We start from the raw sequence: 57,671 nt of genomic DNA, 5'->3' as shown, positions 1-57,671 counted from the left end.
TGATGATTCACTTTCTGCTGTTGATACACAGACAGATCAGAAAATAAGAAATGCCTTAAAAGAGAATGTTCATGATTCTACGGTTATTATGATTTCTCATCGTATTTCTACATTAAAGGATGCGGATCATATTATCGTTATGAATGAAGGCAAGATTATCGAAGAAGGAACACATCAGTCATTGATGAACCAGAATGGTCTATATAAGACCATCAGTGATATTCAATCACTAGGAGGAATTTCTCATGAATAAGAAACTTAAATATTTTGGTATTCCTCAGATTATTAGCTATGTTAAAAAGTATCGTTTAATGATTGTAGTCATGGTTGTACTTGGCGCATTGAGTTCTCTTATTGATACGATTTATCCACTGTTTAATCAGTATGCGATCAATCATTATATTGGACAGGGAAAAATAGATAATCTTACATTATTTATTGTAAGCTACATCTTATTCTTGATTGCTCAGGTTTTCTTGAATTACTTTAGCAGTTATCTTTGCTGCAAGGTTGAACTTGAAGTAGGAAGAGATTTAAAGAATGCTTCATTCAATCATCTCCAGACATTATCTTTCTCATATTTCAATACCAACAATGTTGGCTATGTTCATGCACGTATTATGTCCGATACTGATCGTATTGGTACAATGGTGTCATGGCGATTGATGGATATTGTCTGGAATCTTTCTTATATTATCTTTGTATTTGTGGTAATGAGCATGATCAATGTTCGTCTTGCATTGCTGTTGCTTTTGCTTGTACCTGTTGCCATAGTGTTTATCTTATTCTTCCAGAAAAGAATTGTTTTCTTGAACCGTAAGATCAGAGAAATCAATTCAATGATTACAGGACATTTCAATGAAGGAATTACTGGCGCAAAGACTATTCGTACATTGGTGGTAGAAGATACGATTCAGGATGATTTTGAAAAAGATACTAATCTGATGAAACGTACTTCCATTCATTCTACGCACTATTCAGCATTGTTTAGTGCCACTGTTACAACGCTCTCAAGTGTGGCCTTGGCTATTGTTTTATGGCAGGGAGGACGATTAAGTATTGAGGGTCTTATGAAAATAGGAACACTTTCAGTGTTTATGTCGTATGCCTTAGGCATGATTGATCCTATTCAGCGTATGATTGAAACGATTTCTCAGTTGATCAATGTACAAGTCAACATTGAACGTTTTACAACTTTAATGAATACTGATTCTGATGTTGTCGATGGTGAGGATGTCATTAAGAAATATGGGGATGTTTTTCATCCACGTAAAGAGAACTGGGAAAAACTTCATGGTGATATTGTCTTTGAAAATGTGTCCTTCAAATATCCAGATGGCGAAGAGATGGTTCTTGAAGATTTCAATCTGCATGTCCCACAAGGAACAAATGTTGCTATTGTTGGAGAAACAGGGGCAGGGAAGTCAACGCTTGTAAATCTTGTCTGTCGTTTCTATGAACCTACAAAAGGAAGAATTCTGATTGATGGCAGGGATGCAAGAGAAAGAAGTCAGTCCTGGCTGCATGATCATATTGGATATGTGTTGCAGACACCACATCTTTTCTCAGGGACTATTCGCGATAATCTTCGTTATGGCAAAAGTGATGCTACTGATGAAGAAATATGGAAGGCATTAAAGATCGTTAATGCAGAAGAAATAGTGAAACGCATGGGTGACGGACTCGACAGCAATATTGGAGAAGGTGGCAATACAATGTCCACTGGTGAAAAGCAGCTGTTAAGTTTTGCGAGAGCCATTATTGCCAATCCAGCTATTCTTATTCTTGATGAAGCCACATCTTCTATTGATACAATGACTGAACAGAAGATTCAGATGGCTATTGAAAAATTAGTTGAAGGACGCACATCATTTATGATTGCGCATCGTCTTTCTACTGTTGTCAATGCGGATATCATTCTTGTTGTTAAAGATGGGAAGATCATAGAATCAGGTCAGCATGAAGAACTGATGAATAAAAAGGGATACTATTATCAGCTTTATTCACGTGAAGAAGTTGAACAAGCGACTAAGAAAGCATTCTAGTCTTATCAAAATTAAATATATTTGATAAAATAGACTAGGTGATAAAGATGGAAGATACACGTTATATATTTGCAGAAGGCTTAAAAGAATTGTTAAAGAAACAGCCTTTAGATAAAGTGAGTGTCACTGATCTTGTAAAAGTATCTGGTAAGACAAGACAGACATTCTATCGTTACTTTGAAGATAAGTACGCTTTAGTCAATTGGTACTTTAAGGTGCTAGCTGATCAGTCATTCTTACAGATTGGTGAACAGGAAACCTTGAAAGAAGGATTGACAAAGAAATTTGAATTCATTCTAGAAGATCAGCTATTCTTTGAAGCGGCGTTCTTATCAAAGGATTATAATAATGTAGAACATTATGACTATGAATGTATTTATCATTTTTATGAAGGCATCATTAAAAAGAAATGTGGACAAATTCCCGATGATATTCGTTTCTTGTTAAAAATGTATTGTCATGGTTCCATTACTATGACAGTGGATTGGGCTACTCATGGAATGAAAAGATCACCGGAGGAGCTAGCGCAGTATCTCATTGATGCTTTACCAGTTAAGCTTGAATATTATCTATCAGATTTAAAGTAGACTTCGGTCTACTTTTTTTATGTGACAAATGGGGTAAAGTGTAACTTGAAAGCCCTAACATCTAAATGTTAAAATTTTATCATAGAGAAAACAAGGAGAGATATAATATGGCAAATGCAATTGTATTAAACACAATTTCTTATCATGGTAAAGAAGCAATCAAACAAATTCCAGAGATTGCTAAAAAAGAAGGATTTAAAAAGATTTTTGTATGTTCAGATCCTGATCTTGTAAAATTTGGTGTTACTAAGAAGGTCACTGATCTTCTTGATGAAAGTGGACTTGAATATGTCATCTATTCAGAAATTAAACCAAATCCTACAATCAAGAATGTTCAGGATGGTGTCAAAGCATTTAAGGAAGCTAATGCGGATTCTATTATTACTATCGGTGGTGGTTCTTCAATGGATACAGCCAAAGCGATTGGAATTATCGTAGAAAATCCTGAATTTGAAGATGTGCGTTCACTTGAAGGGGTAGCACCTACAAAAAATCATGCAGTACGTACAATCGCTGTACCTACAACTGCAGGAACAGCAGCTGAAGTTACAATCAACTATGTTATTACAGATGTAGAAAAAGAAAGAAAGTTCGTCTGCGTCGATCAGAATGATATTCCAAATTGGGCTGTCGTTGATCCTGATATGATGTCATCTATGCCAAAAGGATTGACTGCTGCTACAGGTATGGATGCATTGACTCATGCGATTGAAGGCTATACAACAAAAGCAGCATGGGAAATGACAGACATGTTCCATCTTGAAGCAATCAAGCTTATCGCTAAAAACTTACGTGGTGCAGTAGAGAATACTGATGAAGGCAGAGAAGGCATGGCCTTAGCACAATATATCGCCGGAATGGGATTCTCTAATGTAGGATTAGGTATTGCTCATTCTATTGCGCATACTTTCTCAGCTCACTATGATACGCCACATGGCGTAGCATGTGCCATCATGTTACCAATCGTCATGGAATTCAATCAGGATTACACTGGTGAGAAATTTAGAGAAATTGCTCGTGCAATGGGTGTTGAAGGTGTTGATCAGATGAGTGAAAGTGAATATCGTCAAGCTGCAATCGACGCTGTTAAGACATTAAGCAAGGATGTCGGTATTCCATCATATGTAGAAGGATTAAAAGAAGAAGATGTAGAACAGCTCGCAAAAGATGCTTTTGCGGATGCATGTGCACCAGGAAATCCTAGAGATACAACTTTGGAAGAATTCAAGGAATTAATTAGAAAAGTTATGAAGTAGTCAAAAAAACATAGAAAGTCACAACTTTCTATGTTTTTTTCATGCTTTTAGTTAGTTATATTTTATAATTATAACTAGTTATGACTTCCATTTGACTTTGGTTTTGTACAATGAACATATAAGTGGAGGTTATGGGTATGAATACTATGCGTGTAAAAATGATAGGAACATTTGAAATGTCCTATAATGGAAAAACGATTGCCTATAATGATTTTCATTCGTCAAAGATTACAGAGCTGCTGGTTTATTTGTTTAAGAAACCATTTGATCAGATCAGTAATCATGAATTATCTGAAATCATGTTCAAGGATGCATCACAAGATCCATTGAATGCATTGAAAGCTCTTGTTTATCGTGTGAGAGTATTATTAAAAGAGTTTGGTGATGAACCTTTTATTATCTCTTCAAAGGGCTATTATTACTGGAATGAATCTATTCCAGTAGAAATTGATCTCGATGAATTTGAACATTATATTCAGCTTGCAAAAAAAGATGAAGAAATCAATTATGAGTATTATGAAAAAGCAGTTGCTCTTTATAAAGGACGTCTGCTGCCAATGATTGCGAATACGTTATGGGTAAAACTGGAAAATACGTATCTTGAATCAAAGGTTCTTCAGGCTATGCTGGCATTGATGATTAAGTATTATGAAGAAGAATCTATCGAAGAATTTAAAGAGATGTCACGAAAGATTTTAGAACTGGATGTTTATAATGAAAAAGCACATTACTATATTATGAAACAGTATATTAGAGAAAATAATATTGAATTGGCTAGAAAGAATTATAAGAATCTAGAAACACTGTTTCGTAAAGATTTAGGCATTGATCCTAACATTTCATTAAAGGAGCTGCTCCACCAGTCGCAGCAACAGGAAAATGAAAGACGTCTAGAAGCTATCCAGTCTACATTCCATCAGTTCAAAAGCAAGCAGGCTTTTGAATGCAGTGCTGAAGAATTTAGACAGCTTTGTGAAATTGAAAAACGTCGTGCACAGAGAGAGACTTCTCATTATCATATTGTAGATATTATCGTAAAAGATGAAAATACAAAGAATAATGAAGCACTAGGCGTTAATCTAAAGAAAGCAATTATGGATAATCTAAGAGAATATGATTGCGTATTACAATATGATCAAAATAAGTTTATGGTTCTCATTGATTGTGAATGGGATCACTTAAAGCAAGTTATTGATCGTATAAAGAGTCATTATTATGAACATAATGGACATGAAGGTAAAATTTATTTCCAAGGTATGAATATTAAGGAATATAAACATTAGATGAATTAGAAATGAAATATAAATTGTTAATCAATAAGAATTTATGATATGATTTTAAAAAGGGGTGAAATCGGATGAGTGTAATGAAAGCTTATTTCTTAGGAACCTTTAAACTTGAATATAAAGGGAAAACTCTGACTTTTAATGATTATCATTCTTTACAGATTACTAAGTTTATTGCTTATCTTATAAAAAATAGGAAGAAAAAGATTTTTAATAGTGAAATTGCGGATGTACTTTATAAAGATAAAACAACTTCTGATCCTATCAATGCCCTAAAAGCTTTAGTCTATCGTACAAGAACAGTATTAAAGCAAGGATTAGGAGAAGATAATTTTATTATTTCCAGTAAAGGAATCTATCATTGGAATCCAGAAATTGAAGTTATTTTGGATCTTGAAGAACTAGAAAATTATAAGAATATGGCGATAGAATCAGATAATAAGATTGAATATTATGAAAAATGTTTATCGCTTTACGGTGGACATGTTCTTCCGATGATTTCTGGTGAGTCATGGGTGGATATGGATGATTCTTATGTAGAATCAACTATTCTTTCAACAATGATCATCTTGTTGGATTATTATTTTGAAAATAACCTTTCTTCTAAATTCAGAGAATTAAGTAAGAAAGTATTAGAAATTGATCCATATAATGAAGGTGTTCATTATCACGTAATGAGTGATTATTTAAGAGATGGTAAAGAAGAATTAGCAAAGAAGTACTATGAACAGGTAGCAGCAATGTTCAATAAGAACTTAGGCATTGCACCAAGTTCTAAGCTTCAGCAACTTATAGAAGGCCAGACAAAGATGGACTTTGATGAATTAAAGTCATATGTTCATAATAACAATGAAGTCAACCTTGCTTTTGAAGCATCACCTGATGTCTTCAAGGATTTATGTCTAATTGAAAGCAAGAGAATCAGACGTTCTAAGAAGGATGCCTTTATTGTTAACTTGACCATTAAAATTAAAAATAAGGATGTACATAATAAAGACTTTATTAATGCGATATTAGAATCAACAGCATCATTATTAAAGAATGCCATTATGACAAAACTGCGTTCAGGAGATTGTTTCACACAGGTTGGAAAAGATCGTTTCCTTGTTTTAATTTATTGTGATCCTGTCTATATCGATGGTGTTATTAAACGTATTGTAGATACATTCTATATTCTAGATAAATATCGCCGTGTAGATGTAGAATACACTGCACAAGATATTAGAGATCTTATTACAGAGGACTAATGGTAGTCCTCTGTTTTAATAACTACTAAGAAGACTCAAAAAATACTGGCATAATGAATTGTCTACTGCATTTATAATAAAGATATAAAAGAAAGTACATATTTTCTCAATTCAAAAAACGATTGCAGTAATGTTAAAATGCAATTATACTAAGATTGACAAAACGTTAAAATTAACTTATTATGCTACTAAATTGGATTATAAGGAGAATGATAAATAAGTGGAACCGAGTCAAACCATTATGATTGTTGCCTTTTTGATATTAATAATGCTTTCTGCATTCTTTTCATCTGCAGAAACGTCGTTTATGGCTGTATCTAAGATTAGAATCAAGACTTTAGCGGAAGAAGAAAATAGCCGTCGTGCACAGCTTGTACAGAAGCTTCTTGATAATAATGAACAGCTCTTGTCGACAATTCTTGTTGGCAACAATCTAGTTAATATTGCAGCATCATCATTAACAACATCTTTTGTTATTTCTATATTTGGAAATGAAGGTATAGGCGTTGCTCTTGCAACAGGATTTGTAACATTGATGATTCTTATCTTTGGGGAAATTACGCCTAAAACCCTTGCCAGCAACAATGCTGAAAAATTTGTATTGGCCTTTGCGCCGATTATCTCATTTTTTAGAATAGTATTTATGCCAATTGTTTTCATCTTGAATGTTTTTACACATATTATGATGAAGGCTTTTGGAGACCTTTCTTCAACTGGACCAACTGTTACACAGGAAGATCTCAAGACTATTGTAAATGTCTCTCATGAAGAAGGGGTATTGGAAGATGATGAACGAAAGATGCTTCATAATATCTTTGCGTTTGGAGAGACTGAAATCAAGGAGATTATGACACCACGTATTCATGTGGAAGATGTCAAAGATGATATCTCCTATGATGAACTTATTGATTTCTTAAAAAACTGTCAATTTTCACGTATACCTGTCTATCGTAATGAAGATAGTGATGATATTGTCGGTGTATTAAATATAAAAGATTTACTTTTAGCTGATGTAGATCAGGAACAATTTGATATTAAGAACTACATGAGAGAACCATATTTTGTCTATGAATTTAACCAGATTTCAGATGTCTTTGAATCTATGAGAAAAGATCATGTCACATTGGCGGTTGTTTTAGATGAATATGGAGTCATGAGTGGAATTGTCTCATTGGAAGATATCGTTGAAGAGATTGTCGGAGAAATCGATGATGAATATGATCAGGAAGATGACGATGTCGTTGCTTTAGCTGATAATCAGTTCTTACTTGATGGTTCATTGGATATTGATGAAGTCAATGAAGAGTGTGGTACTTCATTTGAATCTGAAGAATTTGAATCAATCGGTGGACTTGTTTTAGGTGCGGTTGGCGGTGTACCAGAAATCAATCAGAAAGTTGTTATTGATAATGGCTTATTTGTAATTGAGAAAATTGAAAAGAACCGTATTGAAACATTAAGACTGACTGTTATGGAAGATGAAAAACAGGATACATAATACGTTTTTAGGGAGAGCGCATATGAAGCTGGGTGTAAAAGATTTATATCATAAAGCTGTGAAAGTCTATAATGACTATAGAATCTGTATACCGAGTTCTTCAAGTGCCGCACTCTCTTTTTATTTGTTAATATTAATTATTCCAGCGGCGACATTATTGGCTATAGCAGCATCGTTTTTTCATGTTAATCTAGAAATTATGGAACGTATTCTAGAACAGTATTTAAGACCGGATTATGCTAAAATGATTGTTGATGTCTTAAATAATACGAGAGTGACGACAACATCCATTGTGATCATTGTTTTATCGCTGTATGCTGTATCACGTGGTGTTGCACATATTTATGAGACATCAAAGAGAATGTTTTATCCTGATATAAAATTAGAGAATCCTTTGTCTTATTATGGATATGTATTTAAGATTACATTCATCCTGCTTTTGACAATGATGGGATTTGTGATCGTAGTTGCATCAGGACCAATCTACAAGTTTTTTAAGATCCTCTACAGCATTAAAGTTTTCCAGTATATAATTATCTATGGCATAATCACATTATTCTTTTATGCATTATATCTGATCGTGCCAAGAGTACGTGTGCAAAAGAAGAGATATGCTTTTATTGGTTCACAGGTAGCCGCTGTAGGGATGGTTATTTTATATATCATATTTTCAGTTTATTTTAAGTATGCCAATTATCAGTCCGTATATGGACCACTTGCTTCAGTAGTCATCATCTTGTTTGTCTTTAACTGGGCGAGTGAAATATTCTATATTGGCATGTACATTATGTATATTTGCAATAAGAAAGGGAAAAAGAATGAAAAGTGAAAAATTAGTTATTAAGAAAATGGGTATCAATGGTGAAGGAATCGGCTATATTGATCAGAAGATTGCTTTTATCAAAGGTGCTTTAACAGGTGAAGAAGTTCTCGCAGAAATTGATGTAAGAGAAAGAAGATATTTAAGTGGACATGTCGTAAAGGTGCTTAAGAAGTCATCTATGCGTGTACCACATCATAATAATGATAAGAAGACTTATGGATACAGTCTTTTCCATATGAACTATCTTGATCAGCTTCCTTTCAAGAAAGGACTTATCAAGGATGCTATTGCGAAGTATACAAAATTTGATGTCGAAGAATTAGATGTCAAGCCAGTTCTTTCAAGTGATGAAGTAGAACATTATAGACACTATGCAGCTTTTCCTATTGTCTATTCAAGAGGAAAACTAGTCTTTGGTGAATTAGAAGGGGTTGATCATTTCTTAAGTGTAGATGATCTATATCGTCTTCAGTCTCCTGTTATCAATACAACATTAAATAAGATTCAGAAGATCTTAAATGAACATAAATGTAAAGATTATTATCCAAGAGTAAAATGTGGCTTACGCTATATCATGGTAAGAGAATTCAACGAAGGATTACAGGTTGTCTTTATTACTGGTAAAGATGGTATCGCTAAAGAAGTAACAAAAGAAATTGCTCAGATTGATGAAGTTGTTTCAATCTACTATTCAATCAATACATCAAGCCATTCTGATTTCAATGAAAAAGGCTTTAAGCGTATTTATGGCATGAATGCTATGACTTTAACATGCAAGGATCAGGACTATAAGATTAATGTGAAATCACATATGATCATGAATCCTGAAATGGAATATAAAAAGTATGATGTTCTTACTTCCCTTATTGATGAAGAAGATGAAATCCTTTCATTATACAGTGGACTAGGATTATGGGAAATGAGTCTTCCTAATGATGTCACAGCATTAGAAGAAAACGAATATCAGTTAGATGATGCATTAAAGAATAGAGATCGCATTAAAGAGATGAACAAGTTCTTCAAGTTATGCAACATCGATAAAGAAATTGTGAGATTATGCAAGAAGAAAACATATGACAAAGTTGTTGTACACGGTGGAGATATCACAGAAGAAATCGCTAAATCCATCATTCTTTCTAAAGTGCCAGCAGTGATCCTTGAAGGAAAGAATATGAGCGCTTTAGGATTAAGTATTGAAAAATTACAGAATCGCTATCATATTACTTATGTTTCAGGCGTGGATGTTGATCCAAATACACCATTGGTACACGCTATCGTGAAACTAGAAAGAAATGAAAGATAATGGAATTGATTCTACTTGTCTTGCTTATTGCCATATTGATCATGCTTGTCGTGATCTATATGAAATTCAATCGCAGTGATTCTTTTGCGCGAATAGAAAAGGGCATTGAACAAAATGAACGTGAACTAATAGCATCTAAGAGTTATCATCAGTCTTTAGCGAAAAGCTATGAAATTCTTTTAGGAGAACTATCTAAGACAAAAGAGTACCTCGGCGTTTCTGATGCGAAGCTTAATCTTTTGACAAAGACAATTCGCAATATGAATGATGTGATGGTCAATACAAAAAAGAGAGGAAACTTTGGCGAGTATCAGCTCTACCATCTGCTTTCTCTTTATCTTGGTCATTCTTCTTTGTTATATGAGACACAATATCATCTTTCCAATGGCAAAATTGCAGATGCAATCTTGCATATTCCTAATCAAAAACAAGTGCTTTGCATTGATTCTAAGTTTCCTAGTGAAAACTATCTACGTCTTGTAGATGATCCCTCTTCAGTCATTGCACAAAGAGAATTAAGAAAAAATGTGAAAAAGCACATTCATGATATTGCGGAAAAATATATTATTCCACAAGAAACAAGTGAAGAAGCTATCATGTTTATTCCTAGTGAAGCTATCTATCTTTATTTATGGGAAGAAGAACCACAGCTTATTGAAGAAGCACATCGTCATCATGTAATGATGACATCCCCTTCAACATTGATGGGAGTAACCATGACTCTTCTTGCAATCACAAAAGATTTTCAGCGTGCTCAAAACATAGAAAAGATTGAAAAGCAGCTGATCAGTCTAAAAGAAGATAGTGATCGTATGATACAAAGATATGAGAAAGCTTATCGGAGTGCTAATACACTCATTAAACAATTAGATGATCTTCATATATCCATGGATAAGGTCAATGGAAAGATTCAAGGGATGTATGAAGGAGAAGAAAAGGATGGCTGATGGCCATCCTTTTAAAGTTCAATATGGGAAAGTCTTTTGTTTTCTTCTTCTTTAAGAAGCTGTCCTTCTAGTGAGTGAGAAAGAACATCTGCATCCTTGATTAATTCACAATAATCATCTTCGATGATGCTCTTGTTAGAATGACATGAAATAGCATGCACAATAAGATTGATTTCTTCTTCATTGAACTGCTTGGAAGACATCAATATCTCCTTGGCAATCATGGAAGATCTGTTCGCATGATCAAAGCTGTTCATTGTTAACGGAATAGCAATATCATGCAATAACCCAATGATACTAGCTAATTCTTGATTGAGATTTCTTTTTCTTGCAAGAAGAACACAGAGTGTTTCTACTTGAAACATATGAGCATAGGCTTCTCTTTTATAGAAGCCATGACTCTTTTCTTCAAGCATCTTGATTGCTTCGTCTTTAATCATCTGATAACGTTTCATCGTCTTAATCCCTTAGGGAAGAGGTTCTTTACTGCATTGCTTTCTTTGTAGAAAGAAAGTGGATAACCATCTACAAAGATGACCCCATAGCCTTTCTTGTTATTGGCGGGAAGTGTTTCTCCATGAATATATTTCTTGATTTCTTCACTCTCTTCTTTGAAATCATAGAAGTTCTTTACATCATCTTTAGTTAAAGTCAAGGCAAGAGAATAGCTTGGAACAAATCTGTTCTTTTTGCTTTCTCCAAGATAAAGACCATTTCTTAAAATACGAATAGTCTTAAGATCAGGGAAATGACGCTTGATTGCATAGATATGCCCCTTGTTTTCTAGAAGCAGAGGAGGGACTTTGCAATTTAAAGATTCCTTGTAGAACGCTCTAATATTTGTTTCTGCCTCTTTAGATATATGAGGCTTAAGCACTGATGACTTAATGGTATTAGATGATCCTACTTTCTTTAGTTTAGCAATAAAATGTCCTTCACCTTCATGTTTATGAGGATAGCAGCGAATGGTACCGTCCATGTAGCTTGTTTCTCCTTCAATATGAGGAAGGGGTACAAGTTCAAAATCAAAGTTGGAAAGAGCATACTCGATAATATCCTCATTTTCCTCTTTCGAGTAGGTGCATGTAGAGTAGATAACCTCGCCACCTTCTCTAAGTAGCTTATAGGCAGCCTCAATGAGGTTCTTTTGAATAGAGGCACATTCTAATACCTTTTCATAAGACCACGTCTCTACGGCCTGATCAAGCTTTCTGAACATACCTTCACCAGAACACGGAGCATCAAGGATGATCTTATCAAAAAAGCCATCCAAGAGAGAAACAAAACGAAGAGGATCTGTCGATGTGACAATGGTATTAGATAAACCGAAGCGTTCAACGTTTTCACTTAGAACTTTGGCACGGGAATGAGAAATATCATTAGCAATCAGAAGTCCATCATCTGAGAGTCGCGCACCGACAGAGCAGCTCTTTCCTCCGGGAGCTGCACACATATCTAATACGTAGTCATCTTCTTTAATATCAATCATATTAGCGACAAGCATGGCAGAAGGCTCTTGGATATAGTAGAGTCCTGCTAGAAAATAAGGAGATTTCCCTGGAGCATATTTTTGATCATCAAAAATAAAGCCCTCTTTAACAAAAGGATGAGGCTTCATGCTAGGAAGAACCTTTTCAATATTTTGTTTCTTATTATTAAGATAAAGACCTTTAACTGCTGGCTTATTTAATGCATCAATAAAATCATCATATTCATCACCAAGCATATCTTTCATTCTTTCATAAAATTTATCCATATCTATCACCAATCCTATTATACAGAGTAAAGCTGAAAAAAAGCCAGTACAATTGTACTGGCTTCACTATTAAGCTGGTGCCCTGGGCCGGACTCGAACCGGCACGGTTTTAAGGCCGGCAGATTTTGAGTCTGCTGCGTCTACCAATTTCGCCACCGGGGCAACTGCTCGTTTATTATAATATGGCTTTTAAGAAAATGCAACATGAAAATGAAAATATAATGACACCTTTTTTTCTTTTTTGTCCTTAACCTTGTAAAGAATACTGATTTTCCTATATAATAGTGACATAGGAGGATGAAAACATGGATAAGCAAGGCAAAAATATAGTTCAAAGAAGATTATTGTTTATGATAAGCCTAATGCTTATTTTTATGTTTTTATTAGTATCCTACATTAATGATGAAATGCATTTTACTTCATCATTATTTATGGGAGTATCTTTATTGCTTGTCAATATGCTCCTCTACAAGCTTGAGAAGCCTCGCTTGATTAAAGTGAAAGGCAAGAGAGTAAAACAGCCGATTGGCATTAATTATATCGCTAAGGTCGTACAGTTGGCGATATGTATTTTTTTAATTGTAGGAAGCTGGACTTCTTTTGAAAAGAAACAGGTGTTTGGCTGGATGAAGGGCTATGCACAAGATCGTGAACGATACAGTGTTCTTGTCGAAAGCAGTGATAAGGCAAAATCATTGTATGACCTTAATAATAGTGCATTTGGCTATATGAGCGATGATGCACATAGAATTAATGATGTTGTAGAAAATATTTCTTCATCTTTAAAACAGAGTATTACACCATGTATCTACAGTACTCATAAAGAGACGCTTGCTGCTCTTTACAGTACGAAGATTCAGGTGTTGATTATCAATGAGAAAGATCGCTCGGATTTTGAAAAGATAGACAAGGATTTTTCTCGTAAGACTAAAGTCATTAAGTCTTATATCATTTAGAAAGATTGAAGAAATTCAATCTTTTTTTGTTTGGAGGGGATATCATGGAAGAATTAACTTTGATTGACAGCAACTGCATATCTCTTTATTCGTCATTGATGGATTATACATTCAAGCATGCGGATGAGATAGAAATGAAGACGTATCATATAAGTGAACGTCTTTTAATACAGACACTTCATTTAGGGGAAAAGGGAAGATGTGGTTATAAGCTCAACAAGGAAATTATTTCTTTTTTGAAAGAGAATTATGATCTCTATAAGAAAATAGATCTGAAGTTTTATGATCATGGTGATGTGATCTATGAGCATAACGCTAAAACAGGGACTTCACGTTTTGCTTATCCTTCATATCATGACTATATTAAGAATGGACATAAGGAATTATTGAATCATTATTGCTTTTGATGAAAATTTTAGATATTGACAAATAATGGCATAAATAATAAGATTATTTCAATAAAATGAGAGAAAAAACATTATTTTATCTTAAATCTGTAATGGACTATCACAAGCTCTCGTCCTTTTAGGATGGGAGCTTTCTTAAATAGGGGGACACAATTATGAAAATGCGTGTGAATTTAGAGAAGGATAGCTATGATATCGTCATTGAGAAGGGCATTTTAGATCATGCGTTATCTTCTATCTCATCTTTATTTGAAGGAGAACGCATTGTCATCATTTCTGATGATAATGTTTATCCATTATATGGAGAAAAACTAAAAAAACAATTAAGTGAAAAATATACTGTAGGAGAGATCGTTATCCCACATGGAGAACCATCAAAACAGTTCGATCATCTTCCAGAACTTTACTCAAAGCTGTTAGCATATCATATGACCAGAACAGACTTGATTATTGCCCTGGGTGGAGGCGTTGTAGGAGATCTTGCAGGATTTGTAGCAGCAACATTTTTAAGAGGCATCAAGTTTATTCAGATTCCTACTTCACTATTAGCACAGGTGGATTCAAGTGTAGGAGGAAAAGTGGCAGTGGATGTCCCTGAAGGAAAGAACCTTGTCGGTGCTTTTAAGCATCCTCTTCTTGTCCTTATTGACCCATTGACATTAAAGACATTGGATCCTCATTTCATCAAGGATGGTATGGGAGAAGTCATCAAGTATGGCTGTATTAAAGATGAAGCTTTCTTTGAAAGAATGGCTAACTATGAAAACTTTGATGCACTGTATGAAGATATTGATGAAATCATTTATCGTTGTGTAGATATCAAAAGAGATGTCGTAGAAAAAGACCTCTTTGATTTTGGAGATCGTCTTTGCTTAAACTTCGGACATACAATCGGTCATGCAATAGAGCAGCACTATCATTATGAAAAGTATTCTCACGGAGAAGCTGTCGCTATTGGTATGGTAGCTATTACGCGTATTGCGGAAGAACAAGGATTAACAAAGAAAGGGACTGCTGATCGTATTGTAGAAGTACTTCGTCACTATGATCTCCCATTAAAAGCTGATGTGAATACAAAAGAACTATTAGAAGCTATTTCACATGATAAGAAGAATATCAATAAATCATTCTCTTTTGTATTGCTTAAAGATATTGGCGATTACTTTATTCATAAAGATGAAAATACATTTATTTTGACAAGTGAGGTTGTGTAAATGAAACCAATATGCATTGAATCATCAAAGCTTCAGGGATTATTGGCTTTGCCAACATCAAAATCACTTGCCCATAGAGCCATTATCTGCGCTTCATTATCAAAGGGGGTAAGTGTGATTGGTGATGTCTCTATGTCTAAAGACATTGAAGCAACAATCGGCTGTATGAGAGCACTGGGTGCTCATATTGTCGTAAAAGGCAGTACCGTAACTATTGAAGGTCTTTCTTCTTTTAGTAAAGAAGCAGAAATGAATTGTGAAGAATCAGGTTCTACGCTTCGTTTTATGGTTCCACTTGCCTGTGTAAAAGGGACAAAGACACATTTTACTGGAAAAGGTCAGCTAGGTAAGCGTCCTTTGGATATTTACTATGACATCTTTGATAGAAAAGGTATTTCCTATAGCTACAAGAAAGATGTGCTTGATCTTCATGTAGAAGGAACACTTACACCAGGCACATTCCATATGCGAGGAGATGTCTCTTCACAGTTTATTACCGGATTGCTTTTTGCTTTGCCTCTACTAGAAGGAGAATCCCATATTGTCATTACAACCAAGCTTGAATCAAAAGCTTATATTGATTTAACATTACAGATGCTTGAACATTTTGGAATTACGATCATCAATGAAAACTATGAACGTTTTATCATCCCCCCACATCAGCAATATCATGCAGCTAACTATAATGTAGAAGCTGACTTTTCACAATCAGCCTTTTTCTTGGTCGCTGACGCAATAGGACATGATATAACGCTTACTAATATGAACTTATCTTCACGTCAGGGTGATAGAGACATTATTCCTATTCTAGAGAGAATGGGAGCTAAGCTTATCAAGACTGATGAGGGTTACAAGATGGAAGCAGAAGAGCTTAAAGCAACAACGATTGATGCCTCACAGGTTCCAGATATTATTCCTGCTCTTGGTGTAGCTTGTGCATTTGCCAAGGGAACAAGTCATATTATCAATGCGCAGCGTCTTCGCATTAAGGAATGTGATCGTTTAGAAGCCACACGCATTATGCTTGAAACATGTGGTGTTCAAGTAAAAGAAACAGAAGATAGCTTAACTATCATTGGTCAAGATAGTTTGCATGGAGGCAAACTGATAAGCTTCAATGATCATCGTATGGCCATGAGTGAAGCGATTCTAGCCACAAGATTAACATCACCATTAGAAATTGACGATGCTTTATGTGTACGCAAGAGCTATCCTCATTTCTTTGAAGATTATAAAAAATTAGGAGGACAATATCATGAGTGCTAATTGGGGACATCATATTGAATTGTCTTTATTTGGAGAAAGCCACGGAAAGGGCATTGGTATTGTGATCGGTAATCTTCCTGCAGGTCTTAAGCTTGATATGGATATGATCAAAGCAGAAATGAAAAGAAGAGCACCGGGACAAAATAAAATGAGTACGCCTAGAAAAGAAGCTGATGAAGTAGAAATCATGAGTGGAGTCGTTGATGGCATAACAACAGGTGCACCACTTTGTGCCATGATTGCCAACACCTCTCAACACTCTAAGGACTACAGCTATCTTAAAGAAAAAATGAGACCGGGACATAGTGATTATCCTGCTTATGTAAAATATCACGGCTTTAATGATGTAAGAGGAGGCGGACATTTCTCCGGGCGTCTGACAGCACCGATTGTTTTTGCGGGAGCTATCGCTAAACAGATTCTAAAAGAAAAGGGTATTCATATCGGGGCGCATATTCTTTCTATCAAGGATGTCAAGGATTCACGTTTTCCTCATGACATCAGTGATGATTTTAAGAGATATCAGCCTACCATCGATGAAGAAGCTTTCATTAAAATGCAGGAAGTCATCGAAGAAGCACGCATGCATCAAAATAGCGTAGGTGGAAAGATCGAATGTGCCATCACCGGTGTAAAAGCAGGACTAGGCAACCCATTCTTTGATAGTGTAGAAGCACATCTTTCTCCATTGTTATTTTCAATTCCAGCAGTAAAAAGTGTTTCATTTGGTGATCTGGATGATATTACATCATTGTATGGAAGTGAAGCCAATGATTCTTATTATTATGAAGAAGAACAGGTAAAGACACGTACTAATCATAATGGCGGCATTACTGGAGGTATCACTAACGGAATGCCAGTCATCTTTACTGTTGGTGTAAAGCCCACACCATCCATCTCTTTAACACAAGATACAATCAATGTAAAAACAAAGACTAATGATACAGTAAATGTCGTAGGAAGACATGATCCATGTATTGTGCCAAGAGTACTCGTAGTAGTAGAAGCTATGGCCGCAATCGGATTGCTTGATATGATGGAGGATCTATGAAAGATTTAAAGACATGCAGACAGGAAATTGATGAAATTGATGCAGAATTAATCAGACTTTTTGAAAAAAGAATGGCTGTCTCTAGAGATGTTGTGAAATATAAAGTAGAACACGGCATGAAGATTTTTCAAAAAGAACGTGAAAAAGAAGTCATCAATAAGAATCTTGCAAGAGTCAAGAATAAGGGGCTATTAAATTACATTAAAAACTTTATTACCAATAATATGAATATCTCAAGAGCCTATCAGGCATCCTTGATGCCTAATAGTCCATTGAAGATCGCTCAGCCAAGAAGAGAAGGAATCAAGGTTGGCTATCAGGGTGTTCCTGGGTCATTCTCTTATCAGGCTACAAAGAAATATTTTGGCGAAGTCAATAATCAGAACTATGAACGTTTTGAAGATGTTTTTGAAGCATTAAAGAAAAATGAAATTGATTATGGTGTTGTTCCACTAGAAAACTCTTCTACTGGAGCAATCAATGATAATTATGATTTCATCACACAGTATGAATTCTTTATCGTCGGTGAGCAGCAGCTCTATATTTCTCAAAATCTATTGGGGGTTAAAGGCGCTAAGATTGAAGATGTCAAGGACGTCTATTCTCATCCTCAGGGATTATTGCAGACATCTAAGTTCCTTGATGAACATCATATTGGAAAACACCGTTATAGAAATACTGCGGTAGCAGCTAAGTTTGTCGCAGAACTCAACGATCCAACAGTTGGCGCTATTGCCTCAAGCGAAGCAGCTGAACTTTACGGATTGGATATTCTTGCGCCAGGTATTGAAAATGATAAAAGCAATCATACTCGCTTTATTGTGATTGGCAGAGAACTTGAAGCACCAATTGATGCAGAACGTATTTCTATGGCCTTCACATTAAGACATGAAGTTGGTTCTCTTTTCGAAGTCATGCGCATTATTAAAGACCACTTTATTAACATGGCAAGAATTGAATCTCGTCCGTTGCCAGGTAACCCTTGGGAATACTGCTTCTATGTAGATATCGATGGCAATCTAGGAGATTACAATGTTTTAGCCGCATTACAGGAACTAAAAGTCAGCACAGATCAGTTTAGATTGCTTGGCAATTACGAAAGGAAAGGCGTATGAATATAGTATTGATTGGTATCATGGGATGTGGAAAGAGCACTATTGGAAAGCTCTTAGCCAAAAAGCTTCATTATGATTTCATTGATGCAGATGATTATCTTGTCAATAAATATCAGATGAGCATTCCTGATATGTTCGCTATCTCTGAAGATTACTTCCGTCAAAAAGAAAGCGAATGTTTAAAAGATTTTATTGAAAAGAAAAATACTGTCTTTGCGATGGGCGGCGGGGTCATCAAGAAAGAAGGCAACGCACAACTTCTTAAAAAGATGGGTACAGTATTTTATCTTGATCGTCCTATTGACCACATTGTCAATGATGTCGATACAAGCGGAAGACCGCTTCTAAAAGATGGCGCTGATAAGCTTTATGCTTTATTTAACGAAAGAAAAGCACTCTATGAGAGTGCTTGTGATTATCATCTTATCAATGATGAAGATGCCAACAAGATGGTAGAAGAAATATCAAAAAAGATTCCCTAGGGAATCTTTTTTAATCGTTTAAGGCTTCATAGAAAGACTTCACGATATCATTAGAAGCATCCATGGCTTTCTTTTCATCTTCAGCTAAATTGATTTCTACAATTTCTTTTGCGCCAGTGTTATTGATGATCGTTGGTGCTGAAAGATAGACACCATCTAGTCCATATTCTCCTTCAAGATATACAGAAACAGGTAGAATCTTGTTTTCATTAAATAAGATTGATTTTACAATCGCTGCAGCACTCGCTGCAATACCGTAGGTTGTAGAACCTTTACGATGGAAGATTTCCCATCCTGCCTTGATTGTCTGTTCTTTAAGATTATCAAATGATTCTTCATTGACACGTTCAGTGTTATCATTCATGACATCAATAAGACGTTTTCCACCAATTGTGGCAGTATTCCATGAAACAAATTCACTGTCGCCGTGTTCACCCATGACATAAGCAGAAATGCTTTTTGAATCAAGATCAAAGAGGTTAGAAATTTCTACTGCAAGTCTTGCGGTATCAAGTGTTGTACCTGAACCGATAACCTGATTCTTTGGTAATCCTGAAAGTTTCCATGCATAGTATGTCATTACATCTACTGGATTAGAGATCACTAAAAGTATTCCGTTAAATCCACTTCCCATAATACTTGAAATAATAGATTTCATCACACGTTTAGAACCGCTAAGCATATCTAATCGGTTAGTCGCATTAGGATCCATTGGGACACTTGCGGTAATGATGACAATATCCGCATCTTTGCATTCATCATAATCACCAGCATGTACATTGATATTTCTGTTCATAAAGAAAATAGAATGCTGCATATCAAGGGCTTCACCGACTGCTTTTTCTTTATTGACATCAATAAGGACGATTTCTTCACATAATCCCTGATTGATAATGGTATAAGCTGTTGTAGCACCGACATTGCCGACTCCGACAATGGCAATTTTTGAACTTTTAAAAGACATAATATCATTCCTCCAACAGGGGATATTATAGCTTATTTTTTTAGGAATGTTAATGAATAAAGCAATAAGATAAGAATACTCTTTTAAAAAATGGAGAAGATATGGTATGATGATATAAAATTTAGAGGAGGGATTTACATTGCAGCAATACCTTGACCAATTACAGTATATATTAGATCACGGAGAAGTCAGAAAAGATCGTACCGGCACTGGAACAATCAGTGTTTTTGGTATGCAGACACGTTATGATTTACGTGATGGTTTCCCATTGATGACCACAAAGAAGATGTTTATAAGACCCATCGCGGAAGAATTGCTTTGGTTTATAAAAGGAGATACGAATATTAAATATCTAGTAGATCGAAATGTACGTATCTGGAATGAATGGCCATATGAAGCTTTCAAGAAAAGCGATGACTATAATGGTGAAACATTGGAAGAGTTTGTCGCAAAGATTAAAGAAGATGACGACTTTGCGAAAAAGCATGGCAATCTTGGACCAGTTTATGGAGCACAGTGGAGAAACTTTAATTATCAGGGTGTAGATCAGCTTGCTAAACTGATTGATGGTCTAAAAAATAATCCATTTTCAAGAAGACATATCATCAGTGCATGGAATCCTATTCAGGTAGATGAGATGGCTTTGCCACCATGTCATACATTAATGCAGTTCTATGTTTCAAGCGATAAGAAATATTTAAGCTGTCAGCTTTATCAAAGAAGTGCTGATATGTTCTTAGGGGTACCTTTTAACATTGCTTCTTATGCCTTATTGACATGCATGATTGCACAGGTTTGTGGCTATGAACCAAAAGAGTTTGTGCATACGACAGGTGATACACATATCTACTTAGATCATGTGGATGTTGTAAAAACACAAATTCAAAGAACGCCAAAGAAAAAGCCTCGTCTTGTATTGAATCCTGAAGTGAAATCCATCTTTGATTTCAAGATTGAAGATATCAAGATTGAAGATTATGTATCAGATGGAAAACTAGTAGGAAAGGTGAGCGTTTAATGATCACAATTATCGTTGCAGCAGATCAGGATCTTCTCATTGGAAAAAAAGGTACAAAAAATGGGATGCCTTGGTCTAATTCAGAAGATTTAAAGCACTTTAAGAAAACAACACTCAATCATACAGTATTATTTGGAATGAATACATTTAAGGCAATGGGATCTCGTCCATTGCCTAAGCGCAAGACTATCATTTTAACAAGAAGTGATTTTACTTCAGATGAAGTAGAAGTAAGACATCAATTAGAAGATGTCATTCAGGAATATAAAGATAGAGGGGAAGATCTTTTCATTTGTGGTGGTGCTAATATCTATAAGCAGGCATTGCCATTGGCAGATGAAATTCTATTATCTCGTATTCCAGGAAAGCACACAGGAGAAACATATTTCCCATCATTTGATGATATGGGATATACCTGTGTGGAAAAAAGACCATTTGAAACATTTACATTAGAAGTATATAGAAGGGTATAATATGTTAAGACTCGTATATCTTGTAATAAGATTCCTATTTGAAATACCTTTTCTTATTTTTCAGATTAAAAGGTATAAAAAACATCCAGAACGCTATTCTTTAGAAGAACGTATTAACTGGACAAGAAAACTTTTAAGAAAAGCAACAAGAAGAGCAAGAGTGAAACTTGATATCTCTGGTACAGAATATCTTCCAAAAGAAGGGGGCTTTCTTGTAACACCTAATCATCAGGGACTCTTTGATATTCTTGCTTTATTTGATGCCTTAGATCAGCCATTCAAGATTGTCTACAAAGAAGAATTAAGAAAAATTTCTTTAGCTGCAGATGTTCTTGATAATATGGAATATCATGCTATTTCTCGAAAGAATCTTCGTCAGTCCATGAAGGTCATTCGTTCTACTACAAAAGAATTAAAAGATGGTTTACCAGCTGTGATCTTCCCAGAGGGAACACGTTCTCGTGAAGGGAATCATCTTCTTGAATTTAAAGGTGGATCATTCAAGGCCGCAATTGATGCAAAAGCACCAATTGTGCCATGTGCCATGATCAACTGTTTTAAAGTCTTGGATTATAATTCATTAAAAAAGGTAAATTGTGCTATTCACTTCTTTGAACCAGTAACCTATGATGACTACAAAGATCTCACAAGTACTGAGATTGCAGAAATGGTTCAGGAACGTATTCAGAGCTATATTAATGAACATGATTAAATTCATGTTCTTTTTTAGTCATTTAAGCACACGAAGATAAGAAATTGATGTATAATGAACCTTACTCTAAGGAGGAATATGAAAATGATGAAACTAGGAGAAATCCTTCATGGATTTACACTTAAAAATAAAAGATATATTGAAGAACAAAAAGCAGAACTATTAGAATTTGTTCATCCTACTGGTGCTAAGCTTATTTATTTGGCAACTAAGGATGTCAATAAGCTATTCTCAGTCGCTTTTAAGACATTACCAAGCGATGATACAGGCGTATTCCATATTCTTGAACATTCTGTATTATGTGGTTCAGATAATTTCCCTGTAAAAGAACCATTTGTAGAACTACTAAAGTCATCGATGAACACATTCTTAAATGCGATGACTTTCCCAGATAAGACAATGTATCCTGTCTCAAGCAAGAATGAACAGGATTTCATGAATTTAACAAAGGTTTATCTTGATGCGGTATTTAAACCAGCCATCTATACAAACAAGAATATTTTCCTACAGGAAGGATGGCATTATGAAATGCGCAGTCTTGATGAAGAACCTGTCTATAAGGGCGTTGTCTTAAATGAAATGAAGGGTGCTACGTCTTCTGTTAATACACGTATCGATAATGAGATGATGAGACAGCTTTATCCTGATAACTGTTATCAGTATGTCTCTGGTGGTGCACCAGAAGCGATCACTGATTTAACTTATGAAGAGTTTATTGCTAATCATAAGAAATACTATCATCCTTCTAATGCTTACTTCTATTTAGAAGGGGATATGAATATTGATCGTGTCCTTTTGGAAATCAGCACTTACTTAAGTGGATATGAAGAAAACAATGAAGATTATGCATTGCCAATGCAGGATAATGTGGAAAAGAAAGATATCACAATGTTATACCCTCTTGCTCAAGGAGAAGATGCCAGTGAGCGTACACAGATTTCCTTTGGTAAAGTTATTGCAAGCTATGAAGAAAAGAAGAAACTTTCTGCAATTAATATTTTAAGTGACTACTTGACTGGTTCTAATGAAGCTCCATTAAAAAAAGCAATCTTGGATGCACATCTCGCACAGGATTTCTATACAGTATTAACTGATGGTATTGAACAGGCCTTCTTCCAGGTTCAAGCAGTCAATACAGAAGCTTCTCGTCTTGAAGAAATCAGAGCAACAATCAAGAAGGTCATTGATGAACTATTAGAAAAAGGCTTAAATAAAAAACAGCTTGAAGCATCATTGAACCAGATGGAATTTGCAGCAAGAGATGTTGGAGAACCGAAAGCGTTAATGCATAATATTCAGGTACTTAACGCCTGGCTCTATGATGGAGATCCAGCTACCTATTTAACATACAATGATATGTTTGCATCATTGAGAAAAGATCTTGATACACATTACTATGAAGATCTTCTAAAAGAATTATTTGAAGATCAGTTTGTATCCATTACGGCTGTTCCTAGTGTGACATTGGATCAAGAGGAAAAACAGAAGGAAAAAGAAAGACTGCTTTCACGTGTCAATGAAATGACAGAAAAAGAAAAAGTGGAACATATTGAAGAAAATAAGGCATTGGATGAATGGCAGAAAGCTAAGGATACACCTGAAGCCCTTGCGACAATTCCACACTTATCACTTAAAGATATGAATCCATTACCAGAAAAGATTCCTACTGATGTTCGTGAATATGATGGAGTCAAGGTGCTTGTTCACCCATTTGGCAATGAAGGTATTGTCTACTTGAATGTCTACTTTGAACTTGATGTAAAAGATAAAGAAACATTAAGTGCAATCTCGTTCTTCCCTAATCTTTTAGGAAGTCTTCCAACAAAAAGAGAACTTACACAGCTTCTTATTGACATGAAAGGCAACACTGGAAGATTGAGCTTTGATTTAGGTTCAACTTCTATGCCTGGTCACACTGATGATCTCCGTATCTTCTTGATTGCTAAATGTAATGTCCTTTCTTCAAAGGTTTCAGAAGCAATCAGACTTATTAAAGAGATCTTATGTGAAACTGATTTTACACGTAAAGACTTCATTAAACCGCTTCTATTGCAGGTACAGGAAGGATTTAGAAATGATATTATCAATAGTGGTCATCAGTATGCGATGAGAAGAGCGCTTTCTTCTTATTCAAAAGAAGCATTCTTCAATGAAGTGATGGATGGCTTGGATGCTTATTTCTACTTGAAAGATCTTTCTTCTTCATTTGAAGAAAAGGGAGATGCCTTCATTGAAAAACTAAGAGAAGTACAGTCCCAGCAGTTGACTAGAAATAGAATGCTTATTGGATTGACATCTTCAACTTCTTATGATGAATTAGAATCATCATTAGTTAAGCCATTGGTCGATGCTTTCGATGAATCATCAGAAATAGAAGGAACACATTTAAATGTAGAACAGTCAGAAAATGTTGGTATTGAAATTCCAAATGGGGTATCTTATGCCAGCTTAGCTTATAATCTCTATGCCCTTCATAGACAGTATTCAGGTGTCTGGAGAGTAGCTTCTACAATGCTTTCATTTGATCATTTATGGAATGAAGTCAGAGTCAAAGGTGGCGCTTATGGTACTGGCTTTGCGAGCGGTAGTCTAGGTACATTGGCTTATTACTCTTATCGTGATCCAGATGTTGCTAGAAGTCTTTCTATCTATCGTCATGCGGGAGATTATCTAAGAACATTTGTAAAAGAAAATGGTGATGTAGAACAGTTTATCATCAGTTCTATTGCTAAATGTGAACCATTGAGAAGTGCCCGCTCTCAAGGTGAATTGGCTGATGGCAATTATCTAAGAGGCATCGATTATGAAAAAGAATGTCTATATCGTAATGAAATGCTTGAAATGAAAAATGATGCATTACTAGATATTGCGGATACATTGGACGAAATGGGTAAAATGGCAAGCGTGTGTGTTATTGGACACAAGGCTGCTTTAGAGAAGTGTCAGGATGTATTAGGACAGATTAAAACTTTAGGATAAAGGGACTACGGTCTCTTTTTCTTTTGTATCGCTTTTTTCTTGATTTACTCTTTGGTATAATAATTGCAATGTAAAGGTGGTGAAGATCATGTTTGGACATCTACAAATAAAAAGTGCCTACAGCTTTCAAAGAAGTACAATTCTAATAAAAGATCTTGTCAAGATGGCTAAAGAGAAACATATTGATGCTTTAGCTTTATGTGATAAAGATAATATGTATGGCGCCTATGAATTCTATGAAGAGTGTACAAAGGCCAATATCAAGCCTATATTTGGTCTAGAAGCAACAGTTCTTATCAATGGAGAACATTATCCTATGACATTGCTTGCCATTGATGATCAGGGATACTTTGATCTTATTTCCTTAACAAGCAAGATCAATCTTTCTAAAGAAAGAGCCATTGTTTTAGATGATCTGATCCCCTATGTAGCCCATCTTCTTATTATTTCTGCCTCCGATGAAGGCATAGTAGAACGACTTGTCTTAAAAGATATGGAAAAGGAAGCTGAAAAATATTTAAGAAGATTTAAAGAGATGTTTAAGGATCATTATTACATCATGATTCAAAATCATCATATCGCCTTACAAAAAAATAGAAATGAACGTCTGATCGCTTTAGCAAAATATCTTAATATTAAGTTATTATGGGGAAATGACGTATGTTACTTAAGAAAGCAGGATGCCCTTGCGGTCGATCTTATGAGCGCTAGTCAGGAGGGACGCACACTTCCTGTACAATATGAAGTGGTAAGTGACGAACGATATCTTAAAAGTGAAGAAGAAATCAAAGCATGCATTCCAGCATCATTGATGGAGGAAACAGCGCGTGTTGTACAGATGTGCAAGGCAACTATTCCTCAAGGAATCAAGAATCTTCCTGCTTATCCTACACCTGCCAATGTGAGTGCTGAAACTTATTTAAGAGAGCTATGCAAAGTAGGGCTGAAGAAAAGATTTAAAGGGCAGAGGGTAACGAAGCCTTATATTGAACGATTAAGCTATGAGCTTGATGTTATTCATTCTATGGGCTTTGATGATTACTTCCTCATTGTCTGGGATTACGTACAATTTTCAAAGAAACATCATATCCTCGTAGGTCCAGGGAGAGGTTCAGCAGCCGGAAGTCTTGTGGCTTATGTGTTAGGAATCACGAATGTAGATCCATTAGCCTACGATCTACTATTTGAACGATTCCTTAATCCAGAACGTGTCTCCATGCCAGATATCGATATCGACTTCCAGGATGATCGACGTGACGAAGTCGTACGTTATGTCATAGAAAAATATGGACAAAATCATGTCTGTCAGATTGTCACATTTTCAACCTATGGCCCACGTGTCGCAATCAAGGATATCGGGAAAGTCATGAATGTTCCGCTTCCTCGATTAGAGATGATTGCGAAGATGGTCCCAACAGGACCAAAGAACAAGAAGACGATTACGGAAGTCTATCAGACTTCTGCTTCTTTTCAAAGTCTTATCAATGAAAATAAAGCCCTGCGTAAACTTATTGGGGCAATGAGTGTTGTAGAACATCTGCCACGTAATATTTCCATGCATGCAGCAGGGGTTGTTCTTTCAAGAAGACCATTAAGTCAAAGTGTACCGCTTGTGATTGGTCCTTCAGATATGGTGATGTCACAGTATTCCAAGGATTACATTGAAAAAGCAGGACTATTAAAAATGGACTTTCTTGGCTTAAAGAACTTAACAATGATTGATTATATACTTAAAGATCTACATAAAGAAGGCTATGATCTTTCACTGCAGGATATTCCTCTCAATGATCAAAAGACATATGAAATGTTGTCGCGTGGGGATACGTTTGGTGTCTTCCAGCTAGAATCAGCGGGAATGCGCAATCTATTAAGACGTATGAAACCTAGAGAGCTAAACGATATCATTGCGGCTATAGCCTTGTATCGTCCAGGACCGATGGATAATATTCCTTTGTATCTTAAAAATAGAGCAAATCAAAAGGAGATTGTCTATTTAACTGAAGAATTGAAGAGTATTCTTTCATCAACATATGGCATTATTATCTATCAGGAACAGATTATGCAGATTGCGAGAATCATCGCTGGCTTTTCTTTAGGAAAGGCAGATATGCTTAGAAAGGCGATTTCTAAGAAGAATATCAAGGCTATGCAGATGATGAAAGAGGAATTTATTGAAGGGGCGATAAAAAATCGTCATTCTAAAGAGAAAGCTGTGGAAATCTACAACTTAATTGAAAAGTTTGCAAACTATGGTTTCAATAAGTCCCATAGTGTAGCTTATGCGATCATTGCGTATCAGTTAGCCTATCTCAAGGCAAATGCGCCACGTATTTTCTTTGCATCCATCTTATCTAATGTGGGGGCATCTTCTTCAACGAAATTGCATTGTATTCAGGAAGCAAAGAAGTATGGCGTAAAGATTCTTTCTCCTTCGATCAATAAGTCAACGGATCGTTTTACAGTAGAGAAAGAAGGCATTCGCTATTCTTTGACAGCCATTAAGAATGTTGGCTATGCTGGCTATCGCAGTATCAGTGAAGAAAGAGAAAAAGGTCCATTTATTGATCTTTATGATTTCTTGGCTAGAATGGAAAAGACACGTATGAATAAGAGCATGATGGATGCGCTTATTGAAGCGGGGGCCTTTGATGAATTTGAAAAGAATCGCGCGTATATAAAAGGTAATCTGGATAAGATGGTAGAATATGTTCACTTGAAAAACACTATTGGTGTAGATGAAGAACCTATTCTCGATTATATTAAAGAAGATCGCTATCGAAAGCTTGAAGAAGAAAAAGAAGTATTAGGATTATACTTAACAACACATCCTTTGACTTATGTAAAAGAGAAGCTCTCTATTCCTATTATTTCATTATGTGATGTAAGTCAATATGTAGGAAAGAGCATCAATGTCATTATGAGCATTAGCAGAGTCAAAAGTGTCGTCGATAAAAGAGGAAGAGAAATGGCTTTTATCGAAGGACAAGATGATACAAGTCAGCAGGATTGTGTTTGTTTTTCTCAATCATATGAACGCTATAAAGATTCACTTAAGCGTGGTAAGATAGTAGCTATGGAAGTAAGAGTACAAATGAGAGAGACACTCTCACTTGTGGTAAATAAAGTAAAGGAAATAAAATAATGAATGAACTAATATTGATTGATGGAAATTCCCTATTGTTTAAAGCATTTTATGCGACTGGATATATGGGAAATTATATGATTAACAAGGATGGCATTCCTCTTAATGGTGTCTTTGGATTTGCAAGAATGATGGATAAAATTCTTGAACAGAATGCAAAGTATGTCATCGTTGCCTTTGATTATGGAAAACATACCTTCAGAAATGATCTGATGGAAGAATACAAGGCACAAAGAAAAGCAACACCGGATGAATTGATCCCTCAGTTTGCGATTGTAAGAGAATACCTTGATGCACACAATGTATCATATTGTGAAAAAGAAGGCTTTGAAGGTGATGATATCATCGGTACATTGGCTAAATTTGGGGAAGAAAACAATCTTAAGGTCTCTATCTATACAGGAGATAAAGATGCTTTCCAGCTATGTAGCGATAAGACGACAATCTATCGTACAGTCAAAGGGGTAACAGAATTAGATATCTACACGCCTGAGGTCTTAAGAGAAAAATGGGATATCACTCCTGACCAGGTAAGAGATTTATTAGGATTAATGGGAGATACAGCTGATAATATTCCAGGAATCAAGGGTGTAGGAGAAAAGACAGCGTTAAAGCTTATTCATCAGTTTGGATCAATTGAAGATATCGTAGAGCATGCGGAAGAAATCAAAGGAAAACTAGGAGAAAAAGTAAGAAATGGCAAGGATGATGCCTTGATTTCAAAGAAAGTGGCAACCATCTTAAAAGATGTCCCATTGGACATCGACCTTGACTTTGCTAAATACGAAGGGTTTGCTTTTGATAAATTAAAAGAGTTCTATACAAAATACCAGATGAATTCTCTTCTTAAATCATTGACACTTTCTCAAAAGCCAAAAAGAAGTGCTTTAAAATATGAGATTGTTTCTAAGATGCCAGAAATCAAGAAAGATAGTGCACTTTATGTATCCATCTTTGATGAAAACTATCATAAATCCATTATTTTAGGATTTGGTCTTTACAATGATGAACAATCTTACTTCATCTCTTTTGAAGATGCCTTAAATGACAAGGCGTTCATTGATTATCTTCAAGATGAAAACAAGAAAAAGTATGGCTTTGCGATCAAAGGATGCATGGCTGGAGCTAAATGGAATGGCATTGATATCAAAGGATTTGATTTCGATCTTTCCCTAGCAACATATGTGCTTTCTCCTTCTATTAAGGAAAACATGAAGAATGTCTGTGATTTCTATGAATACGATGACATCATGTATGATGAAGAAGTCTATGGTAAAGGGGCAAAACATCATATCCCAGAAGATGATCTGCTTGCGAAAGACTGTGTCTCAAAAGCAAGAGCAATCTATGAATTAAGAGAAGAAGCTATCAAGAAACTTAAGGAAGAAGAACAGTATCATCTTTATGAAGATATTGAAATGCCAGTTACACATATTCTTACTGATATGGAAATGACCGGTGCTAAAGTTGATGTAGATGTTCTTAAGAAGATGGATCATGATTTCGATGAAGATATAAGACATCTAGAAGAAGAAATCCATACATTGGCAGGAGAAAGCTTTAATGTCGCTTCACCAAAACAGTTAGGAACAATCTTATTTGAAAAGCTAGGATTAAAGAATGGCAAGAAGACAAAGACCGGCTATTCTACATCACAGGATATTCTTGAAAAGATTATCGATCAGCATCCTATCGTACCATTGGTATTAAGATACAGAATGCTGACAAAACTGTCTTCTACTTATCTGAAAGGTTTGCAGGATCAGATCTTCCCTGATGGCAAGATTCATACAATGTACAAGCAGACATTGACACAGACTGGTCGACTTTCATCAGTGGATCCAAACTTACAGAATATTCCTGTTCGAACAGAAGAAGGAAAGATGATCAGAAAGGCTTTCGTTTCTGATCATGGCTATCTTATGTCACTTGACTATTCACAGATTGAACTTCGTATTCTTGCGCATTTAGCGCATGTAGAACGCTTGATTGAAGCCTTTAAGCAAGGAAAAGACATTCATGCGCATACAGCAGCCTTAGTCTTTGGGGTCGCTGATGAAGAAGTCACAAGCAATATGAGAAGACAGGCTAAAGCGGTCAACTTCGGTATTATCTATGGTATGACTGAATTCAGATTAGCTAAAGATATCGGTATGTCATTATCTGATGCAAGAGCATTTATTGCGAAGTATTATGAGACATATCCTGAAATCAGGGACTATATGGAAAATATCGTGAAGAACTGTGAACAGGATGGATATGTTTCTACTGTATTAAATAGAAAACGTTATATTCCAACTATTCATGATAAAAACTACATGGTAAGAGAACAGGCGAAACGTTTTGCGATGAATGCGCCAATTCAAGGATCTGGTGCTGATATCATGAAACTTGCGATGATCAAGGTAGATCAGGAAATCAAGAAGCATCATTTTAAATCTAAGATTATTCTTCAGGTACACGATGAATTGATCTTTGATGTCTATAAAGAAGAAATTGAAGAATTTACAAAAGTAGTAAGAGAAGCAATGGAAACATGCTTTACACTTGATGTCCCATTAAAGGTAGATGGCAATTACGCTGATAACTGGTGTGATCTTAAGTAGGTGATAAAATGCCAGAAGGACCAGAAGTAGAAACAGTCAGACGTACATTGAAGCATTTTATCTTAGATGCAAAAATCACATCGGTGGATGTTTTCTATGATAAGATAATAGAAGATGATACAGCGCTCTTTAAAGGAGTCTTAAAAGATCAGCATATTAGAGACATCGATCGTTTTGGCAAATATCTGATTTTCATTCTGGATGATTACGCCTTTATATCCCATCTTAGAATGGAAGGAAAGTTTAATATAAAACCACAGGGATCTCCATTAGATAAACATGATCACGTCGTGTTTTATTTAAATGATGGCCGTGAATTAAGATACAATGATACAAGAAAATTTGGTCGTATGAAACTATGCGATAAATTACACTATCTTTCATATCCGCCATTTAATAAGCTAGGAGTAGATCCTCATGATGCACATGTAGAAGATGTCTATGACAAGCTTCATAAAAGTGCATTGCCAATTAAGACGCTTTTACTAGATCAGCATATTTTTGTAGGAATAGGCAATATCTATGCGAATGAAATATGCTTTAGAATGGGCATGGATCCTCGTACAAGAGGAAAGCGTCTTTCTAAGAAAAGAGTGGCACAGCTTATCTCTATTGGTGATGAAGTATTAAGTGAAGCCATCAGACAAGGCGGCACGACAATTCATTCATTTGATGCCAATGGCATCCATGGCTTATTTCAAGTACAGCTAGATGTACATATGCAAAAAACATGTAAGAAATGTCATGGGGAAATAAAGAAAATAATGTTAGGAGGACGTGGCACATATTATTGTCCCGTCTGCCAGAAAAGGAGATATTGATATGTTACAGTGGGGTGTATTAGGTTTAGGACGCATTGCTCATAGATTTGTGGAAAGTCTTTCTCATTTTGAAGAAGCACAGTTTTATGCAGGAGCGAGTCATAGTGAAGAAAAAAGAAAGGATTTCATGACATATAATCCTTGTAAGCTATATGATTCTTATGATGAACTCCTTCAAGATCCAGAAGTAGATGTGGTCTATATCGCATTGCCTCACGGCTCTCATTATCATTGGAGCATGAAAGCTCTTGAACACAATAAATGTGTTCTTTGTGAAAAGCCAGCGATGCTTAGTTCCAAGGAGATGGAAGAAGTAGCGAAGTATGCCAAGGATCATCATCTGTTCTTCATGGAAGCCATGAAGACAAGATTCATGCCTTTGACCCATATTCTACATAAAGAAATAGAAAAAGGTATCATTGGTGATATTGTACATATTTCTAATCACTTTAATTCAAAGGTGGACTATCATCCTGATCACTATCTCTTTGATCAAAGTCAAGGTGGGGCACTTTATGATACTGGGACATACTGTGTCGCAAGTATTTTAGATTATATTCACTCACCAATTTCTTCTATTTCATCAAAAGTGAGAAAAGAACATGGTGTTGATGTTCATGATGAAGTAGAAATCACATTTGAAAATGGGACAACAGCCTCTTTCTCCTGCAGTATTGATGCACCAGAAAGAAGAGATATGACTATCAAGGGGACAAGAGGGACTATTACCATGTCACCGTTCTATCGTCCAATGGAAGCTGTCATTGATACCGATGATGGGGAATCAATGACCTGCATTGCGAAAGCACCGGATGATTTTTATCCTGAAATCAAGGCCGTCCATCAAGCTATTGCCTATATTGAAATTGAATCTCCTTATATGACACATCAGGATTCTATTGATGTCATTAAGGTGATAGAAAGCATCAGGGATACATTTGATGACTAAAGTAATTGGATTGACTGGTGGTATTGCGACAGGGAAGAGCACGGTTTCTTCTTATCTTAAGAAGAAAGGCTATTTTATTATCGATGCTGATATGATCGCTCATGATGCATTGATGAAAGGAAAGAAGCCTTATGAATTAGTATGTGCTCATTTTCCTACGGTTGTAGAAGAAGGAGAAATCAACAGGAGAGCATTAGGAAAGATTGTTTTTCATGATCAAAAAGAAAAAGATATTTTAGAATCCTATGTTCTTCCGTATGTTAGAGAAGAAATAGAAAAGGAAATTGAAAAACATGAAGAAGTCATCTTGGATGTACCACTGCTTTTTGAAAAGCAGTATGATATCTTATGTGATTTCATTATTGTTGTGTCATGTTCCTATGAAATACAGCTTAAAAGACTCATGGAAAGAAATCATTTTTCTAAAGAAGAAGCGCATGTGCGCATCATGAGTCAGATGTCCTTGGCTGAAAAGGAAAAAAGGGCAGATTATATCATCCATAATGATGGGAATCTTGAAGAACTCTACAAGCAGGTGGATGATGTCATAAGGGAGGTTAAACATGCTTTTTAAGACAGATCTTTATATATGTGAAAGAACATATCCTATTGATGAACGTCAAAGAGATATTCTTTCCTATCTGTATTTGCCTCTCATTGGACAAAGAGCATACAGTGTTTATCATTTTTTATATGAAGAATCTAAAAGAATGACTCACTTTCATCATTACTGTGGGTTATCGCGTCTTACATCGTATTTGAATATTTCATTAGATCAATTAGAAAATGCCTGCAAGATGCTAGAAGGAATTGGATTGCTTCGTACTTTTAGACAATCGGAAGAAAAGACAATCTATCTTTATGTTGTTCAGCATCCATTGTCATTAAATAAGTTTCTTCACAATCAGGTGCTAGTGCAGGCATTAAGACATACGCTTGGTGAAGAACAATTGAATATTACTATTCATTATTTTAAATCATCACATGAAAACAGAAATGACTATGAAGATATCTCTTCACGTTTTACTGATGTCTACAGTGTAGATCTTTCTAATGCTAGAGCTTTAAGCTTTAAAGATGTAGATGAAGAAAGCTATGAAGAATTCCATGTTGAGTATGATTTATCATTATTCTATGAATCACTTAGAGATTATGGTATTCCCCATAAGAAGATTGCAGCTCATGAAGATCTTATTAAACAGTTGGCCATCATCTATAGTCTTGATGCATTGACATTAGCATCAGTAGTAAGAGAGTCTTATCATAATCAGGAAATTGATACACGTCTATTAAGAGAGAAAGCTAAGAATGTCTACAAGATGAACAGCTTCTCTACACTTAAGGAAATCTATCGTACACAGCCTGATCAGTTTAAGATGAATTCTCATTCTCATTCAGCTTTAGATCAGCATCTTCTTTACCTTGAAACAATCAGTCCCTATGAGTTATTGAAACGTAAGCAAGGTGGCGGTAAACCAGTTCTTCATGATCTTTCTATTGCTGAAACACTGATGGTAGAGCTAGGTCTTAATCCTGGGGTCGTGAATGTGTTAATTGAACTTGTCATGGGAATCAATAACAATAAGCTGCCTCGTTCCTACTGTGAAACAATTGGTGCCTCATGGGCACGTCGTCGTATTCATACAGTAAAACAGGCTTATGAACAGGCAATGCGTATTAGAAAAGGGAAACAGGACGAAGAGGAAGAAAAGAAAGAAGAAATCACGAATGAAGAAGTGATAAGTGATCCTTTAGATAATGATGATCTCGTTGCAATGCTGCAGAAAGTGAAAGGTATTTAATATATGATTCAAGTATCAAAGACATTAAAACTTCAGTCTGATATTCAAAAAAGAAAAGAAGAATCGCTTTATGAGCTATTGAAAGATCCTACGATCAAGGATTTTGCAAATAAGTATCATCTTTCAATGGAGAAGCTTGGTGACTATTGGGCAGAACTGATCGACTACAAGGAAGACCGTGATCAGTGTGAATCATGTACTTCTCTTGAGTCATGTCCTAAAGTCTCAAAGGGACTTTGCCGTGTTTTGACTTATGAAAATGGTGTATTTGATATGCCCCTTAAATATTGTAAATACGGCAAGATGAAAGAACAGGAATCCCATATTCTTTCTCATTTCCTTTACAATAATGTCTCTTCTTCTTTAGCCTTGACTGATTTATCTAATAATCAATATGCATTAAGAGCAACAGAGTTATCCAATAACAATAAAGCTGCATTGAAATCTATTCTTGCCTATGTTATGGCCCCAAGTGAAAAGGGACTCTATCTTTATGGAGAAAGTGGAACAGGCAAGACCGTGCTGATGGCAGGACTTATGAATAAGCTGGCAAGAACAGGAAAGGATGTTGGCATCTGTCATTTTCCGACATTCCTTCTGGATATGAAGACACACTTTGGAAACTACAGCGATGATTCATTCTTGAGTCATATTCTAAATATTCCCTATCTTCTTCTCGATGGACTTGGAGAAGAGAATGTGACTTCATGGTCACGTGATGAAGTTCTGCTAACTATTCTTTCTTATCGTGATATTAATCATCTTCCAACATTTGTGACAAGCATGTATACCATTGATGAATTAAAAGATGTTTATTTATTAAGAAAAAATGATAAGACAGAAAAGATTCGTGCCCAAAAGATTGCCCTTAAGATCAAGTCTCTTTGTACACAGCTTTCTTTAGAATCTAACAAGAGATAATATGTTTTTTTTAAGATGGAATAGGAGAAATGAAAAAACACTGATTTTTTCATTTCTTTTCTTTTTTTGATAAAGTTCATTAAAATCATTATGAAACATTCAATATTAATTATTGTTTAGTGAGTAAGAAATGTGCTAAAATGTCCATAGAAAAAACTAATGAGAGGTGAAGAAAGAAATGGTAAAGAGTATTGGCGTTTTAACATCTGGCGGAGATGCTCCTGGAATGAACGCTGCTGTTAGAGCGGTTGCAAGAACTTGTTTAAATAAAGGTATCGATGTTTATGGTGTCATGTTAGGCTTCAAAGGTCTTCATGAAGGTCAGTTCTATAAGTTCAATAGACATTCAACTCGTAATATCATCAATGTTGGTGGTACTATGCTTAAATCTGCAAGATTCCCTGAATTCGCAGATCCAAAGATCAGAGAAGAAGCTATCGAACAGATGAAGAAAATCGGATTGGAAGCATTGGTAGTCATCGGTGGAGATGGAAGTTACCATGGTGCTTTAGAGTTAACAAAGATGGGTGTTAACTGTATCGGTATTCCTGGAACAATTGATAATGATATTCCAGATACTGATTACACAATCGGATTTGATACTGCATTAAACACTATCGTTGATGCATTAGATAAATTAAGAGATACTTCTGGATCTCATCAGAGATGTACTATTCTTGAAGTAATGGGTAGAACTTGTGGTGACTTAGCTGTAAACGCTGGTTTAGCTGCAGGTGCTGAAATTATCGTAACTAATCATACTGGATTTGATGAACAGAAAATTATTGAACAGTTAAGATTATCTAAAGCTTCAGATAAGAAACATGCGATCGTAGTTATCACTGAACATATTACTGATGTTCATGAATTAGCTAAACATGTAGAAGAAGCTACTGGATTCGAAACTCGTGCTAACGTCTTAGGACATATGCAGCGTGGTGGTAGACCATCTGCACGTGATAGAGTTTTAGCTTCACGTATGGGTATTAAGGCCGTTGAACTTCTTGAAGAAGGAAAAGGTGGTCTTTGCGTTGTTCAGCATGGTGAAGAAATTGAATCTGAACCAATTTTAACATTGTTTGAACATAAGAGACAGGTTCCTCAGGGAATGTATGATGACGTTTTAAAATTACGTTAATATGAACAAGAGGTAAAAAAGATTGAATTGAAAACGTTCACATCTTTATTACCTCTTGTTTTTTTTGTTCTTGTTTGTTAAGATACATGTCGAGAGATGAAAAGTCTCGAGAAATACGTGAATTTTTACGAAGTAAAAGAGGAGATTAAAAATGGCAAGAGATAAAATGAAAAAGACTAAAATTGTTTGTACAATTGGTCCAGCTTCAGACAGTGAAGAAATGCTTAAAAAATTAATCAAAGCAGGTATGAACGTAATGCGTTGTAACTTCTCACACGGCGATTATGAAGAACATACAGCTAAGATGAATAAGTTAAGAAACGTAAACAAAGAATTAGGAACTAATGTAGCAATCATGCTTGATACAAAAGGTCCTGAAATCAGAACAGGTGCTTTCGAAGGTGGATTTACTGAATTCAAAAAAGGTCAGGTTTCAGTAATCACTCCAGAAGAAATCGTAGGTACTGCTGATCGTTTCACAGTTTCTTACAAAGAATTATACAAAGATGTTAAACCTGGTGGATTTATCCTAGTAAACGATGGTCAGGTTGCATTATTAGTTGACCATGTAGAAGGTGACGAAATCTATACAGTTGCTGCTAACGATGGTAGAGTTAAGAACACTCGTGGTATCAACGTACCAGGTGCTATCTTAGCATTCGATTTCTTATCAGAAAAAGATAAATCAGATATCAAGTTCGGTTGTGAACAGAACGTTGATTACATCGCAGCTTCTTTCGTAAGAAGACCTCAGGATGTATTAGATATCAAGAAATTATTATGTGAATGTGGTAAACCAGATATCAAGATTTTCTCTAAGATTGAATCTGTAGAAGCAGTTGAAAACTTAGCTGAAATCGTAGAAGTATCTGATGGTATCATGGTTGCTCGTGGAGACTTAGGTGTTGAAGTTCCAGCTGAAGACGTTCCAGGTATCCAGAAGAAGTTAATTAAAATGTGTAATGCTGCTGGTAAACCAGTTATCACTGCAACTCAGATGTTAGAATCTATGCAGGAAAACCCAAGACCAACAAGAGCAGAAGTATCTGACGTTGCTAACGCAATCTATGATGGTACAGATGCAATCATGTTATCTGGTGAATCTGCACAGGGTAAATATCCTGAAGAAGCAGTTATGACTATGAACAAGATCGCTTTAAAAGCTGAATCTCAGTTAGATTATGGTCATTTATTAAGACGTGCAATCAGAACTTCTGATGACAATACTTCAGAAGCAATCTGTATGTCAGTAGCTCAGATCGCTACAAACTTCAACGTATCAGCAATCATCGCATTCACTGAAACAGGTGGAACTGCAAATCGTATGTCAAGATACAAACCAGAATGCCCAATCATTGCCGCTACTCCTTATGAAAAAACAGTTAGAAAATTAGCAATTTCTTGGGGCGTTAAACCTGTATTAGTAAATGAAATGAAATCTAAAGAAGGTTTAGTAAACTTAGCTAACGTTGTAGCAAAAGAAAACGGAATCGCTGCTGGTGAAAAAGTATTAGTAACTGGTGGTACTCCAGGTGTTGTCGGACAGACTAACTACTTAGAATTAATCACAGTAAAATAATAGCTGCTGATTTCTTGAAAGGATACTCGAAAGGGTATCCTTTTCTTTTTAGTTTTATTATGAAAAAACCTCTATATTTTATAAGTATTGTATGGTATATTAAATAAAAGTGGGAAGAGGGGTTTTAATGAATACAGTACTTCAATCATTAAGAGAATTGTTTATTGATAAAACAATTAAAAATGTAAAATATAACTTATTCCTATTCACATTCGGCAGTATTGGCGGATGGGTTATTGAAACAATATTCCGTTCACTATACAGTGGCTATCTGGTTATACCTGGTTTTTTAAATGGTCCTTGGTGCCCAATTTATGGGCTAGGGATCACATTAGCCATTCATCTTTGTGAAGGAAAGAATGTTGCTGATTCATTTATTCGTCTATTTGCCGGCGCAACCATTCTTGAATGGGTGACTTCCGTATTCTTTGAAAGATTTACCCATCGCTTGTTATGGGATTATTCCATTATGCCATTAAGTACGGGAAGCCGTATTAATATTATATTTTCAATATTATGGGGTCTTATGGGATTATTTCTTCTATATGTCATAGAACCTCAGCTAAAGAAATTCTTCGAATGCTATCCAGCTTTCTTGACTATTTCAGAGTGTCTGGTCGTATTCTTCTTTATTGATTGTATTATCAAGTTTTTACTTGTTTTTGCTTAACATCTTCAATTTCATATTGACAAAATAAAAGAGTATTGTACAATGAAGCTTGTTAAAAGCAAAGATATAGGATATGTCCTTATGAAACGCTATTGTAGAGAGAAGACGGCTGGTGAAAGTCTTTATGGTCTTTATAGGGGTACTCCCTATGAGCTGCGCTCGAAAGAGATTGCCGTTTCTCGCGTTAAGAGTCTAGAGGTTATCGTATGATAACGAATAAAGGTGGTACCACGAGTCTTCGTCCTTTGGGATGAAGGCTCTTTTTATTAGAAGAAGGAGAGAAAACAATGAGAGATTTCTTAAATGAAAAAGAACTTAACACATTGAATCATTCATGTGCTCACGTTTTAGCACAGGCAGTGAAGCATTTATGGCCTCATGCTAAATTCTGGGTTGGGCCAGTTGTAGAAGAAGGATTCTACTATGATATCGATCTAGGAGATGATACTATCACCGATGAAGATCTTCCTAAGATTGAAAAAGAAATGAAAAAGATTGCTAAAGATGGAAAGAGAATTGTTCGTCATGAAATCTCTAAGGAAGAAGCCCTTGAAGAATTCAAGGATGATGAATATAAAGTAGATCTTATCAACAACTTTGAAGATGGTACAATCATCTCTACATATTCACAAGGAGACTTCACTGACTTATGTCGTGGTCCTCATGTAGATACTGTAAAACAGTGCCGTAACTTCAAATTAATCAAGCATTCAGGTGCTTATTGGAAAGGGGATAAGAACAACAAGGTTCTTCAGAGAATCTATGGTGTATGTTTCCCTACTAAAGAAGAACTTGAAGAACATCTTCAGTATCTTGAAGATGCAAAAGCAAGAGATCATAGAAAATTAGGTAGAGAATTAGGAATCTACATGATTCATGATCTAGTAGGTAGAGGATTACCTATGTGGATGCCAAATGGATTTACTGTAAGAAGATTATTATCTGATTACATCATGAATAAAGAATTAGCATTAGGTTATGAACATGTAATGACACCTTCACTTGGTAACGTTAAGCTTTATAAGACATCAGGACATTGGGATCATTATAAAGATGATATGTTCCCAGCAATGAAGATGGATGATGAAGCTTATGTCTTAAGACCAATGAACTGTCCACATCACATGGTAATGTACAAACAGTCATTACATTCATATAGAGATCTTCCAGTACGTATCGCTGAAATCGCTAATGATTTCCGTTTCGAAGCTTCTGGCGCATTGACTGGTCTTGAAAGAGCAAGAGCCTTCACACAGAATGATTCACATATCTTCTGTCGTCCAGATCAGATTGCACAGGAATTCAAGAGCGTTGCAGAATTGATCTTGGATGTCTACAAAGACTTTGGTTTCGAAGATTATGAATTCAGACTAAGCTTAAGAGATCCAGACGATACAGAAAAATATTTTGGTAATGATGAATTATGGGAAAAATCTGAATCTCAGTTAAGAGATGTTCTTAACGAAATGGGCGTTAAATACTATGAAGCAAAAGGTGAAGCCGCATTCTATGGTCCTAAGCTAGATGTACAGGTTAAATCCGCAATCGGGCATGATGTAACTTTATCTACAATCCAGCTGGATTATCAGTTACCAGAACGTTTCGAATTAACATATGTTGATGAAAACGGAGATAAGGTAAGACCAGTCGTTATCCATAGAGCTATTCTTGGATCATTGGATCGTTTCGTAGCCTTCTTACTTGAAGAAACAAAAGGTAACTTCCCATTATGGCTAGCACCTAAACAGGTTGTTGTTCTTCCTGTTAATAATAAATATCATGAAGAATATGCCAAAGAAGTTGTTGCTAAATTAAGAAAAGCAGGATTCAGAACTGAGTTAGATAACAGAGATGAAAAACTTGGATACAGAATCAGAGAAGCACAGATTCATAAGATTCCTTATGAATTAGTATTAGGTAATAGTGAAAGAGATGAAGGAACTGTAACTTATCGTTTACATGGTGAACAGAAACAGACAACAGTTTCATTTGATGAATTTGTTTCATTATTAAATACTGAAGTAGAAAAGAAGACAATCAGAAGATAATGAAAAGTCCTAGAGATATCTAGGACTTTTTCTTCTTTATGAAAATCTCTATTTTAGATATAATAGTGATAAAGAGGGTGCAAATATGATAAAAAATGAATTTTATTTCCAATCAAGTGATCATCTTCATCTTATTCACGCAATAGAGTGGATTCCAAGTGAAGTCAAGGCTGTTCTTCAGATTGCTCATGGCATGATTGATCATATTGATCGTTATGATCGTTTAGCAACATATTTGTGTCAGCGTGGCATCTATGTGGTTGGCAATGATCATTTGGGTCATGGCCTTTCTGTCCTTGATGAAAGTGAATGGGGATCTTTTCCAAATACCAAAGGCTATGAATATGTGGTTGAGGATCTCCATAAATTAAGAACATCCATCAAGAAAAAATATCCCGATGTACCGTATTTCATGATGGGACATTCCATGGGATCATTTCTGATGCGACTCTATATTGCTCGTCATAAAGAAGGTCTTGCAGGATGTGTATTAATGGGAACTGGACTGACTCCGTCTGCGCTTCTTTCTACTGGAAAGAGGTTATGTCAATCAATGGCATTAGTTAAGGGATGGCAGTATCGCAGCGCGCAGGTGGAAGCCTTAAGCTTTAAGAATTACAACAGTCATATTGCTTATCCTGCTACTAAGCATGATTGGCTATCCAATAATGAAGAGGAAGTCATGAAGTATGAGAATGATCCAATGACATCTTATACATTTACATTAAATGGATACTATAATCTTTTCTCATTGATACAGCTTATTCAAAAGAAAAAGACAATTAAACAGATTCCTAAAACATTGCCAATATTGCTTATCAGCGGAGCCAATGATCCAGTTGGACAATATGGTAAAGGAGTTACAGGATTATATATGATATATCGACAGGCGGGATTCAAGGATGTCAAGATGAAACTTTATCGACATGGAAGACATGAAATCTTTAATGATCTTGAACATGAAGAAAGCGATGAAGATATTTATATATGGTTATGTAAGCACATTTCATAATGTGCTTTTCTTATGTGCAAAAATTCATTATAATAATGCCAATGAGGGAGATCACATGAAAAGAAATATAAAGGATATCCATAGAATTATCATTAAAGTAGGATCAACTTCACTTTGTGATACAAATGGTAAAATCAATAAAGAAAAAATCTTAAAAATTATCAGTCAGATTGCTACATTAAAAAGACAGGGCTACACAGTAGTACTCGTTTCTTCTGGTGCAATCGCCGCAGGTATGGGAAAGCTTGGACTAGAAAGCAAGCCTACCACATTGCCACAAAAGCAGGCTTTAGCTGCCATTGGACAGGCTAAGCTTATGGAAATCTATGAAGAGTTCTTCAAAATCTTTGATATGAAGTGTTCACAGATTTTACTTAATCACGATGATTTTGATGACCGTAAGAGATTAAATAATTTAAACTATACAATCAATGCCTTGCTTGATTATGATGTAGTACCTATCATCAATGAAAATGATGCCTTGGCTGTAGAAGAAATCAAATTTGGAGACAATGATACTCTTGCATCATTGCTTGTCCCAGTCATTGAAGCAGAACTGCTTATTTTAGTAAGTGATATTGATGGTTTATATACAGCTAACCCAAAAATTGATAAAAATGCGACACTTATAAGCTATGTGCCAAAGATTACCAAGGAAGTCATGCGTTATGCTGGTGATACATCTTCTAATCTAGGAACAGGTGGTATGGCCACAAAACTTAAAGCAGCACGTATGGTCAATGATTATGGTAGTCATATGTGCATTGTCAATGGTGAAAAAGCCAACAGCATTCTTAATGCCTTAAAAGATGAAGGAACATGGTTCAATGGCAATGGTGGAAAGAATCTTAATGCCAGAGAACATTGGCTTGTTTATCGTTCTAATGCAAAAGGTTCAATCATTGTTGATGAAGGATGCAAGAAAGCTCTTGTAAGAAAACATGTCAGCCTCTTGCCATCAGGAATCATTGATGTAGAAGGGCAGTTCCTTTCAGGACAGGTTGTCAATATTATCGATGAAAACAAGAAGACAATCGGTAAAGGTGTTGTCAATTATGCAAGCGATGAAATCCGCTTGATCAAAGGCTTCAACACATCTGAAATTGAGAATATACTTCATTATAAAGACTATGATGAAGTCATTCATGCCAACAATATGTATATCACATATGAAAAGTAGAAATGAATATTTCTACTTTTTTCTTGTGTTTTGTTAGTGGGCTAACTATAATGGTTAGTACATTAACTAAAAGGAGGGCGCTATGGAAGATATCATTTTTGAAAATGAATATTTTAAAAGTGTGATGGGAAAGGTGTTCTTGATTAAGAAACTGTTTCATAATCAATGCCAGGAAGCTACAAAGAATGTGCATGTTACAAAAGAACAGTGCTTCTTATTGCATATGATAGAAGAAGGAAAACTGACACAAAGTGAAATTGCGAAACAGATGCATATAAGCAATGCAACACTTTCAGTCAGAATCAAAAGACTTGAAGAAGCAGGATATATTAAGCGCAGTCTTTCTAGCAGTGATCATCGTAAATATACATTAGAGATCACTGAACAGGGATTAATGGAATTAGAAAAGGCCGCTTTAGCTATTGATGGATTAACAAGGAAGATGATCAATTCATTAACAGTTGAAGATTACGAACACTTTATTCGTATTGCGGATATAATCACTCAAAATCTACGGGAGGAAGAGTAGATGTGGAAATTACGTAAATACATGATGAAATACTGGTACCTGTTTGTACTAGCGATACTCTTTATCTTTGGGCAGGTCGCTACAGAATTAGCACTTCCTGATGCGATGAGCAACATTGTTTCAAATGGGATTCAATCAGGTGGTTTTGTGAATGGGGTAGCGGAAGTATTAAGCAAAGAAAGCTATGATGCTTTGCTTGATGTCTCTTCGTCAAAAGATCAGAAGCTTATTAAGACATCTTATACTTTAACGAATAAGAAAGATCTTAGTGAAGATGTAAAGGATCGTTTTAAGAATATTAAAGAGGATGTCTATGTTTTAAAAGAAGATGTAGATCAGGATGAATTAAGCGATTCATTATCTAAGCGTATTATTGTTGTAAATATGCTTACACATGCCAATATGAATAGTGAACAGTTTGAGTCATTTAAAGAAATGGCTGAAAAACAGATTGCTTATCTTATTGCTAAAGGAGAAAAAGAACAGTCTTCTTTAATGAAGAAAGCACTAAAAGAAGGAAATGCTTTATTCTTTGTTAAGCAGATGCCTTCTTCAAAACAAAAAGAAATCTATTCAGCTATTGAGACACAAATTGAGAATATGGGAGAAACCAATCTCAATATTGCGGCAGGAAGTGCGGTTAAGAATGAATATAAGAAATTAGGTGGGGACACTGACCAAGTACAAAACAGCTATATCAAAAATGCTGGGGTGCGCATGCTGATGGTGGCATTAACTGGAGCGGTGGCATCCATCGTCTCAGCACTTTTTGCGTCATTGCTTGCCAGCAAGATCGCAAGAGATTTGCGTGTGGCTTTATTTAAGAAGGTAGAAAGCTTTTCTCAAGAAGAGATGAATCAGTTTTCTACAGCTTCACTTATCACAAGAAGTACAAATGATATTACGCAGATACAGTCAGTTATTACGATGTTTGTGCGTATGATCTGTTATGCTCCGGTTTTAGGTGTTGGGGCACTGTTAAGAGCAATTGAAGGGTCTGCTTCTATGACTTGGGTAATTGCGATTGTCATTGTGATTATCTTTGTGATTCTTTTGGTTACATTTATGATTGCGATGCCTAAGTTCAAGATCATTCAATCCCTCATTGACCGTCTTAACTTACGTATGAGAGAGAATCTCAGCGGTGTTCTTGTGATCCGTGCCTTTGGCAATGAGAAAGAAGCAGAACGTCGTTTTGATGAATCAAATAAGGATTTAATGAAAATCAATCTTTTTGTTAATAGAATGATGTCATCATTGATGCCGATCATGATGTTTTTAATGAACGCTGTCTCAGTTGTCATTATCTACGTTGGTGCAAAACAGATTGACCTTGGTAATATTGCCATTGGAGATATGATGGCTTTCCTTCAGTATAGCATTATGGTCATTATGGGCTTCTTGATGATTGCAGTTATTGCGATCATTGTGCCAAGAGCTTCTATTTCAGCTTCACGTATTGCGGAAGTATTGGATACGGATTGTCAGATTAAAGAGGCAAGTGAAGTGAAAGACTTTAATGAAGAAGAAAAAGGTGTCATCTCATTCGATCATGTTTCATTCTCATACCCAGGTGCTGATGCACCCGTGTTAAATGATATTTCATTTGTAGCACATCCAGGCAAGACGACAGCTTTTATTGGATCAACGGGGTCAGGTAAATCGACCTTAATTAATTTGATTCCTCGTTTCTATGATGCAACAAGTGGACAGGTAAAAGTGAATGGGGTGGATGTTCGAGATACATCATTGTATAAGTTAAGAGAAAGCATCGGAATGGTACCACAGAAAGGATTGTTATTCTCAGGAACAATTCGTTCCAATTTAACATTTGGTACAAATGAAGCGACTGATGATGAGCTAAAAGAATATCTTCGCATTGCTCAGGCAGATGAGTTTGTAAATAAATTTGAAGATGGATTAGATCATCCTATTTCACAGGGTGGACAGAATGTTTCTGGTGGACAGAAACAACGTTTATCCATCGCTCGTGCACTAGCTAAAGATCCGGATATTCTTATCTTTGATGATTCATTTAGTGCTCTTGATTTCAAGACAGATGCTGCATTAAGAAAAGAATTAAAGACACTTTGTGATAAGAAGCAGACGACTGTATTGATTGTTGGGCAGCGTATTGCTTCAATCATGCATGCGGATCAGATCATCGTTCTTGATGAAGGACGCATTGTTGGAAAAGGTACGCATGAACAGCTTCTTTCAACTTGTCAAATTTATCAGGAAATTGCTCAATCACAGTTAACAAAGGAGGAACTGACTCATGCCTAGACCAGGAAAAATTCAAGGGCCTACAGAAAAAGCCAATGATTTAAAAAAGGCAATGGGCTCACTATTGAAATATGTTCGTCCTTATGCCTTACGTTTGATTATCGTTACTATCTTTGCGGTAGGGTCCACAATCTTCTCTATTGTAGGACCAAAGGTTCTTGCTAAAGCAACTGATAAGCTAGCACAAGGGGTAATGGCTAAAGTCAATAATACAGGAGGAATTGATTTTAAGTATATTCTTCATATTGCTATTATATTGATTGTTCTTTATCTTATTAGTGCCTTCTTTAGCTATATTCAAGGTTGGATTGTCTCAGGTGTTTCACAGGAGGTTGCGTATTCTTTACGTAAAGATCTTTCTGAAAAGATGAATAGACTTCCATTATCTTATTTTGATAAACATGCGAGTGGGGATATTCTTTCTCGTGTAACCAATGATATTGATACAATTGCGCAATCATTGAATCAGTCTTTATCACAGATGATTACCTCTTTTACTACAGTGGTAGGAATACTTATTATGATGCTTTCTATCTCATGGCAGATGACACTTATTGCCTTGTTGATACTTCCTTTATCTTTAACATTAATAGCTTTACTGATGAAAAAATCCCAGAAGTACTTTTCTCAGCAGCAAACTGCGTTAGGGGATGTAGATGGACATATTGAAGAAATATATGGTGGACATCTTGTCGTAAAGGCTTTTAATGGAGAAGAAGAGGCTATTGATAAATTCAATACGTACAATGCGTCATTGTATGAATCAGCGTGGAAATCACAGTTCTTTGGTTCACTTATGATGCCGATCTCTCAATTTGTAGGGAACTTAGGCTATGTGGCAGTGTGTATTGTAGGTGGTTATCTTGCTACGGGAAAGATTATTACCATCGGTGATATTCAGGCCTTTGTGACTTATGTAAGAAACTTCAATCAGCCTATCTCTCAGCTGGCTCAGGTTCTTAATCTTCTACAGTCTGCTGGTGCAGCGAGTGAACGTGTCTTTGAGTTCCTTGAAGAGAAAGAGCTTGATCTTGAAGAAGCTGAAGTTTCAAGTGAAGATGTAGCTAAGATGAATGGAGCAGTTACATTTGATCATGTGCAATTTGGATACAATGAAGATAAGATCATCATCAATGATTTCAATCTTCATGTACATGCAGGACAGAAAGTTGCTATCGTTGGTCCAACAGGAGCAGGCAAGTCTACTATTATTAAACTGTTGATGAGATTCTATGAACTCAATAAAGGTTCTATCTTAATAGATGGAGTAGATATTACCAAATTGAAAAGAAGCGATCTTCGTAGTCTATTTGGAATGGTCCTTCAGGATACATGGCTCTTTAATGGAACAATCAAGGACAATCTTAAGTATGGAGCATTGGATGCAAGTGACGATGAAATAGAAGAAGCCTGCCAGAATGCTTATGCTCACCATTTTATTCAGACATTGCCTGAAGGAATGGATACTGTAATTAATGAAGAATCAAGCAATATTTCAGCTGGACAAAAACAATTGCTGACAATTGCTAGAGCTTTTATTAAAAATCCTAAGATTCTGATTCTTGATGAAGCAACCTCATCCGTTGATACGAGAACAGAATTACTTATTCAAAATGGTATGGATAAGCTGATGGAAGGAAGAACATCGTTTATTATTGCACATCGTCTTTCTACAATTAGAGATGCCAATACGATCATTGTCATGAAAGATGGCGATATCGTAGAAATTGGTAATCATGATACATTATTAAAACAAAAAGGATTCTATAGTGAATTATACGAATCACAGTTTGAAAATGCCTAGCAGTGACTAATGTCACTGCTTTTTTGAAAAGGCTACCAAAACTATTAAAAAATGGTAAAATAAGGATGAGGTGAAACGTTTTATGGACGATTTTTTAAGAGAAATCTATGTTAAAGTCTATAGATCTTGGATACTAGGTCAAAAGAGTGAACAGTATAATATAAAAGAAGTTGATGAAAAGACAATTGTTCTTGATGGTGTAGGAGCTATCGGTAAAGTGGTTTTTCAGGGGAATGTCATTGAATTGTCTGTAACCAATAAGAAAAATGATCATATTGATTTTTATCTTCATTTTCAGATGCAGACCTTAGGACATGCCTCTTCTTTGTTTAATGAGCTTATTGATGCTATGGCTACAGCTGAAAATACAAAAATAGTTCAGGTTCTTTTATCTTGTACAAGTGGACTGACAACGGGCTTTTTTGCACAGGAATTAAATCAGGCAGCGACTACATTGTGTATGGATTATCATTTTGAAGCTGTCCCTTATAATGAATTGACAGCCGTAGGAAGAAACTGTGATATTATTCTTCTTGCACCCCAGATTGGATATCAGCAGCCTAAAGTACAGTCCATCTTCCATCAGATTCCCGTGGTCACTGTTCCTTCTCAGGTATTTGCAAAATATGATGTCAGAGGCGCACTGAAGCTTGTTGGTGATTCACTGCTTGCTCAGGAAGTAGTAGATATCCCTAAAGCATTACAATTGTCTGTAGATTATGATGAGGATATTTTATCCATCGGTATTTTTAAGACGACAAGAAGTACAAGGATCCTCTATCGTGTCTACAAACATTCAAGTGTATTGGAACATGGACAAATTATTAAACAGAAACTCTGTATTGATGATCTAGATGATCTTATCGACTTTATGCTTGTTTCCTATCCGCACTTAAAAAAGGTGGGCATTGCCACACCGGGAATAATAGATCAAGGACATCTGACTTTAGAAAAAGATCAATTGTTTAATGTTGATATTATTACTCATTTTAAAGAAAAATATCCGTATATGAATATTCATTTAGATAAAGCTAGCGAAGCGATCGCAATGACTTTATATGAACTGCAGGACTATAAATCATTGTCATTTTTGTATCTGCCTAAATCTTCCTATGTAGCAGGTATGGGAAACATCAATGAAGGAAAGATCATGAACGGTCATATGGATGTATCAGGAGATCTTCATCAGCTGCCATTTATTTATGAGAAAGATCCTCGTGAACAGATTCTAAGTGAAGAAGGATGTTTGGATATTGTCGCAAAGCATTTCCTTCTTTCTATTATGACTTTCTCTCCAGAGGTATTAGCTTTCTATTGTTCAAATGTTGTGAATGTAGAAGATGTAGTGAAAAAACTTGAAGATTATGTACCAAGACACTATATTCCAAAAATAAAGAAACTTGATAATATTGAAGAATATCTTCTCTTTGGAGAAATGCTGAAATGTATTGCACAAGAAAAACAGAGCACTTAGCTCTGTTTTTATGTATGCCATATTTTCTCGCTGATATCTTTTAGTTTCTGTATCTTTTCCCATTGCTGAAACTCAGAAAGAGTCAGGCTTGATGTATCAAATTCTCCCCTTGTAGAAATAGAGAGATGAGACAATGGCACATACAGTGAAGCTTCAATGACACGATCGATGATTTCTTCTTCATTTTCCATAAATGGTGTATTGGCTACCAGCAGTCTTAAGATTACATCTTTATCGTTAGGTAAATGACTTAAGAACGCTAACGGGTAGGATGATTTATGATCACATTCTATATAATAGGAGTGAACATGTTCATGAGTAAACAGGTAAGCAGCTATTTTATTGTAGCTATCATAATCAAGCTGATTCTTTTGGATATGAGTAGAAAAAATTAAATCTTGAGGCTGATTATCAATAACCTCATTGTTGATATGAACAGTTTCTTCTAAATAGTCCAATGCTTCTTCTTCTAGAAGAAGATAACGGCATCCCACATGATATATTTCTTTAATAAATGAACGATAAATAGAAATGACATCATTATTGAAATCATCAAGGGAGTCATAATATTTTAGTATGTTTTCTTTATTGTTAAAGATATGAATAAAAGTAGAAGGAGAAGGAATACTGATTCTAGCATGACTGTTCTCATCTTCAAATGAGTGAATGAATCTGAATTCTTCAAGAAGAGGATGTGATTTAAAGGTTAATGGTCCTTTAAGAAAAAGTCCTTCTTCATTATAGTTGACATGGAGAAAGGGAATAATAAAATCAAGTGTTACGTTTTCTCTTCGATAATGCCCATCATAAATAAAAGGGAACTCATATTCTTTCTGTTTGATAATCAGGTTTCTGATTGCATTGTCCTGTGCTTCTTTTAGCTTATTATAGGAAATAATGCCTTTCTTATAGGAAAGGTTAGCTTTCTTTACGCTTTCAGGCAGTAGAAAGTTACCTATGATATCATAGTGTTTCACTTAGATCCCTCCTTTTTTTATTGATTATTATAATAGTTGTAAATATTATTTCAATATGGTTATTATATGAATTGATGGAGATATCTTATAGATATTAACTATAACAAACGAAGTTATGATATAATAGTTATGTTCTTGTGAATGAATAAGAAAGGAAAATAATTATGAAATATGCACTAATAAATGCAACTATTCTTGATGGAACAAGAGATATGCGGCCTCAGCGCAATATGATCATTCTTACTAACGATGAGCGCATTGAAGCCATTGTTCCGGATACTTATGATACAAAAGGTTATCTTGTTATTGATTTACATCATGCCTACGTTATGCCAGGATTGATTGATTTACATGCACATCTTTATGATGGTGGGACTTTAAAGAAAGGCAAAGCTTTCTCTTTTGCAAAAAAGGTTTTCCCATCTGATTCTTATCGTTTAAAAAGAACAGAGAACTATGCCCGTATGCATCTAGAAAGCGGTGTAACCACAATGCGTGTCATGGGAAATAGTGAATCATGTGAACTGCTAGTAAGAGATAAGATTCAATCACAGATGATGCTAGGTCCCCGTATGCTTTGTGCTAAGATGTTAGCTTTTCATCCGCTTATCGATGAAAGAATTGATGTTGTACAAAACTACAGTGATATGATGAAAAAGCTAAGAAGCTATCGTCATAAAAAAATAGATTTTTTAACACTTCTTATTGATGATCTCGATAATGAAGAACTGATCCGCTCAACAATCGTAGAAGCCCATAATCACCATATGAGCGTTGCCGTACAGGTCCATAGTTCATATGCCTTAGCTATGGCCCTTAACAATGGTGCCGACTCTATTGAATATGGTGGAGCAATGAGCAAGAGCCATATCAATAGATTCCAGATGAATCCTACTTTTGAAGTCGCCATCTTTTCACCATTGATTGGTAAATACATGCAAGAAGACCTCAAGGATGAAGGCTATGAGCTCATTAAACAGATGGTCTCTTGTATTGAAACATGCAATGCACACCGTATTGAAGTAGGAATAGGGACAGGCTCTTCTCTTGAAGGCGTTACACACTATAATATGTGGAGAGAACTTGCCTATCACAAGCATTTCTTTGATTTGACAAATCAGGATGTATTGTACATGGTAACTTTAAATAATGCGAAACAATTAGGTCTAGAATATGTGATTGGCAGTATTGAAGCAGGAAAATATGCGGATCTTATCGTAATGGAAGAGAATCCATTGGAAGATCTTTCAGCATTATCTTCACTTTCTTTTGTGATGAAGAGCGGTCATCTTTTAAGACACCCTAAGATTGAAAAGAAAAAAGAGCTTGAAGAAGCACTTGATCAGATGATGGATACATTAAATGCAAACAACCTCTAAAATTAGAGGTTGTTTTTCTTGCATTTATATTAATATATGATAAAATATTCATATGAATAAACATTCAAGTGAGGTATACATGATGAGTAAATATGAAAATTATGATTTAGCAGTTAATGAGATGAGTGAAGATGAACTTAGTGATTTAGCTGATTTATTTAAAATGTTTTCTGATTCTACAAGAATCAAGATCTTATATGATCTTCTTGAAGGGGAAAAGAACGTTGGAGAAATAACAAAAGATTTAGGTATGAATCAGTCTGCTATTTCTCATCAGCTTAAGTTATTAAAGACATCTAAGCTGATTAAGTCTAGACGTGAAGGAAAAGCAATGATTTATTCTTTGGCAGATGATCATGTGAAAACAATCATTGCGACAGGAAAAGAACATATTGAGGAGGATTAATTATGGAAATGTCAAGTAAGCTTAAAAAAGCATTACAGAAGATTATTATTGCTTTTGTGCTCTATGTTATCTTAATAATATTTGAACATTCTAATATTGTTCCAGCAATGTCTTCAAATAGATTGATTATGTTTGTACTCTATTTGATTCCATACATGATTGTTGGCTATAGCGTAGTAAGAAAAGCTGTGCTAGGAATTAAGCATCGACAGCTTTTTGATGAATCATTTTTGATGGCCCTTGCGACAGTAGGCGCCTTTGTGACTGGTGAAAATGCAGAAGCTGTAGCAGTTATGCTCTTTTATCAGGTAGGGGAATGGTTCCAGAGCTATGCGGTGGGACGTTCTAGAAAGTCAATTAGTGACTTAATGGATATTGCCCCTGAATATGCCAATCTGGTAAAAGAAGATGGTGAAGTGGAAGTTGTAGATCCATATGATGTTGAAGTAGGAAATACCTTGCTAATTAAGCCAGGTGAACGTATTCCTGTAGATGGCGTTGTTCTTTCAGGAACAAGCATGATCAATACATCAGCTTTAACAGGTGAATCTGTTCCTCGTTTTGTTAAAGAGGGGGATGAAGTTATTTCAGGATGTATTAATGGTGAAACAGCTTTACGTATTTCTGCAAGCAAGATGTATGAAGATTCTACGGTATCAAAGATACTTGAACTTGTAGAAAATGCGTCTTCTAAAAAATCAAAAACAGAAAACTTCATTACTCGTTTTGCAAGAGTCTATACACCTGTAGTAGTGATCAGTGCACTTATTCTTGCTTTAGTTCCTTCTTTATTTGTAGGACATTTCTCAACATGGATCTATCGTGCCTGTACATTCTTGGTTATCTCTTGTCCATGTGCCCTTGTCATTTCCGTGCCTCTTGCTTTCTTTGGCGGTATTGGCGCTGCTAGTAGTGAAGGGGTTCTTGTTAAGGGATCCAACTATCTTGAACAGTTATCTAAAGTTGATGTGATTGTATCAGATAAGACAGGAACTTTAACACAAGGTAAGTTCAAGGTGAATGAAGTTATTGAAGTTAATGGGAAAAAAGATGAAATCCTTCATCTTGCAGCCTTGGCAGAAGGCTATTCAACGCATCCTATTGCGTTAAGTATCCTTGATGCAGTAGGAGAAGATATTGATCATTCTCTTGTCAGTGATTCACGAAATGTAGCAGGACAGGGGATTATTGCTCGATTAGGTGATGATCTTCTTTATGTCGGCAATAAGACATTAATGGATAATCATCATATTGAAGCAGAAAGAATTGATTCTTATGAAACACTCATCTATGTTGCAAAGAATACAGAATTATTAGGCATTATCAAGATTTCAGATGCTATTAAGCCAGAAGCAAGAGGGGCTATTCAATCACTTTATAAAAATGGTGTTAAGACATTCATGATGCTTACTGGTGATAAAGAAGAAGTAGCGAAACATGTGGCAGATGAACTTCACATTTCAAAATACTACGCTGAACTTCTTCCAGGAGAAAAGGTAGAGAAAGTAGAAGAAATACTTTCAGGATCACATAATGCACTCGCTTTTATTGGCGATGGCATCAATGATGCACCGGTTCTTTCTCGTGCTGATATTGGTATTGCGATGGGGTCGCTGGGAAGCGATGCGGCTATTGAAGCAGCTGATGTTGTTATCATGGACGATGATTTAAGTCGTCTTTCTAAAGTTATTCATATTGCCAAAAAGACACTTTCTATTTCTAAAGAAAACATTGCTTTCTCACTATTTATCAAGATTGGAACACTGATTCTAGGAGCTCTTGGTATTGCGAATATGTGGATGGCAGTATTTGCGGATGTAGGAGTCGCATTCTTGTGTATTATTAATTCATTAAGAATTTTAAAGAAGTCCTAAATAGGGACTTCTTTTCTCTTTCTCTTTTATTTCATTTCGTTTATAATAATATCTATATGGGGGTATTATTTTATGAAAACAATACTACGTTTTGCAGCAATTTGCCTAGTATCCCTTACCTTGATAGGATGTTCTGCACAAAAAAAGCAGACAAAGAAAGTGGAACAAGAGGTAGATTTCAATTTAGCATTCACCAATATAGAAATGAGAACGGGATGTAAATATACAATTGGAGCTACCGGTGCTGATGCAAGCAAGATTACTTGGTCAACAACTAAGGAAAAGGTTGCAACTGTAAACAGTCATGGACAGATTGAATCTGTCGGTGAAGGCAGTGCTTCCATTGTTGCTAAAGTAGGAGATCAGGAAAAATATGTGTCTGTTGATGTAAGCTCAAGCTTTAAGCGAGATGTTGTCATCTACACAGAAAACTCATCAAAGAGTGTTGCATCGGAGACAGGTGATAAATCATCTACAAACATCTCAGAATTCCAGATTACTATTTCTCCAAAATCATTTGTTTATGATGGAAAAGAAAAAAGACCGACAGTGACAATCAGAAATAATAAAAGACAGCGTCTGGTCTTAAATACAGATTATACAGTACAGTATAAAAACAATAAAAAGATTGGTATTGCCACAATTATTATTACTGGCAAGGGGGCTTATACTGGTTCAACTAGTTATGAGTTCAATATTACCAAAAAGAAAGTCGCCGGCAATAAGATCGGTGAAACAGATGATGGTGATGATTCTTGGAAATCAGAACGTGCTGAAGATCGCAAGAAGAGAGAAGAAGCATACAAGAAAGCACAGCAGACTAAGAAGTATTCATATTATCAGTATAAGAAGAAAACTGAAGAAAAGAAAAAGGCTGATGAGAAAAAGAAAGCTGCTGATAAGAAAAAAGAAGAAAAAAAGAAAAAAGCTGAAGAAAAGAAGAAAGCACAAACAAATCAAAACTGATGGAGAAGGGTCTCCATCAGTTTTTTTGTATGATAAAAGTATTGGTTTTATAGGAATTGATTGATTTAAAAAATATTGAAATAATAAGCGTTTTTTGATTTATATATAGATATAATATGTGTATAATTTAAATATAATAAGGAAGGTGATATTTTATGAAAAGTAAAAAACATGTGATTTTATTTGGTGTATTAACAGTGTTATTAGTAGCATTTGTAGTATTTTGTCATATTTATGAAGGTATGTATTTTCGCAATATGGACAACAACTTGCTATGGTTCTATAAATATGTTGCTTCACCAGGACGTTATGTTTGTGGGATTATCTTGCTTTTGCATCATGGATATCTACTCTTCAATTAAGGCAATGAATTTTAAGGCTGCAGCTGATAAGGCTGCAGTTTTTAATGATGCATAACCAATGGAACGAGCAGGGAGTGGTGGTTGAACATCAAGAGCATAGACCTGTTCGTTTTTTAATGCTTCAGTAGAGAATTCCTTGATGACACAGGATATTCCAAGTTTATTCTGTGCAAATTTTAAAAGAAGACTATAAGCTCCTAGTTCCATAGCGGGTTTAAGTAGAATACCATGTTTGGAGAAGTAGTTATCTACAAAATTTCGTGAATTGGATAATGTTTCTAAGAGAATAAGATTTTCTTTGGCAATTTCTTCATAAGAATAGGTATGAAGATCTTTTGTTCCTGACACAAAGATATCATGAACTTGATAGCAACTTTTTACTTGAATACTAGGATCATTTAAAGGCATATTGACAAAGGCTAGATCTATAGTTCCACTTTTTAATAATTTAATTGTTTCACTAGTAGTCCCATTGATAACTTTGATATGTACTTGAGGATAATGTTCTCTAAAAGAAACAAGATAGGGAATAAGATAATGTTCACATAAAGAGTCTCCTGCACCAATAGTTAGTTCGCCACTGGTAAGTTGCTTATAGTTTGAAAGTTCATTTTCAGCATTGGTAATTAATGATAAAGCCTGAGAGATCTTATGATAAAGCATTTCACCTTCTTTTGTTAAAGTGACACCTTTACGATGACGAATGAATAAAGAAGTATCCAATTCTTTCTCCAATAGGGTAATTGTCTGACTTACTGCTGACTGGGTAATGTATAGATTTCTAGCGGCCTGTGAAAAAGATAAGGTAAAAGCAGCTTCTTTGAATATTTTGTATTGTTCTAGCTTAATATTACTCATAAGTTCTCCTTATATTAAATTATCTATATATTAATTTTACTTATGTACGGACTTATCGTATAATGTTCTTGTAAAAAAGTCAATTGACGCATAAAGAGAGGATGAAAAACATGGCAGGAGTTGTCGTTGTAGGTAGTCAATGGGGAGATGAAGGTAAAGGTAAAATTACCGATTATCTTTCACAGAAAGCAGATATTGTAGTGAGATATTCAGGAGGAAACAATGCTGGTCATACTATTGTTTATGATGGAAAGAAATTTGCATTGAGACTTATTCCAAGTGGTATCTTTACAGGTGGAGATGTCGTAATGGGGAATGGTATGGTTATTAACCCTAAAGCATTCCTTGAAGAAGTGAAATATTTAAATGATGCAGGAATCAATACTGATCGTATTCATATTTCTGATCGTGCACATATTATCTTACCTTATCATATTGCAATTGATGCAATGGAAGAATCTTTAAGAGGAGATGCAGCTATTGGTACTACTGGTAGAGGAATTGGCCCTGCTTATGTAGATAAATATGATAGATGTGGAATCCGTATGGGAGATTTCATCAATGAAGAACGTTTTAATAAAAAAGTTCATTCTGTAGTTGCATTCAAGAAGAAGCTATATCCTGATTTAGATGTAGATGCTGATGCGTTATTTGAAGAATATAAAGAATATGCAAAAATCATGAAACCTTTAGTATGCGATACAGGAGCTTATCTTGATGATGCATTTAGAGACAATAAGAAAGTCTTATTTGAAGGAGCACAGGGAACTATGCTTGATATTGATTATGGTACTTATCCATATGTTACATCATCTAACCCTGGTGCTAATGGCGTATGTTCCGGTGCGTCAATTGGTCCTTTATACCTTGATGAAGTTGTAGGTATTGTTAAAGCTTATACAACTAGAGTTGGTGCTGGTGCATTCCCAACTGAAATTGAAGGTGAAATGGCTGATCATATTAGAGAAAAAGGTCATGAATACGGTACAGTTACTAAACGTCCAAGAAGAGTAGGATGGTTTGATAGTGTTGTAGTTAATCAGTCTCGTAGAATGGCATCATTAACTGGTATTTCATTAATGTTATTGGATGTATTGACAGGATTACCAACATTAAAATTATGTACTGCTTACATGCTTGATGGAGAAGAAATTCATTCATTGCCTGCATGTATTGAAGATCTTGAAAGATGTGAACCTGTCTTTGAAGAAATGCCAGGATGGGATGAAGATATTACAGGAGTAACTTCATTTGAAGAATTACCAGTAAATTGTCAGAATTATATCAGACGTATTGAAGAATTAGTACATTGTCCAATTACTATGTTCTCAGTAGGTCCAGATAGAAAACAGACAATTGTTCTTAAAGAAGTTTTCTAGTAGAAAAGTAAGTGTTTTGAACACTTGCTTTTTTATAAAGTTCCCGACAGAAAACCCACGTGCCTTTAGGCCGTGGGATAAATATCAGTAAAATATATGGTATAATATACATACAGGAAATCCT

49 protein-coding genes, 1 tRNA gene and 1 other annotated feature (1 of these 51 running past the window's edge) are annotated in these 57,671 nt (G+C 35.5%); of the genes, 44 read left to right on the top strand and 6 right to left on the bottom strand.

Annotated features, from left to right (window positions below; all coding sequences use genetic code 11):
- From T513_RS0100255 to rmuC, 10 genes are all read left to right on the top strand, one after another.
- Window positions 1–253 carry the final stretch of an ABC transporter ATP-binding protein gene (locus T513_RS0100255; protein ID WP_031588472.1) on the top strand. Its footprint begins 1,529 nt before the window's first position, so the window shows 253 of its 1,782 coding nt (coding positions 1,530–1,782); the start codon falls outside the window, past its left edge; it ends in the stop codon at window positions 251–253.
- On the top strand, window positions 246–2,045 hold the full coding sequence (locus T513_RS0100250; protein WP_029070115.1) for an ABC transporter ATP-binding protein: 1,800 nt from the start codon (window positions 246–248) through the stop codon (window positions 2,043–2,045). The genes T513_RS0100255 and T513_RS0100250 overlap by 8 nt, the downstream gene beginning before the upstream one ends.
- Before the next feature lie 47 nt (window positions 2,046–2,092).
- Complete coding sequence (locus tag T513_RS0100245; protein ID WP_031588470.1) at window positions 2,093–2,632, top strand: TetR/AcrR family transcriptional regulator C-terminal domain-containing protein; 540 nt, start codon at window positions 2,093–2,095, stop codon at window positions 2,630–2,632.
- Between the two features lie 107 nt (window positions 2,633–2,739).
- A complete protein-coding gene (fucO, locus tag T513_RS0100240) occupies window positions 2,740–3,888 on the top strand; it encodes a lactaldehyde reductase (protein WP_029070113.1) in 1,149 nt (382 codons plus the stop codon).
- A gap of 137 nt (window positions 3,889–4,025) precedes the next feature.
- Complete coding sequence (locus T513_RS0100235; protein ID WP_031588469.1) at window positions 4,026–5,171, top strand: bacterial transcriptional activator domain-containing protein; 1,146 nt, start codon at window positions 4,026–4,028, stop codon at window positions 5,169–5,171.
- Between the two features lie 74 nt (window positions 5,172–5,245).
- Window positions 5,246–6,421 (top strand): bacterial transcriptional activator domain-containing protein, encoded by a 1,176-nt coding sequence (locus T513_RS0100230; protein ID WP_031588468.1) that lies wholly within the window; start codon window positions 5,246–5,248, stop codon window positions 6,419–6,421.
- A gap of 220 nt (window positions 6,422–6,641) precedes the next feature.
- On the top strand, window positions 6,642–7,919 hold the full coding sequence (locus tag T513_RS0100225) for an HlyC/CorC family transporter (protein ID WP_035876405.1): 1,278 nt from the start codon (window positions 6,642–6,644) through the stop codon (window positions 7,917–7,919).
- Window positions 7,920–7,941: 22 nt separating this feature from the next.
- On the top strand, window positions 7,942–8,748 hold the full coding sequence (locus tag T513_RS0100220; protein WP_031588466.1) for a YihY/virulence factor BrkB family protein: 807 nt from the start codon (window positions 7,942–7,944) through the stop codon (window positions 8,746–8,748).
- On the top strand, window positions 8,738–10,045 hold the full coding sequence (locus tag T513_RS0100215) for a TRAM domain-containing protein (RefSeq protein WP_031588465.1): 1,308 nt from the start codon (window positions 8,738–8,740) through the stop codon (window positions 10,043–10,045). The genes T513_RS0100220 and T513_RS0100215 overlap by 11 nt, the downstream gene beginning before the upstream one ends.
- Complete coding sequence (rmuC, locus tag T513_RS0100210; RefSeq protein WP_031588464.1) at window positions 10,045–10,992, top strand: DNA recombination protein RmuC; 948 nt, start codon at window positions 10,045–10,047, stop codon at window positions 10,990–10,992. Before T513_RS0100215 ends, rmuC begins: the two co-directional genes overlap by 1 nt.
- An 11-nt stretch (window positions 10,993–11,003) precedes the next feature.
- On the opposite strand, the gene T513_RS0100205 is transcribed toward rmuC, so the two are convergent.
- The 3 genes from T513_RS0100205 to T513_RS0100195 all read right to left on the bottom strand — a co-directional run bounded on the left by T513_RS0100205 (window position 11,004) and on the right by T513_RS0100195 (window position 12,910).
- A complete protein-coding gene (locus tag T513_RS0100205) occupies window positions 11,004–11,447 on the bottom strand; it encodes an HD domain-containing protein (protein WP_031588463.1) in 444 nt (147 codons plus the stop codon).
- Window positions 11,444–12,748 carry an RsmB/NOP family class I SAM-dependent RNA methyltransferase gene (locus tag T513_RS0100200; RefSeq protein WP_031588461.1) on the bottom strand — a complete coding sequence of 435 codons (1,305 nt, stop codon included), beginning with the start codon at window positions 12,746–12,748 and terminating at the stop codon, window positions 11,444–11,446. Before T513_RS0100200 ends, T513_RS0100205 begins: the two co-directional genes overlap by 4 nt.
- A 75-nt stretch (window positions 12,749–12,823) precedes the next feature.
- A tRNA-Leu gene (locus T513_RS0100195) sits at window positions 12,824–12,910 on the bottom strand.
- A 143-nt stretch (window positions 12,911–13,053) separates the two neighbouring features.
- Here T513_RS0100195 and T513_RS0100190 point away from each other — a divergent pair.
- The 7 genes from T513_RS0100190 to T513_RS0100160 all read left to right on the top strand — a co-directional run bounded on the left by T513_RS0100190 (window position 13,054) and on the right by T513_RS0100160 (window position 19,239).
- Entirely contained in the window at window positions 13,054–13,704 is a 651-nt protein-coding gene (locus T513_RS0100190; protein ID WP_031588459.1) for a hypothetical protein, read from the top strand.
- 44 nt (window positions 13,705–13,748) lie between these two features.
- Window positions 13,749–14,111, top strand: a complete 363-nt coding sequence (locus tag T513_RS0100185; protein WP_029070101.1) for a hypothetical protein — start codon at window positions 13,749–13,751, stop codon at window positions 14,109–14,111.
- Window positions 14,112–14,266: 155 nt separating this feature from the next.
- Complete coding sequence (gene aroB / locus T513_RS0100180) at window positions 14,267–15,325, top strand: 3-dehydroquinate synthase (protein WP_029070100.1); 1,059 nt, start codon at window positions 14,267–14,269, stop codon at window positions 15,323–15,325.
- Window positions 15,326–16,591 (top strand): 3-phosphoshikimate 1-carboxyvinyltransferase, encoded by a 1,266-nt coding sequence (gene aroA / locus T513_RS0100175; RefSeq protein ID WP_031588458.1) that lies wholly within the window; start codon window positions 15,326–15,328, stop codon window positions 16,589–16,591.
- Window positions 16,581–17,642, top strand: coding sequence for a chorismate synthase (gene aroC / locus T513_RS0100170; RefSeq protein ID WP_031588457.1), 1,062 nt, complete (start codon window positions 16,581–16,583; stop codon window positions 17,640–17,642). Before aroA ends, aroC begins: the two co-directional genes overlap by 11 nt.
- Entirely contained in the window at window positions 17,639–18,757 is a 1,119-nt protein-coding gene (locus tag T513_RS0100165) for a chorismate mutase (RefSeq protein ID WP_031588456.1), read from the top strand. Before aroC ends, T513_RS0100165 begins: the two co-directional genes overlap by 4 nt.
- Window positions 18,754–19,239 (top strand): shikimate kinase, encoded by a 486-nt coding sequence (locus T513_RS0100160; protein WP_029072418.1) that lies wholly within the window; start codon window positions 18,754–18,756, stop codon window positions 19,237–19,239. Before T513_RS0100165 ends, T513_RS0100160 begins: the two co-directional genes overlap by 4 nt.
- Window positions 19,240–19,249: 10 nt before the next feature.
- Here T513_RS0100160 and T513_RS0100155 read toward each other — a convergent pair whose 3' ends face one another.
- Entirely contained in the window at window positions 19,250–20,203 is a 954-nt protein-coding gene (locus T513_RS0100155; RefSeq protein ID WP_031588455.1) for an L-lactate dehydrogenase, read from the bottom strand.
- A 139-nt stretch (window positions 20,204–20,342) separates the two neighbouring features.
- On the opposite strand from T513_RS0100155, the gene thyA reads away from it, so the two are divergent.
- The 21 genes from thyA to T513_RS0100045 all read left to right on the top strand — a co-directional run bounded on the left by thyA (window position 20,343) and on the right by T513_RS0100045 (window position 49,346).
- Window positions 20,343–21,221, top strand: a complete 879-nt coding sequence (gene thyA / locus T513_RS0100150) for a thymidylate synthase (RefSeq protein ID WP_029070094.1) — start codon at window positions 20,343–20,345, stop codon at window positions 21,219–21,221.
- Window positions 21,221–21,694, top strand: a complete 474-nt coding sequence (locus tag T513_RS0100145) for a dihydrofolate reductase (protein ID WP_029070093.1) — start codon at window positions 21,221–21,223, stop codon at window positions 21,692–21,694. The genes thyA and T513_RS0100145 overlap by 1 nt, the downstream gene beginning before the upstream one ends.
- A gap of 1 nt (window position 21,695) precedes the next feature.
- Window positions 21,696–22,406 carry a lysophospholipid acyltransferase family protein gene (locus tag T513_RS0100140; RefSeq protein WP_029070092.1) on the top strand — a complete coding sequence of 237 codons (711 nt, stop codon included), beginning with the start codon at window positions 21,696–21,698 and terminating at the stop codon, window positions 22,404–22,406.
- An 84-nt stretch (window positions 22,407–22,490) separates the two neighbouring features.
- The gene (locus tag T513_RS0100135; RefSeq protein WP_031588453.1) at window positions 22,491–25,385 is read left to right on the top strand and encodes an insulinase family protein; all 2,895 of its coding nucleotides are present in this window, start codon (window positions 22,491–22,493) and stop codon (window positions 25,383–25,385) included.
- An 88-nt stretch (window positions 25,386–25,473) separates the two neighbouring features.
- A complete protein-coding gene (dnaE, locus tag T513_RS0100130) occupies window positions 25,474–28,527 on the top strand; it encodes a DNA polymerase III subunit alpha (RefSeq protein WP_031588452.1) in 3,054 nt (1,017 codons plus the stop codon).
- Window positions 28,527–31,133 carry a DNA polymerase I gene (gene polA, locus T513_RS0100125; protein ID WP_031588451.1) on the top strand — a complete coding sequence of 869 codons (2,607 nt, stop codon included), beginning with the start codon at window positions 28,527–28,529 and terminating at the stop codon, window positions 31,131–31,133. Before dnaE ends, polA begins: the two co-directional genes overlap by 1 nt.
- Window positions 31,134–31,141: 8 nt before the next feature.
- Window positions 31,142–31,954, top strand: a complete 813-nt coding sequence (gene mutM, locus T513_RS0100120) for a DNA-formamidopyrimidine glycosylase (RefSeq protein WP_029070088.1) — start codon at window positions 31,142–31,144, stop codon at window positions 31,952–31,954.
- 1 nt (window position 31,955) lies between these two features.
- On the top strand, window positions 31,956–32,903 hold the full coding sequence (locus T513_RS0100115; protein WP_031588449.1) for a Gfo/Idh/MocA family protein: 948 nt from the start codon (window positions 31,956–31,958) through the stop codon (window positions 32,901–32,903).
- Window positions 32,896–33,477, top strand: a complete 582-nt coding sequence (coaE, locus tag T513_RS0100110) for a dephospho-CoA kinase (protein WP_031588448.1) — start codon at window positions 32,896–32,898, stop codon at window positions 33,475–33,477. The genes T513_RS0100115 and coaE overlap by 8 nt, the downstream gene beginning before the upstream one ends.
- Complete coding sequence (locus T513_RS0100105) at window positions 33,467–34,705, top strand: DnaD domain protein (protein WP_051550648.1); 1,239 nt, start codon at window positions 33,467–33,469, stop codon at window positions 34,703–34,705. The genes coaE and T513_RS0100105 overlap by 11 nt, the downstream gene beginning before the upstream one ends.
- Window positions 34,706–34,708: 3 nt before the next feature.
- Window positions 34,709–35,626 carry a cell division protein ZapE gene (locus T513_RS0100100; protein ID WP_029070085.1) on the top strand — a complete coding sequence of 306 codons (918 nt, stop codon included), beginning with the start codon at window positions 34,709–34,711 and terminating at the stop codon, window positions 35,624–35,626.
- A gap of 178 nt (window positions 35,627–35,804) precedes the next feature.
- On the top strand, window positions 35,805–36,764 hold the full coding sequence (gene pfkA, locus T513_RS0100095) for a 6-phosphofructokinase (protein WP_029070084.1): 960 nt from the start codon (window positions 35,805–35,807) through the stop codon (window positions 36,762–36,764).
- 151 nt (window positions 36,765–36,915) lie between these two features.
- A complete protein-coding gene (gene pyk, locus T513_RS0100090) occupies window positions 36,916–38,343 on the top strand; it encodes a pyruvate kinase (RefSeq protein WP_031588446.1) in 1,428 nt (475 codons plus the stop codon).
- A 127-nt stretch (window positions 38,344–38,470) separates the two neighbouring features.
- Window positions 38,471–39,013, top strand: a complete 543-nt coding sequence (locus T513_RS0100085) for a putative ABC transporter permease (RefSeq protein WP_051550647.1) — start codon at window positions 38,471–38,473, stop codon at window positions 39,011–39,013.
- A 52-nt stretch (window positions 39,014–39,065) separates the two neighbouring features.
- Window positions 39,066–39,262: a binding site (T-box leader), on the top strand.
- 38 nt (window positions 39,263–39,300) lie between these two features.
- The gene (gene thrS / locus T513_RS0100075) at window positions 39,301–41,061 is read left to right on the top strand and encodes a threonine--tRNA ligase (protein ID WP_029070082.1); all 1,761 of its coding nucleotides are present in this window, start codon (window positions 39,301–39,303) and stop codon (window positions 41,059–41,061) included.
- 85 nt (window positions 41,062–41,146) lie between these two features.
- Complete coding sequence (locus T513_RS0100070) at window positions 41,147–42,073, top strand: alpha/beta fold hydrolase (RefSeq protein ID WP_031588444.1); 927 nt, start codon at window positions 41,147–41,149, stop codon at window positions 42,071–42,073.
- A gap of 55 nt (window positions 42,074–42,128) precedes the next feature.
- Window positions 42,129–43,253, top strand: coding sequence for a glutamate 5-kinase (proB, locus tag T513_RS0100065; protein ID WP_029070080.1), 1,125 nt, complete (start codon window positions 42,129–42,131; stop codon window positions 43,251–43,253).
- An 82-nt stretch (window positions 43,254–43,335) separates the two neighbouring features.
- Window positions 43,336–43,782 carry a MarR family winged helix-turn-helix transcriptional regulator gene (locus T513_RS0100060; RefSeq protein WP_031588443.1) on the top strand — a complete coding sequence of 149 codons (447 nt, stop codon included), beginning with the start codon at window positions 43,336–43,338 and terminating at the stop codon, window positions 43,780–43,782.
- Window positions 43,783–46,068: an ABC transporter ATP-binding protein gene (locus T513_RS0100055; RefSeq protein ID WP_031588442.1), complete on the top strand. Its 2,286-nt coding sequence runs from the start codon at window positions 43,783–43,785 to the stop codon at window positions 46,066–46,068.
- Window positions 46,061–47,872 (top strand): ABC transporter ATP-binding protein, encoded by a 1,812-nt coding sequence (locus T513_RS0100050; protein ID WP_031588440.1) that lies wholly within the window; start codon window positions 46,061–46,063, stop codon window positions 47,870–47,872. The genes T513_RS0100055 and T513_RS0100050 overlap by 8 nt, the downstream gene beginning before the upstream one ends.
- Before the next feature lie 82 nt (window positions 47,873–47,954).
- Window positions 47,955–49,346, top strand: a complete 1,392-nt coding sequence (locus T513_RS0100045; RefSeq protein ID WP_031588439.1) for a PTS sugar transporter subunit IIB — start codon at window positions 47,955–47,957, stop codon at window positions 49,344–49,346.
- A gap of 8 nt (window positions 49,347–49,354) precedes the next feature.
- Here the strand turns inward: T513_RS0100045 and T513_RS0100040 are convergent, their stop codons facing one another.
- A complete protein-coding gene (locus T513_RS0100040; RefSeq protein ID WP_031588437.1) occupies window positions 49,355–50,323 on the bottom strand; it encodes a uroporphyrinogen decarboxylase/cobalamine-independent methonine synthase family protein in 969 nt (322 codons plus the stop codon).
- A 164-nt stretch (window positions 50,324–50,487) separates the two neighbouring features.
- Here T513_RS0100040 and T513_RS0100035 point away from each other — a divergent pair, with 164 nt between their 5' ends.
- The 5 genes from T513_RS0100035 (at window position 50,488) to T513_RS0100015 (ending at window position 55,310) form a co-directional block, all read left to right on the top strand.
- Entirely contained in the window at window positions 50,488–51,702 is a 1,215-nt protein-coding gene (locus tag T513_RS0100035) for an amidohydrolase family protein (RefSeq protein ID WP_029070074.1), read from the top strand.
- Between the two features lie 79 nt (window positions 51,703–51,781).
- Window positions 51,782–52,108 (top strand): ArsR/SmtB family transcription factor, encoded by a 327-nt coding sequence (locus tag T513_RS0100030; protein ID WP_422723609.1) that lies wholly within the window; start codon window positions 51,782–51,784, stop codon window positions 52,106–52,108.
- 2 nt (window positions 52,109–52,110) lie between these two features.
- Complete coding sequence (locus T513_RS0100025; RefSeq protein WP_479691146.1) at window positions 52,111–53,982, top strand: heavy metal translocating P-type ATPase; 1,872 nt, start codon at window positions 52,111–52,113, stop codon at window positions 53,980–53,982.
- Window positions 53,983–54,054: 72 nt separating this feature from the next.
- Window positions 54,055–54,948 carry a hypothetical protein gene (locus T513_RS0100020; RefSeq protein WP_031588434.1) on the top strand — a complete coding sequence of 298 codons (894 nt, stop codon included), beginning with the start codon at window positions 54,055–54,057 and terminating at the stop codon, window positions 54,946–54,948.
- A gap of 155 nt (window positions 54,949–55,103) precedes the next feature.
- On the top strand, window positions 55,104–55,310 hold the full coding sequence (locus T513_RS0100015; protein ID WP_031588432.1) for a hypothetical protein: 207 nt from the start codon (window positions 55,104–55,106) through the stop codon (window positions 55,308–55,310).
- Here T513_RS0100015 and T513_RS0100010 read toward each other — a convergent pair.
- Entirely contained in the window at window positions 55,296–56,168 is an 873-nt protein-coding gene (locus T513_RS0100010) for a LysR family transcriptional regulator (RefSeq protein WP_031588430.1), read from the bottom strand. The genes T513_RS0100015 and T513_RS0100010 overlap by 15 nt on opposite strands.
- Window positions 56,169–56,278: 110 nt before the next feature.
- Between T513_RS0100010 and T513_RS0100005 the strand changes: the two genes are divergently transcribed.
- A complete protein-coding gene (locus T513_RS0100005) occupies window positions 56,279–57,547 on the top strand; it encodes an adenylosuccinate synthase (RefSeq protein WP_029070068.1) in 1,269 nt (422 codons plus the stop codon).
- The last annotated feature ends 124 nt before the right edge of the window (window positions 57,548–57,671 follow it).

The organism is Kandleria vitulina DSM 20405 (genome assembly GCF_000702065.1).
In the GTDB taxonomy this organism is placed as follows: Bacteria; Bacillota_I; Bacilli_A; order Erysipelotrichales; family Coprobacillaceae; genus Kandleria; species Kandleria vitulina.
This window is presented reverse-complemented; position numbering and strand designations above follow the sequence as displayed.

Bases quoted from the DNA above. Each gene is read 5' to 3' on its own strand.
- T513_RS0100250 (WP_029070115.1), top strand. From the start codon at position 246: ATGAATAAGAAACTTAAATATTTTGGTATTCCTCAGATTATTAGCTAT.
- T513_RS0100245 (WP_031588470.1), top strand. From the start codon at position 2,093: ATGGAAGATACACGTTATATATTTGCAGAAGGCTTAAAAGAATTGTTA.
- fucO (WP_029070113.1), top strand. From the start codon at position 2,740: ATGGCAAATGCAATTGTATTAAACACAATTTCTTATCATGGTAAAGAA.
- T513_RS0100235 (WP_031588469.1), top strand. From the start codon at position 4,026: ATGAATACTATGCGTGTAAAAATGATAGGAACATTTGAAATGTCCTAT.
- T513_RS0100230 (WP_031588468.1), top strand. From the start codon at position 5,246: ATGAGTGTAATGAAAGCTTATTTCTTAGGAACCTTTAAACTTGAATAT.
- T513_RS0100220 (WP_031588466.1), top strand. From the start codon at position 7,942: ATGAAGCTGGGTGTAAAAGATTTATATCATAAAGCTGTGAAAGTCTAT.
- T513_RS0100215 (WP_031588465.1), top strand. From the start codon at position 8,738: ATGAAAAGTGAAAAATTAGTTATTAAGAAAATGGGTATCAATGGTGAA.
- rmuC (WP_031588464.1), top strand. From the start codon at position 10,045: ATGGAATTGATTCTACTTGTCTTGCTTATTGCCATATTGATCATGCTT.
- T513_RS0100205 (WP_031588463.1), bottom strand. From the start codon at position 11,447: ATGAAACGTTATCAGATGATTAAAGACGAAGCAATCAAGATGCTTGAA.
- T513_RS0100200 (WP_031588461.1), bottom strand. From the start codon at position 12,748: ATGGATAAATTTTATGAAAGAATGAAAGATATGCTTGGTGATGAATAT.
- T513_RS0100190 (WP_031588459.1), top strand. From the start codon at position 13,054: ATGGATAAGCAAGGCAAAAATATAGTTCAAAGAAGATTATTGTTTATG.
- T513_RS0100185 (WP_029070101.1), top strand. From the start codon at position 13,749: ATGGAAGAATTAACTTTGATTGACAGCAACTGCATATCTCTTTATTCG.
- aroB (WP_029070100.1), top strand. From the start codon at position 14,267: ATGAAAATGCGTGTGAATTTAGAGAAGGATAGCTATGATATCGTCATT.
- aroA (WP_031588458.1), top strand. From the start codon at position 15,326: ATGAAACCAATATGCATTGAATCATCAAAGCTTCAGGGATTATTGGCT.
- aroC (WP_031588457.1), top strand. From the start codon at position 16,581: ATGAGTGCTAATTGGGGACATCATATTGAATTGTCTTTATTTGGAGAA.
- T513_RS0100165 (WP_031588456.1), top strand. From the start codon at position 17,639: ATGAAAGATTTAAAGACATGCAGACAGGAAATTGATGAAATTGATGCA.
- T513_RS0100160 (WP_029072418.1), top strand. From the start codon at position 18,754: ATGAATATAGTATTGATTGGTATCATGGGATGTGGAAAGAGCACTATT.
- T513_RS0100155 (WP_031588455.1), bottom strand. From the start codon at position 20,203: ATGTCTTTTAAAAGTTCAAAAATTGCCATTGTCGGAGTCGGCAATGTC.
- T513_RS0100145 (WP_029070093.1), top strand. From the start codon at position 21,221: ATGATCACAATTATCGTTGCAGCAGATCAGGATCTTCTCATTGGAAAA.
- T513_RS0100140 (WP_029070092.1), top strand. From the start codon at position 21,696: ATGTTAAGACTCGTATATCTTGTAATAAGATTCCTATTTGAAATACCT.
- T513_RS0100135 (WP_031588453.1), top strand. From the start codon at position 22,491: ATGATGAAACTAGGAGAAATCCTTCATGGATTTACACTTAAAAATAAA.
- dnaE (WP_031588452.1), top strand. From the start codon at position 25,474: ATGTTTGGACATCTACAAATAAAAAGTGCCTACAGCTTTCAAAGAAGT.
- polA (WP_031588451.1), top strand. From the start codon at position 28,527: ATGAATGAACTAATATTGATTGATGGAAATTCCCTATTGTTTAAAGCA.
- mutM (WP_029070088.1), top strand. From the start codon at position 31,142: ATGCCAGAAGGACCAGAAGTAGAAACAGTCAGACGTACATTGAAGCAT.
- T513_RS0100115 (WP_031588449.1), top strand. From the start codon at position 31,956: ATGTTACAGTGGGGTGTATTAGGTTTAGGACGCATTGCTCATAGATTT.
- coaE (WP_031588448.1), top strand. From the start codon at position 32,896: ATGACTAAAGTAATTGGATTGACTGGTGGTATTGCGACAGGGAAGAGC.
- T513_RS0100105 (WP_051550648.1), top strand. From the start codon at position 33,467: ATGCTTTTTAAGACAGATCTTTATATATGTGAAAGAACATATCCTATT.
- T513_RS0100100 (WP_029070085.1), top strand. From the start codon at position 34,709: ATGATTCAAGTATCAAAGACATTAAAACTTCAGTCTGATATTCAAAAA.
- pfkA (WP_029070084.1), top strand. From the start codon at position 35,805: ATGGTAAAGAGTATTGGCGTTTTAACATCTGGCGGAGATGCTCCTGGA.
- pyk (WP_031588446.1), top strand. From the start codon at position 36,916: ATGGCAAGAGATAAAATGAAAAAGACTAAAATTGTTTGTACAATTGGT.
- T513_RS0100085 (WP_051550647.1), top strand. From the start codon at position 38,471: ATGAATACAGTACTTCAATCATTAAGAGAATTGTTTATTGATAAAACA.
- thrS (WP_029070082.1), top strand. From the start codon at position 39,301: ATGAGAGATTTCTTAAATGAAAAAGAACTTAACACATTGAATCATTCA.
- T513_RS0100070 (WP_031588444.1), top strand. From the start codon at position 41,147: ATGATAAAAAATGAATTTTATTTCCAATCAAGTGATCATCTTCATCTT.
- proB (WP_029070080.1), top strand. From the start codon at position 42,129: ATGAAAAGAAATATAAAGGATATCCATAGAATTATCATTAAAGTAGGA.
- T513_RS0100060 (WP_031588443.1), top strand. From the start codon at position 43,336: ATGGAAGATATCATTTTTGAAAATGAATATTTTAAAAGTGTGATGGGA.
- T513_RS0100055 (WP_031588442.1), top strand. From the start codon at position 43,783: ATGTGGAAATTACGTAAATACATGATGAAATACTGGTACCTGTTTGTA.
- T513_RS0100050 (WP_031588440.1), top strand. From the start codon at position 46,061: ATGCCTAGACCAGGAAAAATTCAAGGGCCTACAGAAAAAGCCAATGAT.
- T513_RS0100045 (WP_031588439.1), top strand. From the start codon at position 47,955: ATGGACGATTTTTTAAGAGAAATCTATGTTAAAGTCTATAGATCTTGG.
- T513_RS0100035 (WP_029070074.1), top strand. From the start codon at position 50,488: ATGAAATATGCACTAATAAATGCAACTATTCTTGATGGAACAAGAGAT.
- T513_RS0100030 (WP_422723609.1), top strand. From the start codon at position 51,782: ATGATGAGTAAATATGAAAATTATGATTTAGCAGTTAATGAGATGAGT.
- T513_RS0100025 (WP_479691146.1), top strand. From the start codon at position 52,111: ATGGAAATGTCAAGTAAGCTTAAAAAAGCATTACAGAAGATTATTATT.
- T513_RS0100020 (WP_031588434.1), top strand. From the start codon at position 54,055: ATGAAAACAATACTACGTTTTGCAGCAATTTGCCTAGTATCCCTTACC.
- T513_RS0100015 (WP_031588432.1), top strand. From the start codon at position 55,104: ATGAAAAGTAAAAAACATGTGATTTTATTTGGTGTATTAACAGTGTTA.
- T513_RS0100010 (WP_031588430.1), bottom strand. From the start codon at position 56,168: ATGAGTAATATTAAGCTAGAACAATACAAAATATTCAAAGAAGCTGCT.
- T513_RS0100005 (WP_029070068.1), top strand. From the start codon at position 56,279: ATGGCAGGAGTTGTCGTTGTAGGTAGTCAATGGGGAGATGAAGGTAAA.